General features: G+C 32.9%; 45 protein-coding genes and 1 tRNA gene (1 of these 46 running past the window's edge). 34 read left to right on the top strand and 12 right to left on the bottom strand.

Annotated elements, in window-relative coordinates; translation table 11 throughout:
* The 3 genes in view from G6N05_RS11355 to G6N05_RS11345 are tightly spaced (at most 10 nt apart) and all read left to right on the top strand, a layout consistent with a single transcriptional unit that may run on beyond the window.
* Positions 1 to 2,631, top strand: the 3' portion of a protein-coding gene (locus G6N05_RS11355) for a carboxypeptidase-like regulatory domain-containing protein (RefSeq protein WP_166129062.1). Its footprint begins 153 nt before the window's first position; the window shows 2,631 of its 2,784 coding nt (coding positions 154-2,784); its start codon lies off the left edge, out of view; the stop codon is at positions 2,629 to 2,631.
* A 10-nt stretch (positions 2,632 to 2,641) separates the two neighbouring features.
* Positions 2,642 to 3,286, top strand: a complete 645-nt coding sequence (locus tag G6N05_RS11350; RefSeq protein WP_166129058.1) for a choice-of-anchor J domain-containing protein — start codon at positions 2,642 to 2,644, stop codon at positions 3,284 to 3,286.
* A 9-nt stretch (positions 3,287 to 3,295) separates the two neighbouring features.
* Complete coding sequence (locus G6N05_RS11345) at positions 3,296 to 4,714, top strand: DUF5689 domain-containing protein (RefSeq protein ID WP_166129053.1); 1,419 nt, start codon at positions 3,296 to 3,298, stop codon at positions 4,712 to 4,714.
* 70 nt (positions 4,715 to 4,784) lie between these two features.
* Here the strand turns inward: G6N05_RS11345 and polA are convergent, their stop codons facing one another.
* Positions 4,785 to 7,619 carry a DNA polymerase I gene (gene polA, locus G6N05_RS11340; RefSeq protein ID WP_166129050.1) on the bottom strand — a complete coding sequence of 945 codons (2,835 nt, stop codon included), beginning with the start codon at positions 7,617 to 7,619 and terminating at the stop codon, positions 4,785 to 4,787.
* Positions 7,620 to 7,744: 125 nt separating this feature from the next.
* Between polA and G6N05_RS11335 the strand changes: the two genes are divergently transcribed.
* Positions 7,745 to 8,974 (top strand): metallophosphoesterase, encoded by a 1,230-nt coding sequence (locus G6N05_RS11335; RefSeq protein WP_166129047.1) that lies wholly within the window; start codon positions 7,745 to 7,747, stop codon positions 8,972 to 8,974.
* A gap of 74 nt (positions 8,975 to 9,048) precedes the next feature.
* On the top strand, positions 9,049 to 9,345 hold the full coding sequence (locus tag G6N05_RS11330) for a thioredoxin family protein (protein WP_166129044.1): 297 nt from the start codon (positions 9,049 to 9,051) through the stop codon (positions 9,343 to 9,345).
* Here G6N05_RS11330 and G6N05_RS11325 read toward each other — a convergent pair.
* From G6N05_RS11325 to G6N05_RS11315, 3 genes are all read right to left on the bottom strand, one after another.
* Positions 9,342 to 9,971, bottom strand: coding sequence for a polysaccharide deacetylase family protein (locus tag G6N05_RS11325; RefSeq protein WP_166129039.1), 630 nt, complete (start codon positions 9,969 to 9,971; stop codon positions 9,342 to 9,344). The genes G6N05_RS11330 and G6N05_RS11325 overlap by 4 nt on opposite strands.
* Positions 9,972 to 10,040: 69 nt before the next feature.
* On the bottom strand, positions 10,041 to 10,235 hold the full coding sequence (locus G6N05_RS11320) for a hypothetical protein (RefSeq protein WP_166129036.1): 195 nt from the start codon (positions 10,233 to 10,235) through the stop codon (positions 10,041 to 10,043).
* Positions 10,236 to 10,409: 174 nt separating this feature from the next.
* Complete coding sequence (locus tag G6N05_RS11315) at positions 10,410 to 13,637, bottom strand: DUF2723 domain-containing protein (RefSeq protein WP_166129032.1); 3,228 nt, start codon at positions 13,635 to 13,637, stop codon at positions 10,410 to 10,412.
* A 140-nt stretch (positions 13,638 to 13,777) separates the two neighbouring features.
* On the opposite strand from G6N05_RS11315, the gene G6N05_RS11310 reads away from it, so the two are divergent.
* Positions 13,778 to 13,848, top strand: a tRNA-Gln gene (locus G6N05_RS11310).
* Positions 13,849 to 13,985: 137 nt separating this feature from the next.
* Here the strand turns inward: G6N05_RS11310 and G6N05_RS11305 are convergent.
* A complete protein-coding gene (locus G6N05_RS11305; protein WP_166129028.1) occupies positions 13,986 to 14,810 on the bottom strand; it encodes a universal stress protein in 825 nt (274 codons plus the stop codon).
* Between the two features lie 182 nt (positions 14,811 to 14,992).
* On the opposite strand from G6N05_RS11305, the gene rimP reads away from it, so the two are divergent.
* From rimP to G6N05_RS11215, 18 genes are all read left to right on the top strand, one after another.
* The gene (rimP, locus tag G6N05_RS11300) at positions 14,993 to 15,460 is read left to right on the top strand and encodes a ribosome assembly cofactor RimP (protein WP_166129025.1); all 468 of its coding nucleotides are present in this window, start codon (positions 14,993 to 14,995) and stop codon (positions 15,458 to 15,460) included.
* Between the two features lie 15 nt (positions 15,461 to 15,475).
* Positions 15,476 to 16,717 carry a transcription termination factor NusA gene (gene nusA / locus G6N05_RS11295; protein ID WP_166129021.1) on the top strand — a complete coding sequence of 414 codons (1,242 nt, stop codon included), beginning with the start codon at positions 15,476 to 15,478 and terminating at the stop codon, positions 16,715 to 16,717.
* 55 nt (positions 16,718 to 16,772) lie between these two features.
* On the top strand, positions 16,773 to 19,631 hold the full coding sequence (infB, locus tag G6N05_RS11290) for a translation initiation factor IF-2 (RefSeq protein WP_166129017.1): 2,859 nt from the start codon (positions 16,773 to 16,775) through the stop codon (positions 19,629 to 19,631).
* Positions 19,632 to 19,819: 188 nt separating this feature from the next.
* Complete coding sequence (locus G6N05_RS11285) at positions 19,820 to 20,419, top strand: murein L,D-transpeptidase catalytic domain-containing protein (protein WP_166129014.1); 600 nt, start codon at positions 19,820 to 19,822, stop codon at positions 20,417 to 20,419.
* 105 nt (positions 20,420 to 20,524) lie between these two features.
* Positions 20,525 to 21,130, top strand: a complete 606-nt coding sequence (locus G6N05_RS11280; protein WP_166129010.1) for a flavin reductase family protein — start codon at positions 20,525 to 20,527, stop codon at positions 21,128 to 21,130.
* A 2-nt stretch (positions 21,131 to 21,132) separates the two neighbouring features.
* The gene (locus G6N05_RS11275; RefSeq protein WP_166129007.1) at positions 21,133 to 21,582 is read left to right on the top strand and encodes an SRPBCC domain-containing protein; all 450 of its coding nucleotides are present in this window, start codon (positions 21,133 to 21,135) and stop codon (positions 21,580 to 21,582) included.
* A gap of 133 nt (positions 21,583 to 21,715) precedes the next feature.
* On the top strand, positions 21,716 to 24,052 hold the full coding sequence (locus G6N05_RS11270) for an oxidoreductase (RefSeq protein ID WP_166129004.1): 2,337 nt from the start codon (positions 21,716 to 21,718) through the stop codon (positions 24,050 to 24,052).
* Between the two features lie 23 nt (positions 24,053 to 24,075).
* Entirely contained in the window at positions 24,076 to 24,429 is a 354-nt protein-coding gene (locus tag G6N05_RS11265) for a four helix bundle protein (RefSeq protein WP_166129001.1), read from the top strand.
* Between the two features lie 17 nt (positions 24,430 to 24,446).
* Positions 24,447 to 26,027 carry an AMP-binding protein gene (locus G6N05_RS11260; RefSeq protein WP_166128997.1) on the top strand — a complete coding sequence of 527 codons (1,581 nt, stop codon included), beginning with the start codon at positions 24,447 to 24,449 and terminating at the stop codon, positions 26,025 to 26,027.
* A 73-nt stretch (positions 26,028 to 26,100) separates the two neighbouring features.
* Positions 26,101 to 28,269 carry a S41 family peptidase gene (locus G6N05_RS11255; protein ID WP_166128994.1) on the top strand — a complete coding sequence of 723 codons (2,169 nt, stop codon included), beginning with the start codon at positions 26,101 to 26,103 and terminating at the stop codon, positions 28,267 to 28,269.
* Positions 28,270 to 28,271: 2 nt separating this feature from the next.
* A complete protein-coding gene (locus G6N05_RS11250; protein ID WP_166128991.1) occupies positions 28,272 to 28,694 on the top strand; it encodes an acyl-CoA thioesterase in 423 nt (140 codons plus the stop codon).
* A 294-nt stretch (positions 28,695 to 28,988) separates the two neighbouring features.
* Positions 28,989 to 29,969 (top strand): carbon-nitrogen hydrolase family protein, encoded by a 981-nt coding sequence (locus G6N05_RS11245; RefSeq protein WP_166128987.1) that lies wholly within the window; start codon positions 28,989 to 28,991, stop codon positions 29,967 to 29,969.
* 11 nt (positions 29,970 to 29,980) lie between these two features.
* A complete protein-coding gene (locus G6N05_RS11240) occupies positions 29,981 to 31,171 on the top strand; it encodes a cupin domain-containing protein (RefSeq protein WP_225875170.1) in 1,191 nt (396 codons plus the stop codon).
* Between the two features lie 92 nt (positions 31,172 to 31,263).
* The gene (locus G6N05_RS11235) at positions 31,264 to 32,172 is read left to right on the top strand and encodes a fumarylacetoacetate hydrolase family protein (protein WP_166128983.1); all 909 of its coding nucleotides are present in this window, start codon (positions 31,264 to 31,266) and stop codon (positions 32,170 to 32,172) included.
* 102 nt (positions 32,173 to 32,274) lie between these two features.
* Positions 32,275 to 33,024, top strand: coding sequence for a maleate cis-trans isomerase family protein (locus G6N05_RS11230; RefSeq protein ID WP_317167483.1), 750 nt, complete (start codon positions 32,275 to 32,277; stop codon positions 33,022 to 33,024).
* 97 nt (positions 33,025 to 33,121) lie between these two features.
* Positions 33,122 to 34,015 carry a DnaJ C-terminal domain-containing protein gene (locus G6N05_RS11225; RefSeq protein ID WP_166128980.1) on the top strand — a complete coding sequence of 298 codons (894 nt, stop codon included), beginning with the start codon at positions 33,122 to 33,124 and terminating at the stop codon, positions 34,013 to 34,015.
* A gap of 7 nt (positions 34,016 to 34,022) precedes the next feature.
* Positions 34,023 to 34,313 (top strand): chaperone modulator CbpM, encoded by a 291-nt coding sequence (locus tag G6N05_RS11220; protein ID WP_166128977.1) that lies wholly within the window; start codon positions 34,023 to 34,025, stop codon positions 34,311 to 34,313.
* 259 nt (positions 34,314 to 34,572) lie between these two features.
* On the top strand, positions 34,573 to 34,809 hold the full coding sequence (locus G6N05_RS11215; RefSeq protein WP_166128973.1) for a 4a-hydroxytetrahydrobiopterin dehydratase: 237 nt from the start codon (positions 34,573 to 34,575) through the stop codon (positions 34,807 to 34,809).
* A gap of 183 nt (positions 34,810 to 34,992) precedes the next feature.
* Here G6N05_RS11215 and G6N05_RS11210 read toward each other — a convergent pair whose 3' ends face one another.
* Together G6N05_RS11210 and G6N05_RS11205 are read right to left on the bottom strand one after the other, a co-directional pair.
* The gene (locus G6N05_RS11210; RefSeq protein WP_166128968.1) at positions 34,993 to 37,191 is read right to left on the bottom strand and encodes a TonB-dependent receptor plug domain-containing protein; all 2,199 of its coding nucleotides are present in this window, start codon (positions 37,189 to 37,191) and stop codon (positions 34,993 to 34,995) included.
* A gap of 57 nt (positions 37,192 to 37,248) precedes the next feature.
* Entirely contained in the window at positions 37,249 to 37,641 is a 393-nt protein-coding gene (locus tag G6N05_RS11205) for an SPOR domain-containing protein (protein WP_225875169.1), read from the bottom strand.
* A 207-nt stretch (positions 37,642 to 37,848) separates the two neighbouring features.
* Here G6N05_RS11205 and G6N05_RS11200 point away from each other — a divergent pair, with 207 nt between their 5' ends.
* The 9 genes from G6N05_RS11200 to G6N05_RS11160 all read left to right on the top strand — a co-directional run bounded on the left by G6N05_RS11200 (position 37,849) and on the right by G6N05_RS11160 (position 50,249).
* On the top strand, positions 37,849 to 39,192 hold the full coding sequence (locus tag G6N05_RS11200; protein ID WP_166128965.1) for a cytochrome c3 family protein: 1,344 nt from the start codon (positions 37,849 to 37,851) through the stop codon (positions 39,190 to 39,192).
* Between the two features lie 31 nt (positions 39,193 to 39,223).
* On the top strand, positions 39,224 to 42,289 hold the full coding sequence (locus tag G6N05_RS11195) for a TAT-variant-translocated molybdopterin oxidoreductase (protein ID WP_166128960.1): 3,066 nt from the start codon (positions 39,224 to 39,226) through the stop codon (positions 42,287 to 42,289).
* A gap of 26 nt (positions 42,290 to 42,315) precedes the next feature.
* Positions 42,316 to 43,755: an NrfD/PsrC family molybdoenzyme membrane anchor subunit gene (nrfD, locus tag G6N05_RS11190; protein ID WP_166129675.1), complete on the top strand. Its 1,440-nt coding sequence runs from the start codon at positions 42,316 to 42,318 to the stop codon at positions 43,753 to 43,755.
* Between the two features lie 11 nt (positions 43,756 to 43,766).
* A complete protein-coding gene (locus tag G6N05_RS11185; protein ID WP_166128955.1) occupies positions 43,767 to 44,291 on the top strand; it encodes a DUF3341 domain-containing protein in 525 nt (174 codons plus the stop codon).
* 6 nt (positions 44,292 to 44,297) lie between these two features.
* Entirely contained in the window at positions 44,298 to 44,858 is a 561-nt protein-coding gene (locus G6N05_RS11180) for a c-type cytochrome (RefSeq protein ID WP_166128951.1), read from the top strand.
* A gap of 27 nt (positions 44,859 to 44,885) precedes the next feature.
* A complete protein-coding gene (locus G6N05_RS11175; RefSeq protein ID WP_166128949.1) occupies positions 44,886 to 46,439 on the top strand; it encodes a quinol:cytochrome C oxidoreductase in 1,554 nt (517 codons plus the stop codon).
* Between the two features lie 23 nt (positions 46,440 to 46,462).
* Positions 46,463 to 47,629, top strand: coding sequence for a cytochrome c oxidase subunit II (locus G6N05_RS11170; protein ID WP_166128945.1), 1,167 nt, complete (start codon positions 46,463 to 46,465; stop codon positions 47,627 to 47,629).
* 29 nt (positions 47,630 to 47,658) lie between these two features.
* Complete coding sequence (locus G6N05_RS11165; RefSeq protein ID WP_166128942.1) at positions 47,659 to 49,425, top strand: cytochrome c oxidase subunit I; 1,767 nt, start codon at positions 47,659 to 47,661, stop codon at positions 49,423 to 49,425.
* Positions 49,426 to 49,487: 62 nt separating this feature from the next.
* Positions 49,488 to 50,249, top strand: a complete 762-nt coding sequence (locus tag G6N05_RS11160) for a hypothetical protein (protein WP_166128939.1) — start codon at positions 49,488 to 49,490, stop codon at positions 50,247 to 50,249.
* A gap of 120 nt (positions 50,250 to 50,369) precedes the next feature.
* On the opposite strand, the gene mgtE is transcribed toward G6N05_RS11160, so the two are convergent.
* The 3 genes from mgtE to G6N05_RS11145 form a co-directional block, all read right to left on the bottom strand.
* A complete protein-coding gene (gene mgtE / locus G6N05_RS11155) occupies positions 50,370 to 51,722 on the bottom strand; it encodes a magnesium transporter (RefSeq protein WP_166128935.1) in 1,353 nt (450 codons plus the stop codon).
* Positions 51,712 to 52,488, bottom strand: a complete 777-nt coding sequence (gene rsmA, locus G6N05_RS11150; protein ID WP_166128931.1) for a 16S rRNA (adenine(1518)-N(6)/adenine(1519)-N(6))-dimethyltransferase RsmA — start codon at positions 52,486 to 52,488, stop codon at positions 51,712 to 51,714. Before rsmA ends, mgtE begins: the two co-directional genes overlap by 11 nt.
* Before the next feature lie 70 nt (positions 52,489 to 52,558).
* Positions 52,559 to 52,885 carry a DUF4286 family protein gene (locus G6N05_RS11145; RefSeq protein WP_166128928.1) on the bottom strand — a complete coding sequence of 109 codons (327 nt, stop codon included), beginning with the start codon at positions 52,883 to 52,885 and terminating at the stop codon, positions 52,559 to 52,561.
* Positions 52,886 to 53,479: 594 nt separating this feature from the next.
* Between G6N05_RS11145 and ruvB the strand changes: the two genes are divergently transcribed.
* Positions 53,480 to 54,502, top strand: a complete 1,023-nt coding sequence (gene ruvB / locus G6N05_RS11140; protein ID WP_091312745.1) for a Holliday junction branch migration DNA helicase RuvB — start codon at positions 53,480 to 53,482, stop codon at positions 54,500 to 54,502.
* 99 nt (positions 54,503 to 54,601) lie between these two features.
* Here the strand turns inward: ruvB and G6N05_RS11135 are convergent, their stop codons facing one another.
* Positions 54,602 to 55,486, bottom strand: a complete 885-nt coding sequence (locus G6N05_RS11135) for a PorP/SprF family type IX secretion system membrane protein (RefSeq protein ID WP_166128924.1) — start codon at positions 55,484 to 55,486, stop codon at positions 54,602 to 54,604.
* A 19-nt stretch (positions 55,487 to 55,505) separates the two neighbouring features.
* A partial coding sequence (locus tag G6N05_RS11130) for a gliding motility-associated C-terminal domain-containing protein (RefSeq protein WP_166128920.1) occupies positions 55,506 to 57,671 on the bottom strand: 2,166 nt, incomplete at its 5' end.

The following is a 57,671-nucleotide window of genomic DNA, read 5'->3' as shown; positions in this document are numbered from 1 at the left end:
GTAACTACTAACAATTTAGGAGAATTCCAAATTAAAGGTATTACAGCTGGAAACCAAATTTTGGTTGTTTCTGTAGATGGATATAACACACAAAACTTCGCAATTGAAGTAGTTGATAATCAAACGTTAGATGTTGGAATGATGTTTTTGGAAGAAGACATTACTTCAGAACAACAATTAAGTTTAGTTACTATTACGGAAAACGATTTAGGTGACGATAACAGTGGTTCTGAAAGTACTGCAGGTTTGTTACAATCTTCTAGAGATGCGTACCAACAAGCTGCGGCTTTCAATTGGGGACAAGCTCGTTTTAGAATGAGAGGTTTAGATAATGAGTATGGAGTTACCATGATTAATGGTATTTCTATGAACAAAATCTACGACGGAAGACCACAATGGAGTAACTGGGGTGGTTTAAATGACGCAACTAGAAATCAAGAATTTACTTTAGGTTCTGCGCCATCAGATTATACTTTTGGTGGAATTTTAGGAACTCAAGAAATTAATACTAGAGCTTCTTTGTACAGAAAAGGAACAAGAATTTCTCAATCAGGTACCAACACTAATTATTCTTGGAGATCTATGATTACTCATAACTCTGGTTTAATGGAAAATGGTTGGGCATATAGCGTTTCTGGTTCAAGAAGATGGGCTAAAGAAGGTTATTTTGAAGGTACAGATTATGCTGCAAATTCATTTTTTGCAAGTGTTGAAAAAAGATTCAATAAAAGACATAGTTTAAACTTTACAAGTATTTATGCTCAAAATAGCAGAGGAAAAAATTCTCCAAATACTAATGAAGTAAATGATATTAAAGGGATTAAATACAATTCTTATTGGGGATACCAAAACGGAAAAAAACGTAATTCTAGAGATAAAGATGTAGAAGAGCCTATTTTAATGTTAAGTCACTATTGGAAAATGTCTGAAAAAACGACATTAAATACGAATGTATCTTATCAAACTGGTTCTATTGGAAACAGTAGATTTGATTATCAAGGTGCTAATAATCCTGATCCTACATATTATAAAAACTTACCAAGTTATTTTTATAACGATCCTTCAAACTATTTGGCAGATGGAACAAATCCATTAGCAAATCAAGCAAGAGCAAATTTTATTGCTGATGGGCAAATTGATTGGCCAGCTATTTATACAGCAAATCAAAATAGTTCAAATGGTGGTAAAAGTGTTTATGCTTTATACGAAGACAGAACGGATGATAAACAAATTTCTGCCAATTCAATTTTATTCTCAGACTTATCTGATAACGTAAAATTAAACGCTGGTGCAACTTTCAAAAAATTAAAATCTCATAATTTCCAAAATATGTTGGATTTATTAGGAGGTCAATATTTTTCTGATATAGATCCATTTTATTCTGGAGATCAAACACAGTCAGATTTAAATAATCCAAACAGACAAATTAAAGTTGGAGATACTTACGGATACAACTATAATTTGAATGCAATTGTTATGGATGCGTTTACACAATTTAAATTCTCATACAAAAAAACAGATTTCTATTTAGCACAATCATTCTCTAGAAGTCAATATGAAAGAGAAGGTTTGTACAGAAACGGAATCTATGCTAATAATTCTTTCGGAAAAAGTGGAAAACAAATTTTTGAAAACTTCGGTTTCAAAGGAGGGTTTACATACAAAATCACTGGACAGCATTTATTAGATTTCAATGGAGTGTATATGACAAAAGCTCCAAATATGAGAAATACTTTTGCTAATGCACGTATTAACAATAACATCGTACCAGAATTAGAAAGCGAGCGAGTTACTAGTTTAGATGCTTCTTATGTAGTAAGAACTCCGAAATTTAAAGCACGTTTAACAGGTTTTGCTTCTAAAGTACAAAACGCAACAGAAATTTCATTCTTCTATGCTGAAAATGTAGGTGAAGATGCTGATGGAAATGATGAAGATTCATTTATTTCGGAACTTTTAACAGGAATTGAAAAAAGAAACTTTGGTGCTGAATTAGGTATGGAATACCAAATTACTTCTACAATTAAAGCTACGGTTGCAGCTTCTTATGGTCAGTATTTATACGGTAACAATCCGAATTTAAAAATAAATGATGACGCACAAGCGACATTAACAAATACACAACCAGTAGTTGACTTTGGTAAATCAAATTTAAAAAACTACAGAATAGCAGGTATGCCACAAACGGCTGCTTCATTTGGTTTAGAATATAGAGATCCACATTTCTGGTGGATTGGAGCAAATATTAACTATTTAGCGGATTCTTATGTAGATATTTCTAACATTACTAGAACTGAAAATTTTGCAGTAGATAGTGATGGTTACGGTTATCCAAATGCTACTCCTGAAAATGTTGAAAAATTATTAAAGCAAGAAAAATTTGCTGACTTTAATTTGTTAAACGTAACAGGAGGAAAATCTTGGAGAATTGACAATACTACAATTGGTTTCTTTGCATCTGTAAATAATGTTTTAGATACAACATATAAAACAGGTGGTTTTGAACAATCTAGAAAAGCTACTTTTACAGATCTTCAAACTGACCAAGCAAACAATACTCCTTCTTTTGGTTCAAAATATTTTTACGGATATGGAAGAACTTATTTTGTAAATTTATATGTTAACTTTTAATTAATTGGCTATGAAAAATATATTTTTAAAAATAATATTGGTTGCTTTTACAATTTCATTTGTAGGTTGTGAAGAACCAGAAACAGAGATCCCAGCATTTAAACCTGTTGTGTTTAAGGAAGTTTTTGATTCATTTACAGTTAATGAAGATGAATATTTAAATTTTGGAGATTGGACAAGTTTTGCTGAAACTGGTACTGTTCAATGGACGGAACAAAATGATGATAATAACGGATATATTCAATTCACTACTTTTGGTAGTACAACTGGTGATGCAACAAACATTGCTTGGGCAATATCTCCTGCTATCAATATGGATAATTCTTCAAATGAAGTTTTAACTTTTAAAACTGCTGCAGAATTTATTACTGATGCAAATAACAACTTAGTAGTTCTTATTTCTACTGATTTTGATGGAACGAATGTGTTAACTGCAACTTGGACTCCAATTACTGCTAATATTGCAGGATTAGCAACTAACTTACCAAATGGAAGTGCTGATGGTGTTTTAAATGTGAATTCAGGAAAAATTGATTTATCAACTTACACTGGAAATATTCACATTGCTTTTAAAGCGAAAGGATCTAGTACAAATTCTGCGTTAGATGGATCTTTAAGAGTTGACGAAATTAAAATATTTGATAAAACTTTATAATAAATGACTATGAAAAATATTAAATTAGTTTTAACAACTGCTATTTTCGCAACTTTATTTGGTTGTGTTAATAATGATAATTATGCTGATCCAGATTTATCAGGAGAATGTGGTGATTTAACTGCAACAAAAACAGTACAAAATATTGCAACACTAGCAACTGGAATCGTTAAATCTTATAATAGTACAGTTCCTGCTGGAGTTAGTGCAGACGATATCATTGAGGCTTATGTAACTTCAAGTGATGAAGGTGGTAATTTTTATAAATCTATTTCAATGGTTTCATTGGATGGAACTAAAGGATTTTCTGTTCCTGTAGATGACTATAATTTATATACTAAATTTGAACCAGGAAGAAAAGTATATATTAAAATGAAAGATAGATACTTTTATAATAACCCATTAACAAATGGATTAGAAATTGGTAATTTATTTGATAATGGTGCACCTTTAGCTGATGAAGTTGGAAGATTAGAGATTGTTCAATATCAAGATATAGTTAAAAGAAGTTGTACTAAAGTTGATGAAAACACTTTAGTTAACAATTTGACAATTCCAACTATGTTAAATGATGCGAATTTGAATAAATTGATTGAAATTACTGGAGTTCAATTTTCTGATTCAAATGTTGGAAAAACATATTATAATAGTAACAACCAAATTGGTGGTGCTACAAATAACATCGTTTCTGATGCTTTAGGAAATACATTAATAGTTAGAATTTCTGAGTTTGCAACCTTTGCCGCAAAACCAGTTCCTTCTTTGAATGGAAAAATTAGAGGAGTTTTAACTAAGTATTTAGGTGGTTACCAATTTATGGTTCGCACAGAAAATGATATCATGTTAACGAACCCAAGAATAGATAGTGCTCCTCCAATTGTTGGAAATGCTAATGTTTTTGATGCAACATTAAATGAGCCATTTACTTCATATGCCGTAAATTTATCAAATTTCCCAAAATACATCAATGATGCAGATTTTGGACCAAGATATTGGCAAGTTAAATCGTTTGGTACGCCTGTAAATAAGTATATTGAAATGTCTTCTTTTGCAGGTAACGGAAATCCTGGAGTTCCATGTAAAACATTTTTTATGGTTCCTGTAGATTTTACTGCAGCTAGTACTTTGACTTTTAAAGAAGAAATGAGATTTTTTAGAGGTGAAGTTGCTTTAAAAGTATATTACATTAAAAGTGCTGATTATGTACCTGGAAGTGCAGTTGATAGATCAAAATTAACGAATATTACATCTGGACAAGGTTTAAATATTACTTATCCAGGAATTGGTCTTTCAGAGAATTCATTTAATAGTGCAGGTATTTATAATATTCCAGCAAGTTTAACTGGAAATGGTTATTTTGTTTTCGAATATATCGGAACAGATACACAAACAACTACTGTTCAAATTGATGATATAACTATCGGTTAATCAAAAATAAAACACATAAAAAAAGCCTTCTTAAATTTTAAGAAGGCTTTTTTGTTTTTAAGAATATTGATTAATGTGCTTCCAACCAGTTTTTACCTAAACCAATTTCCACGTCTAACGGAACAATCATTTTAAAAGCATTTTCCATTTCGTGTTTAATCATCGGTTGAATTTTCTCTAATTCGCTATTATGTACATCAAAAACTAGTTCATCATGCACTTGCAATAACATTTTAGATTGCCAGTTTTCCGATTTTAGCTTTTTGTGAATGTTAATCATCGCAATTTTAATAATATCGGCAGCAGAACCTTGAATTGGTGCATTTACGGCATTTCTTTCAGCTCCACCACGAACTATTGCATTCGCAGAGTTAATGTCTTTTAAATAACGTCTTCTACCTGAAATGGTTTCAACGTAACCGTTTTCTCTCGCAAAATCTACTTGATCAGAAATAAACGATTTCAATTTTGGATAGGTTTTGTAATACGCATCAATTAATTCCGCACTTTCTTTACGAGATAAATTCGTTTGATTACTCAATCCAAAAGCAGAAACGCCATAAATAATTCCGAAATTTACCGTTTTAGCATGACTTCTTTGTTCTTTTGTTACTTCTTCTAAAGGCACATTGAACACTTTTGCTGCGGTACTTTTATGAATGTCTTCGTTGTTTCTAAACGCTTCAATCATATTTTCTTCGCCACATAAAGCTGCGATAATACGTAATTCAATTTGAGAATAATCGGCAGAAACTAACGTGTAATTTTCATCTCTGGCAATAAAAGCTTTTCTAATTTGTCTTCCTCTTTCGGTACGAATTGGAATGTTTTGTAAATTCGGATTGTTAGAACTTAAACGACCAGTCGCCGCAACCGTTTGCATATAATCAGTATGAACGCGACCTGTTTTTGGATCTACTTGATTCGGTAATGCATCAATATAAGTACTTTGTAATTTCACCATTTGACGCCATTCTAAAATGTCTTTTACAATCGGATTGTCGTTGGCTAAATAACTTAAGATTTCTTCACCCGTAGCATATTGACCGGTTTTGGTTTTCTTTTGTTTCGCACCACCAATTTTCATTTTGTCAAATAAAACATCTCCCAATTGTTTTGGAGAAGCTAAATTGAAGGTTTCACCAGCGGTTTCATAGATGTTTTGTTCTAAAGCTTTGCTTTCAGCCGTCATTTCAACTGACATTTTCTTTAAGAAATCGACATCTAAATTAATACCTTCTTTTTCCATATCGGCTAAAACCGGAACTAACGGAATCTCAATTTCATCATATAATTTTTTCGTACCTACTTTTTCTAAAATCGGTAAAAAATGATTTTTCAATTGAATCGTCACATCGGCATCTTCTACAGCATATTCTTTGATATCATCCAAAGGAATATCACGCATGTTACCTTGATTTTTTCCTTTTTTACCAATTAATTCGGTAATAGATTTTGGAGAATATTTCAAATAAGTTTCACTCAACACATCCATATTATGACGCATATCTGGATTGATCAAATAATGCGCAATCATCGTATCGAATAAATTTCCTTTGACTTCAATTCCGTAACGAGAAAGAATTTTTAAATCGTATTTAATATTTTGTCCGACTTTTTCAATGGTTTCATTTTCGAAAAACGGTTTGAATTTGTCAATTAAAATTTGTGCTTCTTCCTGATTTTCTGGAAACGGCACATAAAACCCTTTCCCTTTTTGCCAAGAAAACGCCAAACCAACTAATTCCGAATTTAAAGCATCTAAACCAGTTGTTTCTGTATCAAAACAAACCGAAGTTTGATTCAATAAATTTTGAATGAACATTTTTGTAGGCAAATCACCTTGTACGTTTTGGTAAAAATGTTGTGTGTTTTCTAAGTTCGCATAATACGAAGTTTGTGTTTCTGCTATATCTTCCGCATCAGAAAAACCGAATAAATCATATTGTTCATCGTTCGTTTTTTTAACGGGTGCTTTCTTTAAAACAGGAGTGTCTGAAGTTGTTTCTTCAGAAGTTGCTGCTGGATTGTATAATTTATCAAACTGCGCTTTCATTTGACGGAATTCTAATTCCATAAATAACGCATCTGTTTTTTCTACATCTGGTGTAGATAATTCGTAATCATTTTCATCAAAAGTTACTGGGCAATCTAATAGAATTGTGGCTAACTTCTTAGATAAGATTCCTTGTTCTTTATTGGCTTCAATTTTAGTTTTTAAAGCGCCTTTTAGTTTATCGGTATTATCCAAAAGGTTTTCCATCGAACCAAATTCCGCTAGTAATTTCTTAGCAGTTTTCTCTCCAACTCCTGGTAAACCTGGAATGTTATCAACCGCATCACCCATCATTCCTAGATAATCAATCACTTGTAATGGATGTTCCACTTCAAACTTAGCTTGCACTTCTGGAATTCCCCAAATTTCAATATCGTTCCCCATTCGAGCAGGACGATACATAAAAATATTTTCGGAAACTAACTGGGCGAAATCTTTATCAGGAGTCACCATAAAAACTTTGTAGTTTTCTTTTTCGGCTTGTTTGGCAATCGTTCCAATTAAATCATCGGCTTCAAAACCAGCCACTTCCACAATTGGAATATGCATCGCACGTAATAAATCTTGAATATACGGAACGGCAATTTTTATAGCTTCTGGTGTAGCATCACGATTGGCTTTATATTGTTCGAACATTTCCAAACGAAACGTACTTCCGCCTTTATCAAAAGCAACGGCTAAATGATCTGGTTTTTCACGTTTAATGACATCCATTAAGGCATTCATAAATCCCATAATGGCTGATGTATCCATACCTTTTGAGTTGATTCTTGGGTTTTTTATAAAAGCATAATACCCGCGAAAAATAAGTGCGTAAGCGTCTAAAAGAAATAAGCGTTTTTGTGACATAAATGGTTTTTTATTTATTCGTTTGTAAAAATACAATTCTTTAAATAAAATATCTTTGTTAAAATTCAATAAATATTTATGTTAATTGTCAAGTTGTTAGTTAATTTGTGTAAAATTTAAAAAACATGAAGGGTTTAATACCGTTAATTATATTGCTAATTGTTGAATTCTACTCGTTTCAAGCAATTAAAACCATAACCAAAAACAAATGGGTTTTAGGTGTTTATTTAGTTATATCGCTTGTTGCGATGCTTTTTATCGTTTATTCATTTATGAATTTCGAAAGAGGTAAAGGACAAAATAAATCGAGTTTGTTTGTCATCGGCTTAGCCTTATTAATTTATATTCCGAAAATTTTAATCTTTTTGGTGTTATTTATTGAAGATGTTTCCCGTTTTGTAGAAGCTTGTATTATGAGTTTTGTGGATGAAGATAGAGAACAATTTTTCAGTCCGAGAAGAAGATTTGTAAGTCAAATTGCTTTAGGTATTGCTGCTATTCCGTTCGCGTCTTTAGTTTATGGAATGACAATTGGGAAATTTAATTTCAAAGTCATAAAACAACAAATATTTTTTGATGATTTGCCTGAGGAATTTGATGGAACTACGATTACTCAGATTTCAGATATACACAGTGGAAGTTTTGAGAACAATACGGATAAAATTAAATATGCTGTTGATTTAATTAACGAACAAAATTCCGATTTGTTATTATTTACGGGTGATATCGTAAATACACATGCCAAAGAAATGGATCCGTGGATTGACACTTTTAAAGGATTGTATAACCCGAAATTAGGGAAATATTCTATTTTGGGAAATCATGACTATGGAAAATATTTTGAATGGGATTCTGATAAAGAAGAAAATCAAAATTTTGAAGATGTAAAAGCCATTCACCAAAAAATAGATTTCAATTTATTGATGAACGAAAACGTAAGGCTTAAAAAAGGTTCGAGTGAAATTGTTTTGGTTGGTGTAGAAAATTGGGGTGTTCATTTTGGTAAAAAAGGCGATTTGAAAAAAGCTACTGCGAATACAAAACCAGAAGATTTTAAAATAGTAATGAGTCACGACCCAAGTCACTGGGAAAATGAAATCAAAAATCACGACACACATTATCACTTAACGTTGTCTGGACATACGCATGGTTTACAATTTGGAATTGAAATTCCGGGTTGGTTCAAATGGAGTCCAGTACAATATGTATACAAACAATGGGCGGGTTTATATGAAAATGCAGGAAGATATATTTACGTAAATCGTGGTTTTGGCTTTCATGCTTATCCTGGAAGAGTCGGAATTATGCCAGAAATCACCGTAATAGAGTTAAAAAAAACTAAAAAAGACGCGTAATCACTGAAAAAGTCTGCATATTTGTTTGAAATATTAAAAAAATATTTACATTTGTTTAATAAACACTTCGGTCTATGTCGAAATTTGGAGAACTTATAGATGCACAAGTACCCGTATTAATTGATTTTTTTACGGAATGGCACGAGCAATCTATTACTATGAATGAAACAATTCGTCACGTTGCTGCTGCCTTAGGCGATAAAGCAAAAGTGATTAAAATTGATGTAGATAAAAATAAAGAATTAGCAGAAGCACTGCGTATTAAAGGTTTGCCAACTTTTATGATTTATAAAAATGGACAAATGGTTTGGAGACAAAGCGGTGAATTTGATGCGAATACTTTAATTTCTCTTATTCAAGAACAAGCTTAGGCGATTTTTTCAAAATTAAATCCTTTACTTTTTAAGTTTTCGATGGTTTTTTCTAAACTATTGAGAAGGTTTTTTTGTGCTTTAACGCTATCGTGAAAGACAATTATGCTTCCTGAAGTAACATTGTGTATTACATTTTCATAGCAAGTTTCAGGAGAAAGATTCACATCGTAATCCTTACTCAACACTTCCCACATAATTATTTTGTAACCTAATTTTCGTAGTTTATAAGATTGCCATGGTGTAATTTTACCATAAGGCGGACGAAACAACTTTGAATTTCGAATTTTGAAAAGGGAATTCAATTTGATTTCGCAAGCTTCTGTGTTGCTGATGTAAGTTTTTGTTGGTGTTTTCCAACCTTTCAAATGGCTGTAAGTGTGATTGCCCACAGAATGGTGTTTAGAAATGATTTTCTGAACGATTTCTGGATATTTCCTTACATTATCACCAATGCAAAAAAACGTAGCTTTGATTTGATGTTTTTCTAAAATATCTAAAACTTTTTCTGTGATTTCAGGAGTAGGTCCATCGTCAAAAGTTAAATAAACAGAATTATCAGCATTTGGAATGTTCCAAACCTGATTGAAAAATATGCGTTTTATTATTTTAGGAATTTTCGTCATTTTACTGCCCAAAAGTAGTAAAGTTTTAAGTTCCTTTTCGTATTAAGTTATTTTATTTTTAAATGAAACCTAAGATTCGTCTTTCGTTGTTTTTACAAGTCCAATACCTGCAATAAAAAACACGATTCCTAATATTCCATATATGATTAAAGATTTTACATCACGTTCACTACCAGAAGTAGAAGTAAATACAAATGCGGTATAAATCAGACCAGCAAATCCAAGAATTGTTAATAATGCGCCAAAAAGTCGTTTAATGTTCATGATTATAAGTTTTAAATTACTTCCAAAGTTAAGATTTAAGCATTTTGGCCTTGTTATTGAATTTTGGATTTAATTTGTATAATTCCCACTTATAAGAGGAATGCTGTTCGCATAAATTTATTTCGCTATTATGTTTAAAAAAAGCCACTCGAAAGTGGCTTTAGTATTGTTGTTTTATTCTATGTTAATTCCGTAATCACCCATCATTTTGTTGTAATTGTTGAATTTTACAATTTGTTGACGATGGAAGTCTAAATCATTATTTTCTTCTGCAATAAGAAGTAACATGTAATATCTTTTAATTTCATCATTAATTTCTCTTCCATAAAATGCTTTTTGTTTTTCGGATTGCGAATTAAAGAAGGTAATTTTTTCCTGATGTTTTTTCATCAGTTGATTCAAGATTTTTCTTCCTTCTTCTGGTTTGCCAATTTTATAATAACCTTCTGCAAATGGATTGACAGTGGTGTAGTATTCAAAATAGTCAATTGGCATGTTTTTCATCGCAATTTGAATTACTTTTTCCGCTTTATCGAATTTCTTTTCTTCAATTAAAGCTGTCATCAAACGAGAAAGATTATTTCTGTACGATAAAGCATTTTTACGTGTTTCTGGATCATGATAAATTTTATCACTTCCGGCATTGCCCCATGTCCATTTGTTTATAATATTATACATTTTATCTGTATCAATATAGCCCATATCATAAGCGTTTCCTTCTTGAAGTTTAGTCTTAACAGGAACTAATTTGTAAACCATTCCATCTAATTGCAGGTATTCTTTCATCCAAATATAATCATCAGAACCGAAACTTCCTGGAGAAAAGTAAATAGGTCTTTTCCAGTTGTTTTCGTTGAAAATATCTAACATTAATATTCTGTTTTTATATAATGCTCCACCTTTTAATTTCAATTGAATTTCATCAACAATCGAATCATTGTATTTAGGAGAAACCACTTTATTTTTAATAATGTTTTGCTTGTCGATTTTAATTTTCAAATGCTCACTTGGGTAAAAATGAACAAATTGTCCGTTTTTCATTTCTCTTTTCGAACGATCATCTTTTAAGAAATCTAACGTTAATCCTAAATCTAAAGTATCTGTTGTTCTTTCATCAAATAAGCAATAGTTTCTTTTGTCTCCAACGTATTGATCGTGTGTAAATGAAATCGGTAACGCGTCAGATTTGTTTGATTTCACTTTCATTTCGTCAATATACCAATCAGTAGCCAATAAACTCGTGTTTACAATTCTAATATCAGTTCTGTAGCCTTCAATTTCTTGTAAATACCACATTGGGAACGTATCGTTATCACCGATAGTAAATAAAATGGCATTCGGTTCACAAGAATCCAAATAAGCTCTTGCCATTGCAACAGCAGTGTGTTTTCCACTTCTGTCGTGATCATCCCAGTTTTGAGAAGCTAAAACTACTGGTGAAGCCAATAATGTTGTTGCTAAAACTGCTGTTAAAGCTACTTTCGGATTTACATATTTTAAAATGTATTGATAAATAGCATATACTCCAACTCCAATCCACATCGCAAAAATATAGAATGAACCAACTAAAGCATAATCTCTTTCTCTTGGTTCGAAAGGTCTTTCGTTAAGGTAAACTTTTAAGACTAAACCTGTAAATAAAAACAGTAGCAATAAAACATAAAACGATTTCCATTCTTTTTTAGCGTGATATACCATTCCGATAACGGCTAAAATAAATGGTAAAAAGAAATAGGTGTTTCTACCTTTATTGTTTTTCATATCGGTAGTTAATTCATCTTGATTGTCTAAGTGTAAATTGTCAATGAATCCAATTCCACTCAACCAGTTTCCTTCTAAACTTTCGTAATTTCCTTGTTGATCATTTTGTCTTCCGACGAAATTCCACATTAAATAACGGAAATACATATAGCCAAACTGATATTCAAACATAAATTGCATGTTGTCTGAAAACGAAGGTTTTTCAATAGTTAAATAATCACCATATGTTTTTAAGAAATCTTCATATTCGTCTAAACCTAATTTGTTTGAAGCAAATTGACTTCTAAAATCGGAAACAATTTCAGTGAATTGTCCTAACTTATCTTCATTCGTTTCGCCAGTTTCTTCATCGTAAAAAGCATCGTGATTAATACTAAATTCTAATGGTTTAGTAAAAGTCATGTAGTTTTTTGCGTGTTCTTCACTCCAAAGTCTTGGTAAAAACGCATTGTGCTTCGAGTTTGGATTATGATTGGCATCTTTGTAATTATTCGTAATTACATATTTACCAGTTTTTTCGTCTCTTTCGTAGTTTGGTTTATCGTCAGAATACGGGTCATCTTCATCAGATCCAGCATAAGCATTTGAATATTGTGGTCCGTAAAACAATTTTGTTTCACCATATTGCTCTCTGTTATAATACGCTAAAACTTCGGCAGCGTCACTAGGTTTGTTTTCGTTAATGTTAATGTTTGAATTCGCTCTAACTGGTAACATGATCCAGGTTGAGAACCCAATTAATATAAATAACACGCACAATAATAGGGAGTTGTAATCTACTAATCCTTTTTTCTTAGTGTACGATAATCCGAAATAAAATCCAGCAACAATTAATATAAAAGCAATTATAGTTCCTGAATTAAAAGGTAATCCAATTGAATTTACTGCGAAAATTTCTGTTTTTGCGAAGAAGGATAACGTGTATGGAAGTAAGAATTTAAAAATGAACATCAAAATGGCTAGAATTACCACATTGGCAATAATGAAATTTTTAGTAGTAACATTTTTTTGTTTTTTGAAAAAGTATAGCATTCCAATTGAAGGTAATGCTAATAATGCCATAAAGTGTACTCCAAATGAAAGTCCAATTACCAAAGAAATTAAAATTAACCATTTGTTTCCTCTTTCTGTTTCTAGTTCTTCTTCCCATTTCAATCCAAGCCAAAATAGTAAAGCAATAAATAATGAAGCCATTGAATATACTTCAGCTTCTACTGCATTAAACCAAAAACTATCTGTAAAAGTATAAGATAAAACAGCAATTAAAGATGCTCCTAAAGTAAGTTTTGAAGTTTGCTCATTCCATTCAGAAGTTACTTTTACAATTTTTCTAATGATTTTAGAAGTCGACCAATACATAAACAAAATAGTAAATGCACTTGAAAAAACCGACATCATATTAATCATTAAAGCAATTTGAGTGTCATCCGTAGCAAACATCGCGAAAAAGGCACCCATCATTTGGTATAAAGGCGCACCTGGTGGGTGACCAACTTGTAGTTTTGCGGCAGTAGCAATATATTCGCCACAATCCCAAAAACTCATTGTAGGCTCAACTGTTAAAGTATAAGTAACTAATGCGATTATAAAAGCAAACCAACCTAAGTAGGTATTCCATTTGCTGTAATTAAATGAAGTCATATTTATGCTAAATTAATTTAGATTACAAAGAAACTATTTATTGAACAGATAAGCAATTAAATTTTTCTTAAAAATTTTTAAAGAAATGTTTGCAAAGAAAAAAATATGTATTACATTTGCACTCGCAATTACGAAATAATTGGCTCATGGTGTAATGGTAACACTACTGTTTTTGGTGCAGTCATTCAAGGTTCGAGTCCTTGTGAGCCAACAAAAATCCCGCTTTGAAAAAAGTGGGATTTTTTTATTTAATCAAGTGTTGGTTTTTCGAAATAAAATTAAGTTAATTGCATAAAAAATCCCGTTTTGATTAAATCAGAACGGGATTTTTATTTCTATTTGTTGAAATTATATTTTAAAAGCAACAACTGGTCTTTTAGCGTGGTTTACTAAATCTTCAGAAATACTTCCGTTTAAAAAATGAGATAGTCCTTTTCTACCATGTGTACAAACTCCGATAATGTCCGTGTTTGAATCCTTTGCGAAATGTAAAATTCCTTTTTCTACATTAATGTCATTGTAAATATGAGTTGAGTAGTTTGAAAAATGAAATTCTTCAATAAAGTTTTTTACTTTTTCTTCGGCAGCTCTTGTTGTGCTAAAATTATTTGGTGTAATCACATGTAATAAATTGATATGTGAGCCAAAGCTATTAGCGAAATTAACTACTTTTTCAAAAGGTTTTTTAATTTCTTTAGAGAAATCAGATGCAAAAGTAATCGTATCAACTTTAAAATCCTCTTCTTCTTTTTTGATTACTAAAACAGGAATTTCTGAATTTCTTGCTACTTTTTCTGCGTTAGAACCTACAAACATTTCGTGAAAACCACTAGCGCCATGTGACCCCATGACTACTAAATCTACATTATGTTTCTTGGCGTTATCCATAATTCCTTCAAAAGCCTTGTTGAATTGAACTAAACTTGAAACTTTCACATCATCTAAAAAACTAGCATTCTCTAATTCTTCTAATTTTTCTAATGCGCTATTCTTAAAAAACATCAATTCTGGAATATCATGTGCAGTGTGTAGTGCATCATTTCCAGAAGTAGATAATTCTAACATGTGTAGTAATATAATTTCGCCATCATTTTTTTTGGCAATTTGTGCGGCTACTTTAAGAGCATTTTCGGCATGTTTAGAAAAGTCGGTAGGTACTAAAATTGTTTTCATTGTGTTTAAATTTAATTACGGTTTGTTAACAAATATAAAATTACAAAATTATTTTGGAATTGTTCAACTTTTTTTGAAAAATGAAATATTTGTGCATTTCAAAAAAAATGTTGTATATTTGCGCAGTTATTTCGTAATGAACCAAATAATGAGGCACGCATTGCGTGCCTCTTTTTATAAAGATGACATTTAAAGAAAAAGTAAAAGACTTGCTTGGCAAGGCGTTAGAAGAGTACCCGCAATTGTTTTTGATTGATTTAGATTTTTCAGAAACAAACAAGATTTCCGTTGTTTTAGATGGAGATTCAGGTGTGAATTTGCAGGATTGTATCAACGTTAATCGGTTTTTAGACAACGGATTAGAAGGAGAAGAAATAGAATTTTCTATTGAAGTCGCTTCAGCAGGTTTGTCAACTCCGTTAAAATTGGTAAGGCAATATAAAAAAAATATCGGTAGAACGTTAAAAGTGAAAACAATTTCTCAAGGAGATGTTGAAGGAACGTTAACTGAAGCAGATGAGGAAGGTGCAACATTAACTTGGAGCGCAAGAGAGCCTAAAGAAATTGGAAAAGGAAAAGTTACAGTTGAGAAAACTTTAAAGATTTCTTATACAGATATAAAAGAAGCAGTAGTAATAATATCATTTTAAAAAATAAAGCATAACATGGAGAATATTGCATTAATAGATTCATTTTCAGAATTTAAAGACGACAAACTAATCGACAGAGTTACCTTAATGGCAATTTTGGAAGATGTGTTTAGAAATGCGTTAAAAAAGAAATATGGTTCAGATGACAATTTCGATATTATCATTAATCCTGATAAAGGAGACATGGAAATATGGAGAAACCGTGTGGTTGTAGCTGATGAAGATTTAGATTTTGAAAATGAAGAAATCACGTTAACAGAAGCAAGAAAAATCGAGCCAGATTTTGAAATTGGTGAAGAAGTATCTGAAGAAGTTAAATTAATAGATTTAGGAAGAAGAGCAATCTTGGCTTTACGTCAGAACTTAATTTCTAAAATTCATGAACACGATAATACAAATCTTTACAAGCAATTTAAAGATTTAATTGGTGATATTTATACAGCAGAAGTACATCACGTAAGACCTAAAATGGTTGTTTTAATGGATGATGATGGAAATGAAATTATCTTACCAAAAGAAAAACAAATACCAAACGATTTCTTCAAAAAAGGAGAAAACGTAAGAGGAATTATCGAAAGTGTTGAGCTTAAAGGTAATAAACCTCAAATTATTATGTCTAGAACTGCTCCAAGTTTCTTAGAGAAATTATTCGAACAAGAAATTCCAGAAGTTTTTGATGGTTTAATTACAATTAAAAAAGTAGTTCGTATTCCTGGTGAAAAAGCAAAAGTTGCCGTAGATTCTTACGATGACAGAATTGATCCAGTAGGAGCTTGTGTAGGTATGAAAGGTTCACGTATTCACGGAATTGTTCGTGAGTTAGGAAACGAAAATATCGACGTAATTAATTACACACAAAATACACAATTATTTATTACCAGAGCTTTAAGCCCAGCTAAAGTTTCTACAGTAAAAATTGATGAAGAAAATAAAAAAGCAGAAGTTTTCTTAAAAATTGAAGAAGTTTCAAAAGCCATTGGTAGAAACGGACAAAACATTAAATTAGCAAGTCAATTAACTGGATATGAATTAGATGTAATTCGTGAAGGTGTTGTTCAAGAGGAAGATGATGTAGAATTAAGAGAATTTAGCGATGAAATCGAAGAATGGATTATCGAAGAATTTGAAAAAATCGGTTTAGATACAGCAAGAAGTATTGTTGATCAAGATGTAGCTGATTTAGTAAAAAGAACAGATTTAGAAGAAGAAACCATTTTAGATGTAATCAACATTTTAAAAAATGAATTAGATAGCTAATTCAAAATCATATAATAGCAACGCAACAACACAGAAAATTAAGCAAAATACACATATGTCTGAAGAAAGAGTAATACGAATAAGTAAAGTTTTAAAAGAATTCAACATTTCACTAGATAGAGCTGTTGACACCTTAAAAGAAAAGGGTCATAGCATTGAGCACAGTCCCAATGCAAAAGTTTCTCAAGTGGAATTCGACGTCTTGTGCGATATTTTTTCGGCCGATAAGGGAAATAAGGTAGCTTCGAAAGAAGTTGGCGAAGAAAAGAAAAAAGAGAAAGAAGCATTAAAACGTGAAATCGAAAAAGAACTTGAAGTTAAGCGTCTTGCAGAAGAAGAAAGACAAAAACAAGAAGTTATTAAAGCAAGAGCAGTTGTTACCGCTCCTGTTACTTTAGGAAAAATTGATTTGAATCCTAAAAAACAAGAACAACCAAAAGTAGAAAAACCTGTTGTTGCTGAGGAAAAACCTGCTATTGTTCAAGAAAATAATGTTGTTGCAAAAGAAGAAAAACCAGTTGTTGCAGAAAAAACTTCAGACAAACCTGCAGAAACTGTAAAAAAATCTTTTGAAAAACCTAAAGAAGCTCCAGCTAAAGCTGAAGAACCTTCTATTCAACCGCAAGAATTTAATGCTGACGGAACTCCAATTGAAGTAAAGTTAGATACACAATATACTAAGCTTTCAGGAGCAACTTTTACTGGTCAAACGATTGATTTATCTCAATTTAATAAACCTAAGAAAAAGAAAGAAGAGTTTAAAAAACCAGGAACACCTGGAGCTGCAAACAAACCAGGTACGCCAGGAGCTGGCGGAGCAGGAGCTGCAGCCAACAAACGTAAAAGAATTATCAAACCAGGAACTCCAGGTGCTGGAGGAACAGGTGGAAATACTCAAGGCGGTGGTCAAGGTGGTTTCGTGAAAAAACCATACCAAGGCGGACAAGGCGGAGGTGGTTTCAAAAAACCAGGTTTCAACAAAACAACACCAGTTGTGAAAGTGGAGCCAACGGAAGAAGAAGTAAAAAATCAAATTAAAGAAACTTTAGAAAGATTACAAGGAAAAGGTAATAAATCTAAAGCGGCAAAATATAGAAGAGATAAAAGAGATACGCACCGTCAACGTTCAGATGACGATTTAGCACAACAAGATTTAGAAAGCAAAATCCTGAAAGTAACAGAATTCGTTACAGTTGGTGAAATTGCTACAATGATGGATGTGCCAATTACGAAAGTAATCGGAACGTGTATGTCTTTAGGAATCATGGTTACCATGAACCAACGTTTAGATGCAGAAACATTAACAATTGTTGCTGACGAATTTGGTTACGAAATGCAATTTATCACTACAGACATTGAAGAAAATGCCGTAGTTGTTGAAGATACAGAAGAAGAATTAGAATTCAGAGCGCCAATTGTTACAGTAATGGGTCACGTCGATCACGGTAAAACATCTTTACTAGATTATATTCGTAAAGCAAACGTTATTGCTGGAGAATCGGGAGGAATTACACAACATATTGGAGCATACGGAGTAACTTTAGATGGTGGTCAAAAAATCGCTTTCTTAGATACACCAGGTCACGAAGCCTTTACGGCGATGCGTGCTCGTGGTGCTCAAGTTACCGATATTGCTATTATTGTAGTGGCAGCGGATGATGACATCATGCCTCAAACAAAAGAAGCAATCTCTCACGCTCAAGCAGCTGGAGTTCCAATGATCTTCGCTATTAACAAAGTGGATAAACCAAATGCGAATCCAGAAAAAATTAAAGAACAATTAGCAGGTATGAATTTACTTGTTGAAGATTGGGGTGGAAAATACCAATCTCATGATATTTCGGCTAAATTCGGACAAGGAGTTCCAGAATTGTTAGAAAAAGTATTGTTAGAAGCGGAAGTTTTAGAACTTAAAGCTAATCCAAATAAACCAGCACAAGGAACTGTTGTGGAAGCACAATTAGATAAAGGTCGTGGTTATGTATCTACTATTTTAGTACAAGCCGGAACTTTGAAAATTGGTGACTATATGTTAGCGGGTAAAAATCATGGTAAAATTCGTGCCATGTTTGATGAAAGAGGAAACAGTATTAAAGTGGCTGGTCCATCAACACCTGTATCAGTATTAGGTTTAGACGGAGCGCCAACAGCTGGAGATAAATTTAATGTTTACGAAGACGAAAGAGAAGCAAAACAAATTGCAACAAAACGTGCACAATTAGCGCGTGAACAATCGGTTCGTACACAAAAGCATATTACGCTTTCAGAAATTGGTCGTCGTATTGCATTAGGTCAATTTAAAGAATTAAACATTATCCTTAAAGGAGACGTGGATGGTTCGGTTGAAGCTTTATCTGATTCGTTCTCTAAATTATCAACAGAAGAAATTCAAATTAATATCATTCATAAAGGAGTTGGAGCGATTACAGAATCTGACGTATTATTAGCTTCTGCTTCTGATGCGATTATTATCGGATTTAACGTTCGTCCTGCTGGAAATGCGAAAGCCTTAGCTGACAAAGAAGAAATCGATATCCGTAACTATTCTATTATTTACGCGGCAATTGACGACTTAAAAGACGCAATGGAAGGAATGCTTTCTCCAGAATTGAAAGAAGAAATTACAGGTACTGCAGAAATTAGAGAATTATTCAAAGTTTCTAAAGTTGGTACAATTGCTGGATGTATGATTACAGATGGTAAAGTAATCCGTAACAACAGAATCCGATTAATTAGAGAAGGTGTTGTTATCTTCACTGGAGAGTTAGTAGCTTTAAAACGTTTCAAAGACGATGTAAAAGAAGTTTCTAAAGGATACGATTGTGGTATGCAAATTAAAGGATACAACGATATCAAAGAATACGATATCATTGAAAGTTTCCACGAAATTGAAATCAAAAAGAAATTGAAATAATATTTTGATATAACTTAAAAGTCCCAATTAAAATTGGGACTTTTTTTATTCTCCTCTTTTAGATAGCTTGTCCCGTATTTGAACGGGAGGTGTCCAAAGGGTGGGGTGTTTTTTATTGCGAAATTCAGTTTGATTTTTCAAACAAATACTAAAAATCAATTTTCTTCGTTATTTCACAAAAACTAACAATGAATTATATTAAAATATTCCTATTAGCAGTCTTATTTCTTTCTTGCCAAAAGGAAACACCTAAATTAGAAATTAAACCAAAAGACTATACCTCTTATGTCAAAGAAGCAAATGCTTATGTGAAAAAGAATAACCTCAATCAAAACAAATTTATATTGATCGATTTAGATGTACATTCTGGTTTAAAGCGCTTCTTTGTTTACGATTTAAAAAATAAAACCAGAACTAAATCCTATATGGTAAGTCACGGTTGTGGTGATCATATGTGGAGTTGGACCTCAAGCAAAGAAAATGCGCCAATTTCAAATGAACCCGATTCACATTGCTCTTCCATTGGGAAATATGTGATTAGTTCTCGTGGTGTAAGTCAGTGGGGAATTAAAGTCAATTACCTTTTAATCGGAAAAGATAAAACCAACTCCAACGCCGTAAAACGCGCAATTGTATTGCATTCTTGGGAGAAAATCACATCTGAAGAAGTGTATCCAAAAGGCACACCTGAAGGTTGGGGCTGCCCAGCTGTTTCAAATGAAAGTATGAAGGAAATTGATGCGCTTCTGAAAGCCAACAAAAACATGCTGATGTGGATAATTAAATAATTTAAATATCACTCAAATTCTTTACATATTCAGATAATTTTAAACCAAAAAAAATATAATTATTATTATTTTTAACTTATTTTTGAGGATACTAAAAACTCAAAAATGCAATTCGATATTCAAAATACAGAATCTTCGGCTTTATATAAATTATTAACAGGCACGGTCATTCCACGCCCTATCGCTTGGGTTTCAACTGTTGATAGTTTTGGAAATAACAATTTAGCGCCGTTTTCATTTTTTAATGTAGTAAGTGAAGATCCGCCACATGTTATGTTTTCCACTGTTCGAACCGGAAACAAAAACAAAGACACCTTAAATAATATCATCCTAAACAAACAGTTTGTTGTCAATTTGGTAACTGAAGATGTAGTGGAACAAATGAACACTACTTCCCAAAGTGTAGCTTCAGATGTGGATGAATTCGAATTAGCAAACGTAACGCCAATTGATTCAATATATATCAAACCAAAACGTGTCAAAGAAAGTTTAGTACATTTTGAATGCGAAATGGTGCATCATTATTTTATCGAAAACCATCAAAATGGTGGCGCTTGTATTATCATCGGAAAAATAATTACCATGCATATTGACGATTCTATTCTACAAGAAAATCACAGAATCAACTTAGAGACTTACAAACCAGTTGCGCGTTTAGCAGGTTCAAATTATTCCAAACTTGGAGAGATTTTTTCAATCAAAAGAGGATAGTTATGGAAAAGTTAGAAATAAACTGTGCAATGCAAATTCAAAAACCAATTCACGAAGTTTTTGAAGCAATCATCCTTCCTGAAAAAATGTCTAATTATTTCATTTCTCAGAGCACAGGAATTATGGAAGAAGGAAAAAATCTAATTTGGAAGTTTCCTGAATTCGATATTGAATGTCCCATTAAAGTTCAGAAAATCGAAAAAGATAAATACATTTCTTTTTATTGGGAAAACTCAGGCGTCGATTTACTAGTAGAAATCACCCTTTCGGAAAAAGAAAACAATTCTACTTTAGTTTCAATTTCAGAAAAAAGCATGGAGAATAATGAAGCCGGATTAAAATGGCTATCCGGAAATTCATTCGGTTGGTCTAATTTTTTAGCATGCCTAAAAGCCTATTTAGAATATAACATCAATTTACGTAAAGGCGCATTTGATTTTATGAAAAAGTAAAAATAAGAAACATTGATTTTAAGAATTAATATGATTTCTCGAATCTATGTTCCAAAATATATAAACAATATAAAATTGCGGTCACCAACGTTTATACTTTAGTAAATCTGTTTTATCCGCGTACCAAAAAAATATGAAAATAGCAGTAATTGGTGGTGGTCCTGGCGGACTATATTTTTCGATATTAACCAAAAAAGCAATGCCACATTGCCAAATCGATGTGTACGAACGCAACAAGCCAGACGATAGTTTTGGATTTGGTGTGGTTTTCTCAGATGAAACTTTGGGTGAATTCTTAAAACGCGACATGCAATCCTATGAATTAATTCGAAGCAAGTTTGCTTATTGGGACGATATTATTATTGCTCGTGATGGGGAAGAGGTTAGTATTGCAGGAAATGGATTTTGCGGTTGTTCCAGAAAAACACTTTTGCAATTGTTACAACAACGCTGTAAAGAAGAAGGCGTGAATTTGCATTTCGAACAAAACGTAGATGATATTTCTCTCTTCGAAAACGCTGATATCGTTATCGCTTCAGACGGAATTGGAAGTAGTATTCGTACCAAATATGAAAAGGAGTTCGGGACAAAAATCGTAATGAAAAAAAACCGTTTCGTTTGGTTAGGTTCTACAAAACCTTTAGACGCTTTTACGTATTTTTTCAGAAATACCGAACATGGTTTAATCGTAGCCCATTCGTACCAATACCAAGAAGGAATGAGTACCTGGATTTTTGAATGTTCTGATGAAACTTGGCGAAAACATGGTTTCGAAGTCACCAACGAAGCAGATACTATTGCCAAAATTTCAGAAATATTTGCAGCTGAATTAGACGGTCATCCACTAATTTCAAATAAATCACATTGGCGCCAATTTCCGCACGTAACCAACGAAAATTGGTATCATAAAAATATCGTTTTATTAGGCGATGCCAAAGCGACAGCGCATTATTCTATCGGTTCTGGAACGAAATTAGCGATGGATTCAGCTATCGGATTATCTGATGCTGTAATCGCAAATCCAAAAGATGTGCAAGCTGCTTTCCAACAATATGATAAAACGCGTAGAAATACAGTTGAAATGATTCAATATGCGGCTTTAGTCTCGTTAGATTGGTTCGAAAACATGAACCGTCATAACCAACATCCATTTTATCAATTCGCATTCGGATGCATGACGCGTGCTAAAAAAGTAACTTTCGAAAACTTACGCTTGCGCGATAAATCTTTCACAGATAAAGTTTTAAATGAATTTAACCAACAATTGTTGGCTTCGAGTGCCTCAGCCAACAATTTAAAGCAAAACACGTTGCTTGAGGCTCTCGAAGGCAAAAGTGCTGCTTTCACGCCTTTCCAACTTCGAAACTTACAATTGCAAAACCGAATTGTAATGGCGCCAATGGGACAATATGCCGCAGTAAACGGATTGGTAAACGATTGGCATTTTCAACATTATACGTCAAGAGCAGTTGGAGGTTTAAGTTTGATTTTAACAGAAATGACCGCCATTTCAGAAACAGGAAGAATTACAGAAGGCTGTGCCGGAATTTATAACGAAAATCAAATTAAAGAATGGAAACGAATTAACGATTTCATTCATCAACATACACAAACAAAAATCGGAATGCAATTAGGGCATTCTGGAAGAAAAGGCGCGACAAAAAAACCATGGGAAGAAAGTTTTACTGGTACAAGTTGGGATTTACTTTCTGCTTCTGCGATTCCTTTTAATGAGAATTCAAATACGCCAAAAGCAATGACTTTAGCGGACATGGATTTGATTACTTCACAATTCGTTCAAGCTACAAAAAATGCCAATGATGCCAATTTTGATATGATCGAATTGCAAGCACATCACGGATTTTTATTAGCGTCTTTCCTATCTCCATTAACGAATGCCAGAACAGATGAATTCGGAGGAAGCATCGAAAACAGATTAAAGTTTCCATTACAAGTTTTCACCGAAATGCGAAACGCGTTTCCAAAAGAAAAACCCATGTCGGTTCGAATTTCAGCAACAGATTGGACAGATAACGGAATTTCAGAAGATGATGTTATCATAATTGCCACTGCTTTCAAAAATGCTGGAGCTGATATAATAAACGTTTCGACCGGAAATACAGTTGCCAATCAAAAACCACAAACAGGAAGAATGTGGCAAACGCCTTTTTCTGATACAGTAAGAAATACCATTCATATCCCAACGATAACTGCTGGATACATTCAAGATATAGATCAAATTAATACGATTATTTTAAACGGTCGTGCCGATTTAGTAGCGTTAGGAAGACCTTTATTATTAGATGCGAATTTTGTGAGAAATGCGCAAGCCTACGAACAATTTCAAGCTACTGATATTCCAAATTCATACAAAATGGGAATTTCGCATTTGTATCCATTCAAAGCTTCAGAAAGAAAACAAACGGAAGGAATGAAAAAAGCATTAAAACCGAAAAGTAATAAAAAATAATTACGAATTGAAAATTACGAATTATGAAAAATGACAATGTCGTTCAAATAAAAAGTTATGCTTTTGCAGTTCGAATTATTAAAGTTTTTAAATATTTATCGGAACAGAAAAAGGAGTTTGTTTTGAGTAAACAACTTTTGAGATGTGGCACTTCAATTGGAGCTAATATAGAAGAGGCAATTGGAGGGCAGTCTAGTAAAGATTTTTTTGCAAAATTGACTATCTCTTATAAGGAAGCTCGTGAAACTCATTATTGGATTAGATTATTAAAAGATACAAATTATTTGTCGGTTGAAGAAGCTGATAGTTTGTTAAAAGATGTTGATGAATTATTGAGAATAATTGGTTCTATCCAAAAAACAATTCGTAATTCATAATTTAAAATTCGTAATTAATGTTAGACAATTTTGCACATATAAGCTTACCTAATCTGGATGTACAACCAGAATATAAATTCTTGGATTTGCCACAATTCAACCGACCAGAAATGTTCAATTGTGTGGAAAAATTACTCGATAATCATATTGCTGAAGGTCGAGGAAATAGTATTTGTATTCGTACTTTTGAGGAAACTTGGACGTATCAAGATTTGTATGAAAAAGCCAATCAAATTGCACATGTTTTGGTGGACGATTTAGGTATGCAATCTGGAAATCGTGTTTTATTTCGTTCTGCAAATAACCCAATGATGGTTGCATGTTGGTTCGCTGTGTTAAAAGCGGGCGGAATTGTAGTCGCAACTATGCCTTTATTACGTTCGAAAGAATTAACAACCGTAATAGATTGCGCCGAAATTTCTCACGCCTTTTGCGATAGCGATTTAGCCGAAGAAATGAATTTGGCCAAATCCGATTTTCTAAAAAAAGTAAGTTTCTACAGAAATTCAGATTTAGAAAAGTTGATGGAATCAAAACCAAAAACCTTTCATAATTACCATGCAAAATCTGATTCGGTAGCTTTAATTGGTTTCACTTCTGGAACAACAGGTTTACCAAAAATGACGGCGCATTACCACAAAGATATTTTAAATATTTGCGAAGCTTTTCCTCAATATGCTTTACAACCGACACAAAATGATGTTTTCACTGGAAGTCCGCCACTTGGATTTACATTCGGATTAGGCGGATTAGTTTTGTTTCCCATGTATTTCGGCGCTTCCACTTTCTTAATCGAAAAACCAAGTCCTGATTTGCTTTTGAAAGCGATTCAAGATTATAAAATCACTATTTGTTTTACAGCTCCTACGGCTTGGCGAATTATCACTACAAAAGTCAACGATTTTGATGTTTCAAGTCTTCGAAAATGTGTTTCTGCTGGTGAAACCTTACCCTTAAAAGTTTGGCAAGATTGGTACGAAGCCACTGGATTAAAAATTATTGATGGAATTGGAGCTACAGAAATGCTACATATTTTCATTTCTTCCAATGAAGAAAATAGGAAACCTGGCGCAACGGGATTAGCCGTAACTGGATATGAAGCTAAAATTATTGATGCAAAAGGGAACGAATTACCCAGAAATGAAGCTGGAAGATTAGCAGTTCGCGGCATCACAGGTTGTAAATATTTAAACCGAGAAGACAAACAAAGAGAATATGTAGAAAACGGCTGGAACATCACTGGCGATATTTTCCGTCAAGACGAAGAAGGGTATTTCTATTTTGTAGCACGTGGCGATGACATGATTATTTCTTCTGGTTATAATATTGCGGCAATTGAAGTAGAATCCGTACTTTTAACTCATGAAGCTATTTTAGAATGTGCCGTTGTCGGTTTGCCCGATGAGGAACGCGGCATGTTAGTTTGCGCTCATATCGTTTTAAAAGAACAACATAATAAAGGTGACGAATTGAAAACGGAGATTCAAAACTGGTTTAAAAATAATGCGGCACCATACAAATATCCGAGAATGATAAATTTTGTGGAAGCTTTACCTAAAACAGAAACAGGAAAAATTCAACGATTTAAATTGAAATAAATACGATGTTAGTCTGAGCTTGTCGAAGACTCAATAATAAAAGAAACATGAACTATTTTATAAAACAGTTAAAATGAAAATTATATTCAGCATAAATTTATTTTTTATAGCAATATTTGCTTTTGGACAAACAACTTTTCAATCACAAAAAGTAGAAGATTTTGCAAAATTATATGGAGTGGTTCGGTATTTTCACCCAAGTGACGAATCTGCAAAAATAGATTGGAAAGCTTTTGCGGTCTATGGCGTAAAAGAAATTAACAAGGCAAAGAATCAAGAAGAATTCGAACAAAAGTTAAAAGATTTATTTTTACCAATAGCTCCCTCAATTTCATTCCATGGTGATTACTACAAATGGGATAAAAACTTAAAGTATCCTGTGTATTGGGAGCATAGAGGATTGGGTGTTGACAGTCAAAAAAAAAATTACAAAAGTGAACGTTTTAATAAGAGTTCATCTGAAAAAAGCTTTAAGGCAGTAGCAATTAATATAAATGAAAATTCTTTAAAAGGAAAGAAAATCAAACTAGTTTATGAATCACAAACAAAGGAAGGAAAAGCATATTGCTATCTAAAATTGTTAGATAGTAATAAAAAATCTTTAAAATTTGCCACTCATCAAAATAGTCCCGTAGTTTCTGACACATGGGAACTAAGAGAATTATTTATAGATGGGTTAAATGATTTTTACAAATTGAGTGTTGGTTTAGTTGCAGACGAAGGTAATTGCAGTTTTAGAAATCTTAAACTCTATTTTGAAAACTCAAAAAATAACTGGGAAGAAATAAAACTACCTGCTTTCGATAATAAGGAATGGTATTCAATTAAAAAAGCTCAGTTTAATGTGGTTAAAAGTGAAATTACTATATTAAATCAAACTGACCAAATTAATCAATTGAAGAATACAGATATTACAATCAATTGGGATAAATATTATACTGTCAAGTTATCTAATGATGTTAATGTTGTTGTGCCTATTGTTGTATATGCAAATGAAACTAATACCCTACCTATAAGTAATATAGTTGATTTTAAAAAATTAAAACAATCAATTGAAACTACAAATACAACAGAATTTAATCAAGAAATTTCAGTTGCAAATATTATTATAATTTGGAATATTTTTAAGCATTTTTATCCATATCAAAATGAAGTTGTTCTTGACTGGAACAAAGTTTTACAAAACGGAACTAAAGATGCTTATGATGATAAAGATGGAGCACAACACAAACTTACTCTTGAGAAGTTTACGGAGAACTTTAAAGATGCACATATAAATATTTTTAGTAAATCCGAATTGTTAGTAAATAATTCCTATTCCTCTCCAATAAGTTTCAGATGGGTTGGTGAGAAATTAGTAGTTAAAGATGTAATGAAAGATTATGATGGCAAATTAAAGAAAGGAGATGTCATCAATGAAATTAACAATAAACCAACAGCCTTTGTTTTAGACAGTGTTTCACAATATATTTCAGGTTCTAAGCAATGGAAAAAATGGGTTGCAATTAGAAGAATTAATCGAGGAGCAGAAAATACATCATTGCTTTTAAAGAATGAAAACAATCTTCTTTTTGATTTGAAGCGAAATATTAAATTCAAAGACAATAAAGACTTTTTTGAAAGAGAGGGAAAAAAAGGATTTGAGGAAATAAATAAAGATATCTATTATATTAATCATGAAAAATTGAATGCTGGTATTGTCGATTCTTTAATACCAATAATTAATAAGCATAAAGGTTTAATAATTGATTTAAGAGGTTATGCTTTTAATGATCAGGAGCATAGTATATTAAGTTATACTTCCATCGTTGATACAACAAAATGGTTGTGTCCTGCAAAAATTTATACTCCGGATTACTCTAATATTGAAGAAGATTGTTCAGGTCATAAATTAAATACGTATAAAGCAAATACGTTTCTAAAAACTAAAAATGTGTTACTTGTAGACGAAAGAAGTATTAGTAATACTGAAATGTTAGCACAAGTAGTCAAACATTATAAAATAGCAACTATCTTAGGTCGTCCAACAGCAGGGGCAAATGGAAACATTAATGAAATAAATTTACTTAACGGATTTAAAGTGATATTTACAGGCATGAAGGTTAAAAACCCTGATGGTAGTCAATTTCATTCGATCGGAGTTATACCAGATGTTTTAGTAAAAGAAACTGTTGAAGATATTAAACAAGGAAGAGATTCTTTTATGGAGAAAGCAATAGAAGTATTAAATAAAGAAATTTAGTAATGAAAAACTATTTCACAAAACAAGAAAAAATACGTTTCAAACACATCGATTACGCCGGAATTGTTTTCTATCCACGTTTTCTAGAAATGCTAAATGATTTAGTAGAAGATTGGTTTGAAGAAGCTTTAGACAGACCGTTTTCAAAAATGCACGAAACTAACGGTATTCCAACCGTAGATTTAAAAGTGCAGTTCAAAAACGCCGCTAGAATTGGTGAAACATTATCCAAAAAATTGTGGGTTGCGGAATTAAAATCGTCATCAATCGTATGCGGATTTCAATTCACCAATCAAGAAGATAAAACCGTTTTAGAAGGTGAAGTCACTTTAGTGAACGTAAAAATTCAGGAAGACAGACAAAGTATTAAAGCAGAACCTTTTAATGAGGAAATGAAAGAAAAAATTTCAAAATATATAGTATAACAACACAGATTAAAGAAATCTGAGAAATCCACACAGATTAATTTTTAAAATTTCTTAAATTTCTCCAATCAGTGTTTCAAAATAAAATCAGCAATTATCCGCGTTTGCAAAGTAATCCGTTTCATCCGCGTACCAAAAAAATCGAATTATAAAAGAATTAAAATAATACTTAATTAAGGAATCTAAAAAATTATAATAATTTCTCAAATTTCTTAAATCTGTGTTCCAAAAAAATCAGCAATTATCAGCGTTTGCAATGCAATCCGTTTCATCCGCGTACCAAAATAATAAAATATGGACTTTAAAAAATTCAAAGCAGCCACCGTTCAAACATCTCCTGTTTTTCTAAACGTAGAAAAAACAGTTGAAAAAGCGATTACATTTATCAAAGAAGCGAGTCAAAATGGCGCGCAATTGATTGCTTTTCCTGAAGTATTTGTAGCGGGTTATCCGTATTGGAATTGGATCATGACGCCTGTTCAAGGAAGTAAATGGTATGAAAAACTATACAAATGTTCGGTGAAAACTGATGATGAAGCGATGCAACCTTTGTTTCAAGCGGCAAAAGAACATAACATTCATATCGTTATCGGAATTAACGAACGTGGAGATTCTTACGGTGAAATTTACAACACCAATTTAATCATCGATAACAATGGAATCTTAATTGGAAAACACAGAAAGTTAGTGCCAACTTGGGCAGAAAAACTTACGTGGACTTCAGGAGATGGTTCTTCATTAAAAGTATATAATACAGAAATCGGTCCAATTGGAACGTTAGCTTGTGGAGAAAACACAAATACTTTAGCACGATTCACATTACTTTCTCAAGGGGAATTAATTCACATTGCGAATTATATATCCTTACCAGTTGCACCACCAGATTATAATATGGCGGAAGCAATAAAAATTCGTGCCGCAGCACATTCTTTTGAAGGGAAATTGTTTACGATTGTTTCGTGTTCAACCGTTTCTAAAGAAATTATGGATGCCTTAAAAGAAGATGTTCCAAATGTGGAAGAATTACTTACTCGTAAAAATTCTGCTTTTTCTGGATTTATTGGTCCAAATGGCGCTGTAATCGGAGAGCCATTAATTGACGACGAAGGAATGGTTTACGCGGATATCGATTTAGAAAAATGCATCCAACCAAAACAAATGCACGATATTCTCGGACATTATAACAGATTTGATATTTTTGATTTGAGAGTCAACATCGCACCAACTCGAAAAATTACGTTTATCGACAATCACGAGGAATTTAATAAAAAATAGTCAAAAGTTGAATGTCAAAAGAGAAAAGTCACATTCACTCTTTAGACTTTAAGACTTTAGACTTTAAGACTTTAGACTTTAAGACAAAAAATATGGAAGATAAATTTTCAGATGACCAAATTGGTCGCGCCAGAGTACAAGATTCGCCAGAATTAGTTGCGTATTATAAAGAATTAGAAACACTTGGCGCTGGTGCATTATGGACAGTTGCCAACGACATTGAGCCTTGGGAACCCAGAAGTTCATCGGTTCCAATGCTTTGGAAATATGACGATTTACGCGAATTAGTGCTTAAATCATCTGAACTAGTTACACCAGAGCAAGCCGGAAGACGTGTCGTCTATTTAGTAAACGACAAACGTAAAGATGTTTCGGCAGCTGTAGGTTGGTTGTATACTGGAATTCAAGTCACTCGTCCTGGAGAAAGTACTTCGGCGCATCGTCATCGTGCTTCTGCTTTGCGTTTCATTATGGAAGGTGACAAAGGTTATACCGTTGTCGATGGAAATAAAATTATGTTGGAAGTCAACGATTTTGTGATTACTCCCAATTCAACTTGGCACGAACATGGTGTGGAAGAAAGTGGAAAAACCTGTATTTGGCAAGATGGTTTAGATATTCCTTTAGTGAATGCTTTAGAAGCAAATGATTATGCAGTTTATGATGGCAAACAACCTTTAGTTAATCCATTGAATTATTCTCCAATCGTTTATGGTTGTGCCGGATTAATTCCAGCGGATAAAACTTGGGACAAACCCTATTCGCCATTATTCAAATATTCTTGGAAAAATGTTTATCCATCACTTTTAGAAACACAAAAAGTAACGGAAGTCAATCCATTTGATGGTATTTTTATGCAATATTCGAATCCATTAACTGGCGGTCACGTCATGCAAACGATGGGAGCAGCCATGCAATTATTACCAGCTGGTTTTAAAGGTAAAGCGCATAAACACACAGGTTCAGTCGTATATCAATGTGCGAAAGGAAAAGGTTTTTCAATTATTAACGGAAAACGTTTCGATTGGAAAGAAAGAGATATTTTCTGCGTACCTTCTTGGGCTTGGCATGAACATCACAATTTATCGGAAACGGAAGATGCTTGCTTATTTCAATTCAACGATTTACCAGTAATTGAAAGTTTAGGTTTATTCCAATCCAGAGAATTAGAAGAAAATAACGGACATCAACAATTGCAATAACAATATCAACTTCAAAAAAATCAATAATTAATATAAAAAACATTGCGAACTTTGCGTAAATCCTTGCGCTCTTTGCGGTTAAATACATTAACATGAAACTACTTACTTACAAAACACAAGACACCGAACCAAGATTAGGTTTTTTACATAACAATCAAGTTGTGGATATGGAAGATTTTGGAGAAATTTCTAACTTCCCATTACCAAATGATATGTTGGATTTAATTGATATGGGATTTGAAATTATTGCTGAAATCACAGAATTAATTTCGGAAACAGAAGCTAGTTTCTTTGAAGAAATCTCTTATGAATTAGACCAAGTAACTTTCTTAGCACCAATCGAAAAACCAAGAAAAAACATCATCGGAATTGGTTTAAATTACACCGAACACGTAGCAGAAAGTGCTCGTGGCTTAGATACAACAGGGAAATTACCTGAAAAACCAATTATTTTCTCGAAACCACCAACAACAGTTACAGGAACGAATACGGAGATTATTAAAAACACTAAATTAACTTCTCAATTAGATTGGGAATGTGAATTAGCGGTTGTTATCAGTAAAAAAGGGAAATATGTTGCTAAAGAAGATGCTTTAGATTACGTTTTCGGATACACTGTAATTAATGATATTTCTGCACGTGATTGTCGTAGAGAAGGACAATGGATTGTTTCGAAAGGACAAGATACGTTTGCGCCAATGGGTCCGGTTTTAGTGACTAGAGATGAAATTGAAAATCCACACAACTTAAATTTAACGTTAAAAGTTAATGGTGTAGAGAAACAGAGTTCTAACACTAAATTTATGTTATTCAATATCAATGATTTGATTGAAGATTTAAGTATCGTTTTCACTTTAGAACCAGGAGATATTATCGCAACAGGAACACCAGCAGGAGTAGGAGCTGGAAGAAATCCACAAGAATGGATGTATGATGGCGATGTGGTTGAGGCAACTGTAGAAGGAATTGGTACGATTGTAAATACGATTAAAGAAATATAAATTATTACACAGAGCTTCACAGAGTAGGACACAAAGTAGCACAAAATTTTTTGTGAATCTCTGAGTAAACTTTGTGAATCTCTGCGGAACAAAACATAAACAATGAAAAAATACAGAATAGGACAAATAGTTCCATCATCAAACGTAACGATGGAAACCGAAATACCAGCCATTTTTCGTTCACGCGAAACCATTTTGCCAGAGCGTTTTACGTTTCATAGTAGTAGAATGCGTATGAAAAAAGTGACCAAAGAAGAATTGGAAGCTATGGACGCGATGAGTTTAAAATGTGCCCAAGAATTGTCAGATGCGCACGTAGATGTGATGGGTTATGCCTGTTTAGTTGCGATTATGAGTATGGGTCGTGGATATCATTGTGTTTCGGAAGTGAATTTACACCAAGAAACTGTGGCTAACGATTTTCCAACGCCAATTGTAACTTCAGCTGGTGCTTTAATTAATGGTTTAAAGGTTTTAGGTGCGAAACAAATTTCAATCATCACACCTTATATGCGACCTTTAACAGATATGGTTGTGGATTATATCGAAAATCAAGGGATAAAAGTGAAACAAAGTATTGCTTTAGAAATTCCTGATAATTTAGAGGTTGCGGCTCAAAATCCTTTGAATTTATTGGAAATTTATAAACAATTAGATTTAACTGATGTGGATGTTTTGGTGGCTTCGGCTTGTGTACAAATGCCATCTTTAGAAGCTATTGATTTAATTCAAGCGGAATGTGGAATTCCCGTAACTTCTGCAGCCGTTTGTACCACTTATGAAATGATGAAAAAACTTGGTATCGAACCAAAATCTGCTATTGGTGGTGAATTGTTAAACGGAAAATATTAGCACATAATCTTGTAATATTTTTTTAAAGAAAGGTCACTTGTTTTTCGTAAATTTACTATAACCTATTAATTGTTAATTTGTTTAATTCACTGCTGTTATGGAATTTATTGATTATTATAAAGTACTAGGTGTGTCTAAAGATGCAACAAGTGATGAAATAAAAAAAGCATATAGAAAATTAGCTAGAAAATTGCATCCCGACATTAATCCAAGCGATAAAGAAGCACATGCAAAGTTTCAACAACTTAATGAAGCTAATGAAGTTTTAAGTCATCCCGAAAAAAGAAAGAAATACGACAAATACGGTAAAGATTGGGAAAATGGCGAAGAGTATGAAAAATACCAACAACAGCAAAGATCCAATTCCGGTAGACAACAACAAGCTAATGCTGATTTTGGCGGAGAAGATTTTTCTGATTTTTTCTCATCTATGTTCGGAAATCAAGAGCGTGGTGGAAGAACTCAAACTAAATTTAGAGGTCAAGATATTCAAGCCAAGCTTCAGATAGATAGTAAAGAAGCATATACCACTCATAAAAAGGAATTTACGGTTAACGGGAAAAGCATACGAATAACTATTCCGGCTGGAATTGAAGATCAGCAAACCATAAAAATTAGTGGTTATGGTAGCCCGGGAATAAATAATGGTCCAAATGGTGATTTGTATATTACTTTTTCCGTTTCAAATACGAGTTTGTTTAAACGAGTTGGAAACGACTTGTTTTTAACGCATAATTTAGATTTATATACAGCTGTTCTAGGTGGAGATGTTACCATTTCAGATTTTAATCAAGCTAAATTGAAATTAAAAGTTGCACCTGGAACTCAAAACGGCACAAAAGTTAGATTAAAAGGAAAAGGCTTCCCTGTTTATAAAAAAGAAGATCAATTTGGAGATTTGTACATCACCTATAATGTTCTGATACCAACAAATCTTTCAGAGAAAGAAATAGAATTGTTCCATGAATTAGCGAATTCAGTAAATAAATAAAACAACTATGGAAACTCAAGAATTAATCATAGTCGACGTTTTTTGTCAGGAATATCAAATCGAAATAAATCTAATTAATGATTTAGAATCCTTTGGTTTGATTGAAACTATTGTGCATAACGAAAATAAATATCTGGATAAAAACCAGTTAGTTTATGTGGAGAAAATAATTCGTTTACACAATGATTTAAACATTAATAAAGAAGGTATAGAAATTATTTTAGATCTTCTCGAAAAGGAAAAACAATTGCTTTTAGAAATCAAATATTTGAAGAATCGTTTGGGTTTATATGAATAATCTTTTTACATAGTTGTTGTTTTCAGTTTTGAAACTGTGTTTGACTCCAATATAATTGTCTCTTCAGGTTGCTTTTATGATAGTTTTAGAAACTCTAGATGCTTTAGAAATTGTGGTTCAAAGTACAATGAATTCATTGGGAATTTACAAAAAATTAATTTGACTACAGTTTTTAAAATCTTTGAATTGATTAAGAAACTTGGCATCGAAACCAAATCGGGAATAGGTGGATAACACTAAACGATAAATACTAAATATTATGGAATGGATTGTAATTGAAGGAAAACTAGTAAATAATTTTAAGTTTACATCTCAAACAGAATTGGCGCAATTTCTAGTAAAAGTTGCCAATTATGCGGATGAAATTAACCATCATCCCGATTGCAAAATCCATAAAGCTTTTCAGCTTGAAATCACTTTGTATAGTCACGACAAGAATAAAATAACCGATTTAGATTACCAATTAGCAGAAAAGATTGATAGTTTGTTTCATTAAAAGTAAATCTATGAAAAATATAATTGCCTTTTTTGCGGCTTTTTTTGCCGCTAAGAAAACAAAGTTTGGATGTTTTGGAACAATAATAGTGTTTATTGTTGTTTATTATTTGGTAAAGAAAATTTTATAAAAAAAAAAGGAGTTCAATTTTGAACTCCTTTTTTGATAATGTATTTGTGGACATTAAAAACTATACTTTGCTCCACCATAAATGTTTCTTCCACCAGCATTAATTCCTGATGCAAAATTTCTATATTGAGTGTCCAAGATGTTTTCCATACCTGCAAATAATGTAAAACCATACATTGCTTTTGTTGCAGCTTTAAAGTTATAAGTTTCCCAAGCTGGCATTCCAGTTTTAGGTGCATAAACTAAATTATCTTCTCCACTTGTAGAATAATCTTTTAAGTGTTTTTTACCATTGAATAACATATACGCTTCAAAAGTAGCCCATTTTGGTGAATAATTAAATCCTAATTTTCCAAAATAAGGAGGAATATGATCTAAAGGTCTTTTGTTTCCTTCTGTTGTAACTCTACCTAAAGTAATATTGTAAGAACCATTAAATTGTAAGTTTTTGACAATTGTAGTTTTGATGTTTCCGTTAACTCCAGTTACAAATGCTTTACCTAAATTCTGATTTGCCACTACATTTCTTACATCACCACCTCCAAAATCATACGTGCTTGATCCATTAAATGTAAAAGCATCTGTTACGATTGCATCGTATAATTGCGTGTAAAAATAAGTAGCATCAAATTGATGTTTGTTCGATTTAGATTTAATTACAAAACCTAAATCTCCAGTAATAGTTTGCTCTGGTTTTAAATCTTTGTTAGGTACAATTAAAGTTCCTGAACCTGATTCAAAAATTTTAGCTAAATCGTCAATGTTCGGTACTCTATAACCAGAACTTAAATTTGTTTTAACAATAAAATTTTCAGAAGTATTATGCACTAAACCAATGTTTCCGCTATAAGTGAAGTTTTGTTGTTTTATTTCTGTAAAAGGTAAAGCTACAATACTATTATCAGCAATAGAACTGTTTAAAGCAGCATAACCCGCTCTCGCGCCCATAGAAAAATTTGTCGCTTCGTTTCTTTTTGATGAATATGACACATAAACATCATTACGCATCATGTTGTTTTTTCCATTTGGATATCTTGTGTCTAAAGGAACTACAACTCCGGTTTTGATATTAATTTTATCAGCTGTAGATATTAAATCATCATAATAATTTTCAATACCGTAGTAAAAATTACCTTTTTTTAATTTGGTTTCGAAATTTGCAGTTAAAGAATATACCGCAACTTTTTCTGTTCTGTTTTGTAAATTATAATTCCCGAAGTTTCTGTTATGACGGCTTTCTTCTACGTTTTGGTAACCAGCGTCAAGTTTGAAATCGGTATTTGTAAATACATTTTCTTTTTCTAAACTATATACACCTAATAATCTTTTTTGTGGGCCATAATACCATTCTGCGCTTTTTAAACCTGAGCCAGTTTGGTCTGTTAATCTGTCATAGCGGTTTATATTTGAAGATGTTGAGTATTGAAAATTAGCGCTATGTGTAAAACCACTTTGTGTTTTGTATGCTAATTTTTGCATGAAATTGTATTGTTTGTATCCGCTAGTTTTTTGATTGTATTTGTTGTCATTTTGAAGTAAAACATCTACACCATTAATAGTTTCAACATATTGTGGTCTTTCTCCGAAAAATTCCCCATTATGATTTTTTGTTCTTCCCATTTTTAAATCTCCAAAATCATTGTATGAAAATGCAGTTAAAGAGGCGAAATTTGTTGTACCATAATTGATGTCAAAATAGCCAGATTTTTCTTCATTTACCGAAGAATATCTTGAGTTTACATTTCCTGTAAATCCATTTTCAAATTTTGCTCTTTTTGTAATCATATTAACCGAACCTCCAAGTGCGTCACTACCATATAATGATGAGGTTGGGCCAAATTGTATTAAAGCTGTTTCTAAGAAGTTTTCGTCAACAGTAATCACGTTTTGTAAGTGTCCAGATCTAAAGATTAAGTTGTTCATTCGAACGCCATCTACTAATAGTAATACTCTACTTGCTTCAAACCCTCTGATTACTGGGCTTCCAGCGCCTTGTTGTGATTTTTGAACAAATAATGAGCCAGAATTTGCCAGCATATCGCCAGTATTCTGAAAATTTTGAAATTCTATTTTTTCTTTTGAAATAATTTCAAGTTGAGAAGGAGTTTGGTTTTTATCAATTGTAATTTTTTTAGAATTGATTTTAATCTCTTCGATGTTTTGTGCTTTAATCGTGTCTGTAACTTCTTGACTAAAAGATAATTGAGTGGTTAGTGCCAGTAACCCAAGCAGGCATAAATAGTTCTTCTTCATATTAGTTAAATTCGAGGAATATACTGTAGCAAAAATTACGCCAAAAAAATGTTAAAATTATTTTTTATTAGGTTCGATAATAACTGAAGTTGGATATTTCTTTTTTATTAAAATTATTGCTTTTTCTGCTTCAATTTTACTTTTAAAACTACCCACCCAAACTTTATAAGATGGATTGCTAAAGATTATTGTTCCGTCTGTTTGTGAAAAGTCTTTTTTAAACGAAATAAGTATCTTTTTTGATTCTTCAATATTTCCAAAGAAAATTTGAATTTTAAATTTGTCGTTTATGGTGATTGCAGAATTGTTTTTTCGCTTTTCAAGTAGTAATTTCTCTATTTTTTCGTCTTGTTCGATGTTACTTTTCTTAGTTTGTGAAAAAATATTCTGAGTTGACAATAGTGCAACTAAAGAAAATGATAATAATGTAATATTTTTTAATGTCTTCATAATGAATGGTATTTCTTGCAAATTTATTATTTTAGAATTATATTATTAGTCTTAATCTTATTTAGAATTAAAATAAATTACATTTTAAGATAAATTTAAGGTTTTGATAATTATTCTAATGTTGTATTTTTGTCCAAGTTTTTAAAAAGTATGACTAAGCATTAGCTAAAACCATACCAAAAATAAGTTTGATAATTAATTTTTAATATGAAAAAGTTGGGTAACCCTAAATCGTTTTCAAAAACTATCTTTTCTTTAGCGTTTTCTGCGATATTTGCAGTAGGCGTTTCTGCGCAAGAACCTGTAGCAACTGCTGCACCTGCTGAGGCAGCTGCTGCGCCAGCCGCTGGTTCGGGTGATCCAGTAAAAGGAAAAGAATTGTTTAACACTAATTGTGCAGCTTGTCACAAATTAGATGCAAAAATGACTGGTCCTGCATTGAGAGGTGTTGGCGATAAGTATGACAAAGAATGGTTGTACAAATGGATCAAAAATAGTTCAGACCTTATTAAGTCTGGTGATGCTAAAGCAGTAAAAGTGTACGAAGAATTTGCGAAAGCAAATATGACTGCTTTTCCTCAATTATCAAATGGAGACATTGATAATATTGTTGCTTATGCAATGGAGCCTGCTCCAGAACCTGAGACTCCAAAAGCTGGGGTTGCTGAAGGTTCAGAAAAAACTGGAAGTGGAATTTCAAACAACTTAATATTAGGTGTTTTAGCTTTTATATTAGGTGCTTTGATTTTTGTGCTTTTCTCTGTGAACAAATTAATGCGAAATCTTGCTAAAAAAGAAGGTGTTGATGTTTCAGAAGGTAAAAGTCCTGCTAATGCGGTTGTTTCTTTTGCAAAAGCTTATGTGAAAAACCAATTTATAATGGTGGTTACGGCAATATTGTTTTTGTTAACTTCTGCGTACTTTATGTATGGATATTTCATGCAAATAGGTGTTGATAAAGGATATGAGCCAATTCAACCAATTCATTATTCGCATAAAATTCACGCTGGTGAAAACGGTATTGATTGTAAATACTGTCACTCGTCTGCAAGAGTTTCAAAAAACGCTGGTATTCCATCGTTAAATGTGTGTATGAACTGTCACAAAAACATTTCTGAATTCCAAGGTTCTAAAGATTCTACTTATGTGGAATACACAAAAGAATTCTATACTGCGGAAATTCAAAAATTATATGATGCTGTTGGTTGGGATAAAGCGACTCAAAAATATACAGGAAAAACTAAGCCAGTTAAATGGGTTAGAATTCATAATTTACCAGATTTCGTATACTTCAATCACTCTCAGCACGTAACTGTTGGTGGTATCGAATGTCAGAAATGTCACGGTAAAGTAGAGTCATTTGAAGTTATGAAACAAGACCAACCATTAACTATGGGATGGTGTATTAACTGTCACAGAGAAACTAATGTGAAAGTTGAAGATAATGGTTATTACACAAAAATCCACGACCAATTAGCTAAGAAATTGGGTGTTACTAAGTTGACAGCTGCTCAAATGGGTGGTTTAGAGTGTGGTAAATGTCACTATTAATAATAATATAAGAAGTTAATATCTATATACAATGGCATCAAACAAAAAATACTGGAAAAGTGTTGAAGAACTAAATGAAAATAGTTCTATTGTTGAGGCGTTACAAAGCAACGAATTTGTAGAGCAAATTCCTGTTGATGAGTTTTTAGGTGATAAAGAAAATCTTTCTAATTCATCTACTTCGCGTCGTGACTTTTTAAAGTACGTTGGTTTCAGTACGGCTGCAGCATCATTAGCAGCTTGTGAAGGGCCGGTAATTAAGTCAATTCCTTATGTGGTTCAACCAGAAGAAATTATCCCAGGTGTAGCAGACTATTACGCTACTACAATTGCGGATGGTTATGATTTCGCTAATATTTTAATTAAAACTCGCGAGGGTCGTCCAATTAAAGTTGAAAATAATTCTACTGAAGGTTCTGTAACGGGAGCAAATGCAAGAGTACATGCTTCAGTTTTATCTTTATATGACAATTTAAGATTAAAAAATCCTAAAATTGATAAAAAAGAGGCTTCTTGGAATGAAGTAAACGCAAAAGTTAAAGCTAGTTTAGTAGAAGCTAAGACTAAAGGTGGTCAAGTTGTTGTTTTAACAAACACTACAGCAAGTCCTTCTACTGATAAATTAATTTCAGATTTAGCAACAAAATATACAAACGTTAAACACGTAGTATATGATGCAATTTCTGATTCTAATGCTTTAGATGCTTTTCAAGCAGTTTACGGTTTTAGAGCTTTATCAAATTATAACTTCGAAAATGCAGATACTATTGTTTCTGTTGGTGCTGATATCTTAGGAGATTGGCAAGGAGGAGGTTATGATGCTGGATATGCTAAAGGACGTGTTCCGAAAAACGGAAAAATGTCTAAACATATTCAAATCGAAGCAAATATGTCATTAGCTGGTGCTAATGCAGACAAAAGAATTCCTTTAACTGTTGCTAATCAAAAATTAGCTTTAGTAAAATTATATAATGCCGTTACTGGTTCTGGAGTTTCAGTTGCAAGTGTAGGTGCTTTAGATAAAGAAGTTGAAAAAGCAGCTCAACAATTAAAAGCAGCTGGTTCAAAAGGAGTAGTGGTTACAGGTTTAGATGATTTTGATGCACAATATTTAGTATTAGGTATCAATTTAGCTTTAAAATCTGAAGCATTCAATCCTTCTGATGCTAAATTAACTAGAAAAGGTGATGCGAAAGCTGTTGCTCAATTAGTAACAGATATGAATGCTGGAAAAGTTCACACATTAATTATGAGTGGCGTGAATCCAGTTTATACTTTGGCAAACTCTGCTGCATTTGTTACAGGTTTAGGAAAAGTAAAATTATCAGTATCATTCTCTACTAAAGAAGATGAAACTGCTGTTAAAACTACTATTGCTGCTGCTGCAAGTCATTATTTAGAGTCTTGGAATGATGTTTCAATTACACGTTCTAACTATAGTATTGCTCAGCCAACAATCAGACCATTATTCAATACAAAACAATTTCAAGAAGCTTTATTATCTTGGAATGATAATGCAACTCCATATTATGATTTCTTAAAAGGGTTTTCTGCTACAAATTTAGGTGGTAAAACTTGGAATCAAGTTGTTCATGATGGTTTTGTTGTTACTGCTATTGGAGGTTTAGTTGCTCAAGGTGGTAACTTTGGAACTTCTGCTTCAAAATTAGCTGCTGCTAAATCTAATGGATTAGATTTAGTTTTATATAGCAAAGTTGGAATGGGAGATGGACAACAAGCGAATAACCCTTGGTTACAAGAGTTTCCAGATCCAATTACAAGAGTATCTTGGGATAACTATGTAACTGTTTCTAAAGCTGATGCTGAAAAGTTAAGTTTAGAAAACTTTAATGTAGCTAACGGAGGTTTAAACGGAAGTTATGTTTTAATTAAAGTTGGAAATGCTACTTTAGAAAATGTACCTGTAATTATTCAACCGGGTCAAGCTGTTGGAACAATTGGTTTAGCTTTTGGTTACGGTAGAAAAGAAGCATTAAAAGAAGAAATGCAAACTGGTGTTAACGCATATACTTTATACGCTAACGGAAATGCAAATCAAAGCGCTACAGTTACTTTAGCTGATGGTGAACATGAATTTGCTTGTGTGCAATTACAAAGAACATTAATGGGTAGAGGTGATATCGTAAAAGATACTACATTATCTATTTTCAATAAAGCAAATGAAGCTGGTAATAAAGAAATTTATAATCCAACTCCAGTTGTTTCATTAGATCACAAAGAAGTTGCCGCTACATCTGTAGATTTATGGACTTCTTTTGATAGAACTACAGGTCACCATTTTAACTTATCTATTGATTTAAATTCTTGTACAGGTTGTGGAGCATGTGTTATTGCATGTCACGCAGAAAACAATGTACCAGTAGTTGGTAAAGCTGAAGTTAGAAGAAGCCGTGATATGCACTGGTTAAGAATCGACAGATATTATTCATCTGAAGATACTTTCTCTGGAGATATCGAAAAGAAAGAAGGTTCAACTGGTTTATCTGGAACTATATCTACATTACAAGAAATGGAAGATCCTTCGGTTAACCCGCAAGTTGTTTTCCAACCTGTAATGTGTCAGCACTGTAACCACGCTCCATGTGAAACTGTTTGTCCAGTTGCTGCTACATCTCACTCTCGTCAAGGTCAAAACCATATGGCATACAACAGATGTGTTGGTACTCGTTACTGTGCTAACAACTGTCCGTATAAAGTACGTCGTTTCAACTGGTTCTTGTACAACAAGAATGATGAGTTTGATTACCACATGAATGATGATTTAGGCCGTATGGTATTAAATCCAGACGTAAACGTACGTTCTCGTGGGGTTATGGAAAAATGTTCTATGTGTATCCAAATGACTCAAGCTACAATCTTAAAAGCGAAAAAAGAAGGAAAAGAAGTTGGTAAAGATGACTTCCAAACTGCTTGTTCTGCTGCTTGTACTTCAGGGTCAATGAAATTTGGAGATGTAAATAATACAGAATCTGATGTTGCTCAATTATTGGAAGACGACAGAATGTACCATTTATTAGAAAGCATTGGAACAAAACCTAACGTGATGTATCATGTTAAAGTTAGAAACGATAAATAATTATTAATAAGAAACACATATAAAGGATTATGTCTCATTACGAAGCACCCATTAGAAAACCTTTGGTTATTGGTGATAAATCTTATCACGATATAACTGTTGATGTGGCTCGCCCTGTTGAAGGAAGAGCAAACAAACTATGGTGGACAGTATTTTCAATAGCATTAGCCGCATTCCTTTGGGGATTAGGCTGTATGGTATATACAATCACAACAGGTATTGGTACTTGGGGATTAAATAAAACAATTGGATGGGCTTGGGATATTACCAACTTCGTTTGGTGGGTAGGTATTGGTCACGCTGGTACACTTATCTCAGCTGTATTATTATTGTTCCGTCAAAAATGGAGAATGGCGATTAACCGTTCTGCAGAAGCGATGACAATTTTTTCTGTAGTTCAAGCAGGTTTATTCCCAATTATTCACATGGGTCGTCCATGGTTAGCATACTGGGTATTGCCAATTCCAAATCAATTTGGATCATTATGGGTAAACTTTAACTCTCCATTATTATGGGACGTTTTCGCTATCTCTACCTATTTATCTGTATCATTAGTATTCTGGTGGACAGGTTTATTGCCAGATTTCGCAATGCTTAGAGATAGAGCTGTTACTCCATTTACAAAAAGAGTTTATTCAATCCTTTCTTTCGGATGGAGTGGTAGAGCAAAAGACTGGCAACGTTTTGAAGAAGTTTCTTTAGTATTAGCTGGTTTAGCAACTCCTTTAGTACTTTCTGTACACACAATTGTATCTTTTGACTTCGCAACTTCTGTAATTCCTGGTTGGCATACAACTATCTTACCTCCATATTTCGTGGCTGGTGCGGTATTCTCAGGATTCGCCATGGTAAACACGTTATTAATTGTAATGCGTAAAGTATCTAGTTTAGAAGATTATATTACGGTACAACACATTGAATTAATGAACATCATTATTATGATTACAGGTTCGATTGTAGGTTGTGCATATATCACGGAATTATTCGTGGCTTGGTATTCTGGTGTAGAATACGAACAGTATGCTTTCTTAAACAGAGCAACTGGACCTTACTGGTGGTCATACTGGTTAATGATGACTTGTAACGTTTTCTCTCCACAGTTCATGTGGTTCAAAAAATTAAGAACAAGTATTGCATTCTCTTTCATTATTTCTATTGTAGTAAACATTGGAATGTGGTTTGAACGTTTCGTAATTATCGTAACTTCATTACATAGAGATTATTTGCCATCATCTTGGACAATGTTCCAACCAACTTTTGTTGACGCAGGTATTTTTATTGGAACTATCGGATTCTTCTTCGTATTATTCTTATTATATTCTAGAAGTTTTCCAGTTATTGCTCAGGCAGAAGTAAAAACAATCTTAAAATCATCTGGAGATAACTTCAAAAGAGAAAGAGGAGATAGTAAACCACATCATGACAATCACGGACATGATGGACATGAAGGACACGATCATCATTAATATAAAGAATTATGAGTAATAAAGTAGTACACGCTATATATAACGACGATGATGTTTTGTTAGCTGCAGTTCACAAAACTAAAGCCGCACATTATCACATTGAAGAGATTTATACTCCATTTCCAGTTCACGGACTAGATAAAGCTATGGGGTTAGCAGGAACAAGACTTGCAATTTGTGCCTTCTTATTTGGAATCACAGGACTTACTATCTATAGTTTCATGTTAAAATTTATCATGATTAGTGATTGGCCTCAAGATATTGGTGGAAAACCAAGTATGGCATTTTATCAAAATATGCCAGCTTTTGTTCCAGTTATGTTTGAAGGAACCGTATTTTTTGCTGCTCACTTAATGGTTATCACTTTTTATATGAGAAGTAGATTATGGCCATTTAAAGAAGCGGAAAATCCAGATGTAAGAACAACAGATGACCATTTTTTAATGGAAGTTGGAGTTAACGGTAACGAAGAAGAATTAGTTTCTTTCTTTAAAAACACTGGAGCAGTAGAAGTTAAAGTAATTGATAAGCATTAAGAGAATATGAAAAGTGTTTTAAATATATTGACATTAGTAGGAGCATCTTTGCTAATGACATCTTGTTTTGATAAATCTGCGCCTAATTATCAGTTTTTTCCAAACATGTACGAACCAGTTTCATATGAAACTTATGGAGAATCTAACGTTTTCAATTCTCCAACTGGAGAAAAAGGAAAAGTAAGCCAAATTCCACCTGCTGGAACAATTAAGCAAGGTTTTGTACCTTACGAAATTCCAAATACACCAGAAGGTTATGCAGCATCTAAAGCTAATGTTTCTCCTTTAACTGCAGATCAAATTGATGCAGAAAGAGGTAAAGAGTTGTTTACTATTTACTGTGCAATTTGCCACGGTGAAGGTGGTGATGGAAAAGGAAATTTGGTAAAAAGAGAAAAATTTCTAGGTGTACCTAGTTATAAAGATAGAGTGGTTACTACAGGTAGTGTATTTCACGTTGTTACTTACGGTTTAAACTCAATGGGTTCACATGCAAATCAGTTGTCAAAAGAAGAAAGATGGCAAGTTGCTGATTATGTTATGAAACTTAAATCAGAATTAAAATAGTATTACTTTTTTGAAAAAAATATAAATATGTACCAGTTTTCTAGTAGATTAAAAAGCTTTTCATTCGCCTTAATGGTATTAGGTATTTTAGGAATCGGTTACGGTTTCTGGACTGCACCTAAAACTAATGAAGATGTTGAAAAAATTTTAAAAGAGCAAGAAGCTCATCATGGTGGAGCACACCACGATACTCATGCAGCAGCATCACATTCTGAAGCTACTCATGATGAACATGCAAAAGTTGAAGAGCATGCTTCTCACGAAGCTACTACTCATGAAGCAGAAGTAGTTGATACTTTAAAGCATGAAGTAGCTCACGTAGCAGTTGATACTGCTTCACATGCAGAAGTAGATTCTACTGCAGTAGTAATTGCTCCAGTTGTTGCAAATCACAAAAGTGATATTTACGTAAGTAAATTTCATAAAGAACACGTTGATCACGCTGCGGAACACAAAGAGCACGTTGAGCATGTGAAACACCAATTACAAAACAAGCCTTGGTCTGCTTTGTATGTTGCTTGTATCTTCTTTATGTTAATTGCTGTTGGTGCTTTAGCTTTTTATGCTATTCAATGGGTAGCGCAAGCAGGTTGGTCTCCAATGTTGTTTAGAGTTATGGAAGGTGTTTCTAGCTACTTATTACCTGGGTCTATTATTTTTATTGTTATCTTATTACTTACATGTTTCCGCGTTGGTGACAATCATATGTTTGTTTGGATGGCTGATGGTGTTGCAACTAAAGGGCATGAAAATTATGACCACATTATTGCTGGTAAAACTGGATTTTTAAATATTCCTTTTTTCTTAATAAGAGCGGTTATTTTCTTGTTTGGTTGGAATTTATATAGATATGTATCTAGAAAAAATTCAATAAAATTAGATCAAACTAGAGATATGTCTTTCTTTAGAAAGAATTACAACGCAGCTGCATTATTCTTAGTATTCTTTATTGTTTCTGAATCAATGATGTCTTGGGATTGGATTATGTCTGTTGACCCACACTGGTACAGTACATTATTCGGATGGTATGTATTTGCAAGTTTCTTTGTAAGTGGAATTACAGTTATTACTATGACTACGATTTACTTAAAAAATAAAGGATTATTACCAGAGGTGAATAAATCTCACTTACATGATTTAGCTAAATTTATGTTTGGTATCAGTGTATTCTGGACATACTTATGGTTCTCTCAGTTCATGTTAATGTGGTATTCTAATATTCCTGAAGAAGTTACTTATTTTGTAACTCGTATTGAAAACTATAATTTACCTTTCTTTGGAATGGTTGTTATGAATTTTGTATTCCCAATTTTAATATTAATCAATGCTGACTTCAAACGCCTTAGTTGGGTAGTTGTAATGGCTGGTATCGTAATATTAGCAGGTCACTATGTTGATTTCTTCAACATGATTATGCCTGCAACAGTTGGTGATCAATGGTTTATTGGTGTGTCTGAAATTAGTTCAGTACTTTTCTTCGCTGGATTGTTTATTTTTGTTGTGTTTACAGCATTAACAAAAGCTCCTTTAGCGTCTGACGGGAATCCATATATAGAAGAAAGCAAGCATTTTCATTATTAATAATTAATTAACGAAATAAACAAATGAACGGTTTATTGATACTTTTAATCATAGTTTTATTAGGTGTTGCAGCATGGCAATTATCTAAGATATTTAGTCTAACACAATTAGGAACAAAAAGAGATGACTCTGGTGTTGCTAATGATAGAGACAACAATATAAATGGATATTTAATGTTTGCGTTTGTAGCATTTATATACATAGTTACAATTCTTTCTTTTGTAAAGTGTGGAAGTTTCGTGTTAGATACACCAGCTTCTGAACACGGAAAAGAAGTTGATAATTTAATGAACATTTCGATGGTTATTATCTTTATTGTACAAACATTTACTCAATTCTTATTACACTATTTTGCTTTTAAATATAGAGGTAAAGAAGGTCAGAAAGCTTTATACTTTGCAGATAACAACAAATTAGAAGCAATCTGGACGATTATTCCAGTTATTGTTTTGGCTGTATTAATTCTTTACGGATTATACACTTGGAATCAAATTATGTATGTTGATGAAGATGAAGAAGTAATCAATGTTGAATTATATGCAAAACAATTCGCTTGGGAAGCTCGTTATTCTGGTGAAGACAATACTTTAGGTAAAGCCAATGTGCGTTACATTAAAGATGTTAATACTGTTGGTGTTGACATGTCAGATCCTGCGTCGCAAGATGATAAAGTTGTAGCTGAAATCCACTTACCTGTTGGTAAGAAAATACATTTCAGAATGCGTTCTCAAGATGTTCTTCACTCTGCTTATATGCCTCACTTTAGAGCACAAATGAACTGTGTTCCTGGTATGGTAACGGAATTTGCTTTCATTCCTACGCTTACGACAGCTGAAATGCGTGGTACTGCAATGATGATGAAAAAAGTGGATGGAATCAATAAAATTAGAGCTAAAAAATCTCAAGCATTAGTTGCTGAAGGAAAACCAGCTTTAGAACCATATACATTTGATTATTTATTATTATGTAATAAAATTTGTGGAGCTTCTCACTATAACATGCAATTGAAAATTATTGTAGAGTCTGAAGCAGATTACAAAAAATGGTTAGCATCACAAAAAACGATTGCAGCTACAATTAAAGAAGCAAATGCTCCTAAAGTTGATCCAGCAGCAGTAACTCCAGATGCGGCAGCAACAGTTGTAGTAGATTCTACTAAAACAATTGCAGAAGCAGTAGCAAAAAAATAAATTAAGATTCAAAAAATAATATAATTATTATGTCACACGATCACGGTCATCATAAAGACACTTTCATTACTAAATATATTTTTAGTATTGACCATAAAATGATTGCTAAGCAGTACCTAATTTCAGGTTTATTAATGGGGATTATAGGGGTAGTTTTATCTTTATTTTTCAGAATGCAAATTGCTTGGCCTGAAGAATCTTTTGAAGTTTTTAAAATTTTCTTAGGAGAAAAAATGGCTCCAGGTGGAGTTATGAGAAATGATATTTACCTAGCTTTAGTAACTATTCACGGTACTATCATGGTATTCTTCGTATTAACTGCGGGACTATCGGGTACTTTTAGTAACTTACTTATTCCACTGCAAATTGGAGCAAGAGATATGGCATCTGGTTTCATGAACATGTTATCTTTCTGGATGTTTTTTATCTCATGTGTTATCATGATTAGTTCTTTATTTGTTGAATCGGGTCCTGCATCTGCGGGTTGGACAATTTATCCACCACTTTCAGCTATTGAAGAAGCGATACCAGGTTCAGGAATGGGTATGACTTTATGGTTAGTATCTATGGCTATTTTCATCGCATCTTCATTAATGGGATCTTTAAATTATATCGTAACTGTTATCAATTTAAGAACAAAAGGGATGACAATGACAAGATTGCCACTTACAGTTTGGGCTTTCTTTGTAACTGCAATTATTGGAGTTATTTCATTCCCAGTATTGTTTTCTGCAGCATTATTATTAATCTTCGATAGAAGTTTCGGAACTTCTTTCTACTTATCAGATATTTTCATTAAAGGTGAAGTTTTACATTACCAAGGTGGTTCTCCAGTATTATTCGAGCACTTATTCTGGTTCTTAGGTCACCCTGAAGTTTATATCGTATTATTACCAGCTTTAGGAATTACGTCTGAAGTAATTGCAACAAACTCTAGAAAACCAATTTTCGGTTACAGAGCCATGATTGCTTCTATTATCGCAATTGCATTCTTATCTACAATCGTTTGGGGTCACCACATGTTTATTTCAGGTATGAATCCATTCTTAGGATCGGTATTTACATTTACAACATTATTAATTGCAATTCCATCTGCTGTAAAAGCGTTTAACTACATTACTACACTTTGGAAAGGTAACTTACAATTAAACCCTGGAATGTTATTCTCAATTGGTTTAGTTTCTACTTTCATCACTGGAGGTTTAACAGGAATCATTTTAGGAGACAGTACGTTAGATATTAACGTTCACGATACATATTTCGTAGTAGCGCATTTCCACTTAGTAATGGGTATTTCAGCATTATACGGATTCTTCGCTGGGGTGTACCACTGGTTCCCAAGAATGTTCGGAAGAATGATGAACAAAACACAGGGTTATATTCACTTCTGGGTAACTGCAGTTTGTGCTTACGGAGTTTTCTTTCCAATGCACTTCATTGGAATGGCAGGTTTACCAAGAAGATATTATACCAACTCTAACTTCCCATTATTTGACGAGTTAGCAGATACAAACGTATTAATTACTATGTTCGCTATTGTTGGAGCAGCGTTCCAATTAGTTTTCTTCTGGAACTTCTTCTACAGTATTTTCAAAGGTAAAAAAGCACCAATGAACCCATGGCGTTCAACTACATTAGAATGGACGGCACCTGTAGAGCACATTCACGGAAACTGGCCAGGAGAAATCCCAGCTGTACACCGTTGGCCATATGACTACAGTAAGCCAGGTCATGATGAAGATTTCGTACCGCAAACGACACCAATGAAAGAAGGTGAAGTTGAGTTACATCACTAAAATATTTAAAAAAGTCCCAATGCAAATTGGGACTTTTTTATTAATTCAAAATTGATAATGAAATGAATTTTAAAATATTATTACTGTTAATTGTAACGTCTTCAAATAGCCAAAATTTTTCTCTAGATAAATTGTTAAAAAAAAAATTACTAACTAAAAAAGAAATTTCATTCAATTTAAAATTGGAAATAGAGCAATTGAAACCATCAGATATTTCCGAGTATTCTAATATGGAGAAGAATTTTTATATACCTATTAAGAATGATACTTTATGTTTTATATATGTTTCAAGCTATAAAAAATTCAGATTGTATTTAAAAATATCAAAAGAAAGAATTCTGGATAGATTTAATGATGATAAAAATAAGGATAACTTTTTTATGACAAATATTTCTGATGAATATTTATTGATAGATTGTAAAAAGAAATATATGTTTAATTTGAAAACTTATGAATCAACAGCTTATTTAGATAAGCAAGATAATACAGTTAGAATTAATTTGCCTTCAAAATTTCAAAGTTATATTTCTCTTTTAAATGAAAATTTATTTCCAATAAAACATCTTTCGAATTGGATTCATGATGATTGTGAATTTTTAACTATGATGGATTTTTCTTATAGTGTAAATATGACTATTCGAAGTTATTGTTTCGATGAAAAGGATAAAAACAATTTTTTTAAAATGAATTATAATTCGTTCTTAAAATTAATGTTTAAATCATATTTGTATCATAAAGAGGAAGTTTTTAATAAATATGATTTGTTTAATTCTTTATGTTTTGATACTTATTATAATAATGGCTATTTAGTAAAAGTTAATTAATTCCAAATAATACCGCTCCCGCGCGATTCCTTTCGCGTGATTCTTGATAAATAAGTAAACCATAACAAAAAACCCAGCAAGCGCCGGGTTTTCTTATATTATATATTCTGAAAAGTAAATTTATATTCCTAAAACTATTCTTGCAATTGAGAAGTAAATGATAATTCCCAAAATATCATTACTGGTAGTAATAAATGGGCCTGTAGCTAATGCAGGATCAATACCGTATTTGTCTAAAACTATCGGAATAAATGTTCCAATTAATGAAGCCACTACAATTACACTTAATAAAGCGATAGAAACAGTGATTCCAATAATGAATTCGTATCCAAGTAGGAAATGTGTGCCAAGTATTAAAATAACAGCTAAAATGCTTCCGTTTAATAAGCTTAACGATAATTCTTTCAATAATCGATTCCATAAACTACCTGTAATCGAATTGTTAGCCAAACCTTGAACCACAATCGCACTCGATTGTACACCAACATTTCCAGCCATAGCCGCAATTAGAGGTGTAAAAAACAATAACATTCTGTGGCTGTTCATCATCGGTTCAAAAATCCCTAAGACTTTTACAGAAATAAATCCACCAAATAAGGCTAAAACCAACCATGGCAAACGCGCTTTGGTTAATTCTAGAATACTATCATCCGCCTCAACGTCTTGCGAAATTCCGGCCGCTAATTGGTAATCTTTATCGGCTTCTTCTTTTATAATATCAATAATGTCATCAATCGTAACACGACCAACTAATCTGTCCAATTCATCAATAACTGGAATCGCTTCCAAGTCATACTTTTGCATGATTCTTGCTACTTCTACATCTTTAGTTTCTACGCGAACGTAGTCTACTTTTTTAATGTAAATATCACTAATTTGGGTTTTGGTAGATGTCGTTAATAAATCTTTCAACGACAAACGTCCTTTCAAACGGTCTTCATCATCAACAACATAAATCGAATGTACTCTGGTCACATTTTCAGCTTGCAAACGCATTTCTTTTACGCAAGTTAACACGTTCCAGTTTTCGTTCACTTTTACTAACTCTTTCGCCATAATACCACCAGCGGTATTTTCGTCATAACGTAAAAGGTCAACAATATCTTTGGCGTGCTCAACATCTTCAAGCTCAGAAATTACCTGCGCTTTTTTCGATTGTGGTAATTCGGCAATAATATCCGCCGCGTCATCCGTATCTAACTCGTCAAGCTCTTCTGCAATTTCTTTGGCTGATAAACTTCGTAAAATGTTTTCACGAACTTCATCATCTAATTCTAATAATATTTCTGCTGTAATTTCAGAATCTAATAAGTTGAAAAGATAAATGGCTTCGGAAGTATCCAAATCATTCATAATTTCCGCTATATCAGCAAAGTGAATTTCATGCAAAATGTTCTCTAATTCAACAATATTATTTTGTTGAACCAAAGTTTCAATTTGCGTAATAAGTTCTTTACTGATTTTAAATTCCATCGGCAGCTATTTTTTGAGTCAAAGCAATGAATTCTTCAACTGACAATTGTTCTGGTCTTTGTGCAAATATAATATCTTCTTGTAATTTATCTGATAAATTTAAAGTTTTTAAACTATTGCGTAAGGTTTTTCTTCTCTGCTGAAAAGCAGTTTTCACCACTTTAAATAAAAGTTTTTCATCACAAGGCAATTCGTAATTCTCTTTTCGAGTCATTCGCATCACACCAGAATCGACTTTTGGTGGCGGATTAAACACGGTTGGAGGAACTGTAAATAAGTATTCTACATCATAAAAAGCTTGCGCTAATACAGATAAAATCCCATAGACTTTACTTCCTTTTTTACTGCAAATTCGCTCCGCAACTTCTTTCTGAAACATACCAGAAAATTCTGGAATTTGATCTCTCAACTCCAAAGTTTTAAACACAATTTGTGTCGAAATATTGTATGGGAAATTCCCAATAATCGCAAATTGTTCGTTTTTGAAAGCCGTTTGCCAATCGTGACGTAAAAAATCTAAAGAAAAAATATTATTATTTAATTTTAAATAATGTGCTTGTAAATAATCAACAGATTCTTTGTCAATTTCAACAACAAAAGTTTCATATGGTTTCTCCAATAAGTATTTGGTTAAAACACCCATTCCCGGACCAATTTCTAAAACTTTACTATAGTTAGAGCCAATTAAAGAATCGGCAATTTGTTGCGCAATGCTTTCATCCGTAAGGAAATGCTGACCTAAATGTTTTTTGGCTTTAACTGACATATATTTTTATTTTTTTCTTAAACTTCGTAATTCCCAAATCGTAAATCGTAAATCCTAAATCGTAAATTCTCTAGTTTTCGTTGCTAAAAAACTCATTAATAACTTCCAATTCGGTTCTAAAAGCTAACATTTTATCACCAAACAAACGCATACCTTCTTCTCTCAATTTAGGTGCATAGGTTTTGTAATATTCCTGAAGTTTTTCATTGCTTTCCGCAGAATATTGAATAGAATAGGTTGTTCCACCCATTTCTTCTTCCACTAAAACTCTAGAAAGTTTCGCTTTGTAAAAACAACCTGTAGCTAAAACTTCTCCAATATGCTTGGTTTTCAACCAATTTAACCATTGGTCATGCGCGCTTTCGTCAATGTTTATGGTAACATTATAAATAATCATGTGCTCAATTTTTTACAAAGATACTTTTTTAATATCAATGAAAATAGCAATGCTAAAATTCAATTATTTTTAATTTGGGCGTGCCCCTTCGGGTCGGGCTTTCCGTTCCCGCTTTTTTTGTCCCGAGAAAAACGGAACAAAAAAGAGCTCCACTACAATCCCTCACGCAAGAAACCGTCTTTCAATTACAAAATTCTCAACTCAATATTAATAACACAGATTGGAGAAATTATTAAAATTTTAGAAATTTCTTTAATCTGTGTTTAAAAAACTTATATGACTTATATGGTTAAAAATCCGCACATATCCCTAACCGCAATGCAACAATAAAAACAATCTGTTAAATCTGCGTACCAAACTTAAATGCGCTATGATGAGCGAAGCGTCTAAACCGCAAACCAAAATGTGTGTCAATGTGTTTAAAAAACTTACATGACTTAAATGTTTAAAAATCCGCGCAAATCCCTAACCGCAATACAACAAAAAAAACAATCCGCTAAATCTGCGTACCAAACTTATTTGACTTATATGTTAAAACAAAAAAAACTCCCAACTCCCAACTCCCAACTCCCAACTTAATATTATATTTGTAACATGAATGAAAATTTAGATCCCAACAAAGAGCGTTTTACACCGCAAGAAATAGATATTGAAAAAGCATTGCGTCCGTTAAGTTTTGACGATTTCGCAGGGCAAGACCACGTGCTTGAAAATTTAAAAATATTTGTTGCCGCTGCCAATCAGCGAGGCGAAGCGTTGGATCACGCCCTTTTTCACGGTCCTCCCGGATTAGGAAAAACAACTTTAGCTAGTATTTTGGCGAACGAGTTGGGCGTGGGAATCAAAATTACATCCGGTCCAGTTTTAGATAAACCCGGAGATTTAGCAGGTTTGTTAACTAATCTTGATGAACGTGACGTTTTGTTTATTGACGAAATCCACCGTTTGTCACCCATCGTGGAAGAATACTTGTATTCCGCCATGGAAGATTATAAAATCGACATCATGATTGAATCAGGACCGAATGCGCGTTCTGTACAAATCAACTTAAATCCGTTTACTTTAGTTGGCGCGACAACGCGTTCTGGATTGTTAACCGCTCCAATGCGTGCACGTTTCGGAATTCAAAGTCGTTTACATTATTACAATACCGAATTATTAGCCACAATTGTGGAAAGAAGTTCTGGAATTTTAAATGTACCAATCGATTTAGAAGCAGCCATTGAAATTGCAGGTAGAAGTAGAGGAACACCTCGTATCGCGAATGCATTATTACGAAGAGTTCGAGATTTCGCTCAAATAAAAGGAAACGGAAAAATTGATATTGAAATTGCTCGTTATGCCTTAAAAGCATTAAATGTTGATGCGAATGGCTTGGATGAAATGGATAATAAAATTTTATCAACCTTAATTGATAAATTCAAAGGTGGTCCAGTCGGACTAACCACTTTAGCAACAGCTGTTTCAGAAAACGGAGAAACTATTGAAGAAGTATATGAGCCTTTTTTAATCCAAGAAGGCTTTTTAATGCGAACACCTCGCGGCCGTGAAGCTACCGAAAAAGCCTACAAACATTTAGGACGAATTAAAGGTTTGAATCAAGGAGAGCTTTTTTAATACTTTTCGCTAAAAATATAATATTCAATAATTAGATTTTATAAAAAAAAATCCCCAAAAAGCAACTGCCTTTTGGGGATTTATTATTTATTTTTAAGTTTAAAACTCAAAGCTTAACAAAAACTCACTAGTGTTTTTAGCTCTAGCAATTTGATTTTTTGAGTTGGCTTCGTAAGCATAACCTAAGGTTAGTTTTTTGCTAATTTTAATGTTGAATAAACCTGCAAATGTTTTGTCGGTTCTGTAAGTTCCTCCAAGTTCTAAAACATCATTAAAATTAAACATGGTGTTAAAATCCATTGATATTGGTGCGTCATTTACATATCTAAGAAAGAATGAAGGCTTTAGTGTGTATCGATTCGTGTCATCAAAATGAATGTCATAACCAGAACTCAAATAAAAGTGTGGTCTGTCAGTAGCTGACGTTGCAAAACCATCTTCATTTCTAACTCTTTCAGTATTCAGCATTCTAGGAACTGATAACGATACAAAAAGATCTTTGTATTTAACTAAACCACCAACACCAACATTAGGATTGAATGAGCTAATTGAATTTAATGAAGGATCACTCGTAATATTATAAGTTTGAAGTCCTGCCGTATTTACATTGTAAAAATTTCCACCACCTTTAATTCCTAAATATACGTTAGTGCTTTCAGAAACTTTTAATTTATATGAAAAATCAATTCCTAAAAAGGTTTGTTTTTCAATAAACGTTTTGTCGCTCACCATAGAAATACCAAGTCCAGTATTTTTTCCTAATGAAGTTCCAAATGCTAAAGTTTGAGTTTCAGGAGCGTTTTCAATACCAGTCCATTGTTCTCTAACTCCACTAGATATGATGGTTTTACCATCAACACCAACATAAGCTGGATTCACAATGTTCATTTGGTATCTATAAAAAGCAAGCATGCTTTCTTGTTGGGCAAATGCACTACTACTAGTTAGTAGTAGTGCTATAAATATTTTTTTTAACAATTTCATTTTAGTTTTTTTTTAAAGATTACTGACGAGTGATGTAAATCCAACCATCTTTTTCAATGCTTCCATTTCCATCTAAATCTAATTGATAATAATATGATCCAGAATCTGGTAATGGTTGACTGTTGTTTTTATAGGCACCATTCCAATCGTTTTGATAACCTTTTGCAAAAAACACTTCAGAACCCCATCTGTTAAATACTCTAATAGAATTATTTGGGTAATTTTCGATGTTGTAAATCATCCAAGTATCATTAATTCCATCACCATTAGGAGTAATTGCTTCTGAAACGTTAACTTCAATTAAATCACATAGATCTCCAATTCCATCATTGTCTCTATCTTGTTGGTCAGGATTATAAGTAAATTGGCAATTATCTGATATGTCTAAAATACCATCATTATCATCGTCATCATCACAAAGATCTCCAAGTCCATCTGAATCATTATCTGCTTGATCACTGTTTCCTATCAATTCACAATTGTCTGATGTGTCTAAAACACCATCATTATCATCATCATCATCACAGTTATCTTGAATTCCATCAGAATCATTGTCACCGAAACTATTCGCTACAGTTACTGTTGCAGTTGCTGTGTTTATATTTCCATTCACATCTGTTACCGTTAAAGTAACCGTGTTTGGTCCAGCATTAGCACAAGTAAACGAAGTTGGAGAAACAGTAATTGTAGTAATACCACAATTATCAGTTGAACCATTGTCAATTTGAGCAGCAGTAATTGTTGCATTTCCATTCACGTCTAATTGAACTGTTATGTTCTGAGTAATTATAGTTGGAAGAACAGTATCTTGAATCGTTACTATAGCTGTTCCAGTACTTATGTTTCCATTCACATCAGTTACTGTTAAAGTCACTGTGTTTGAACCAACATTAGCACAAGTAAATGTGTTTGGTAAAACCGTCATCGTAGTAATACTACAATTATCAGTTGAACCATTATCAACTTGAGCAGCCGTAATTGATGCATTACCTGTTGCGTCTAATTGAACCGTAATGTTTTGAGTAATTACAGTTGGAAGAACAGTATCTTGAATCGTTACTGTAGCCGTTCCAGTACTTATATTTCCATTCACATCTGTTACCGTTAAAGTCACAGTATTTGGACCAACATTAGCACAAGTAAATGTATTTGGTAAAACCGTCATCGTAGCAATACTACAATTATCAGTTGAACCATTATCAACTTGAGCAGCCGTAATTGATGCATTACCTGTTGCGTCTAATTGAACTGTTATGTTTTGAGTAATTACAGTTGGAAGAACAGTATCTTGAATCGTTACTGTAGCCGTTCCAGTACTTATGTTTCCATTGACATCAGTTACTGTTAAGGTCACTGTGTTTGGACCAACATTAGCACAAGTAAATGTGTTTGGTAAAACCGTCATCGTAGTAATGCTACAATTATCAGTTGAGCCATTATCAATTTGAGCAGCAGTAATTGTTGCGTTTCCAGTTGCGTCTAATTGAACTGTTATGTTTTGAGTAATCACAGTTGGAAGAACAGTATCTTGAATCGTTACCGTAGCTGTTCCATTACTTATGTTTCCATTCGCATCCGTTACTGTTAAAGTCACTGTGTTTGGACCAACATTAGCACAAGTAAATGTGTTTGGTAAAACCGTCATCGTAGCAATACTACAATTATCAGTTGAACCATTGTTAACTTGAGCAGCAGTAATTGTTGCGTTTCCAGTTGCGTCTAATTGAACCGTAATGTTTTGAGTAATTACAGTTGGAAGAACAGTATCTTGAATCGTTACTGTAGCCGTTCCAGTACTTATGTTTCCATTGACATCAGTTACTGTTAAAGTCACTGTGTTTGGACCAACATTAGCACAAGTAAATGTGTTTGGTAAAACCGTCATCGTAGCAATACTACAATTATCAGTTGAACCATTATCAACTTGAGCAGCCGTAATTGTTGCATTTCCATTCACGTCTAATTGAACTGTTATGTTTTGAGTAATTACAGTTGGAAGAACAGTATCTTGAATCGTTACCGTAGCCGTTCCAGTACTTATGTTTCCATTCGCATCAGTTACCGTTAAAGTCACTGTATTTGGACCAACATTAGCACAAGTAAATGTATTTGGTAAAACCGTCATCGTAGCAATACTACAATTATCAGTTGAACCATTATCAACTTGAGCAGCCGTAATTGTTGC

Source organism: Flavobacterium bernardetii (assembly GCF_011305415.1).
Classification (GTDB): Bacteria; Bacteroidota; Bacteroidia; order Flavobacteriales; family Flavobacteriaceae; genus Flavobacterium; species Flavobacterium bernardetii.
This window is presented reverse-complemented; position numbering and strand designations above follow the sequence as displayed.

Coding starts and splice junctions, on each gene's coding strand:
- G6N05_RS11350 (WP_166129058.1), top strand. CDS start 2,642: ATGAAAAATATATTTTTAAAAATAATATTGGTTGCTTTTACAATTTCA.
- G6N05_RS11345 (WP_166129053.1), top strand. CDS start 3,296: ATGAAAAATATTAAATTAGTTTTAACAACTGCTATTTTCGCAACTTTA.
- polA (WP_166129050.1), bottom strand. CDS start 7,619: ATGTCACAAAAACGCTTATTTCTTTTAGACGCTTACGCACTTATTTTT.
- G6N05_RS11335 (WP_166129047.1), top strand. CDS start 7,745: ATGAAGGGTTTAATACCGTTAATTATATTGCTAATTGTTGAATTCTAC.
- G6N05_RS11330 (WP_166129044.1), top strand. CDS start 9,049: ATGTCGAAATTTGGAGAACTTATAGATGCACAAGTACCCGTATTAATT.
- G6N05_RS11325 (WP_166129039.1), bottom strand. CDS start 9,971: ATGACGAAAATTCCTAAAATAATAAAACGCATATTTTTCAATCAGGTT.
- G6N05_RS11320 (WP_166129036.1), bottom strand. CDS start 10,235: ATGAACATTAAACGACTTTTTGGCGCATTATTAACAATTCTTGGATTT.
- G6N05_RS11315 (WP_166129032.1), bottom strand. CDS start 13,637: ATGACTTCATTTAATTACAGCAAATGGAATACCTACTTAGGTTGGTTT.
- G6N05_RS11305 (WP_166129028.1), bottom strand. CDS start 14,810: ATGAAAACAATTTTAGTACCTACCGACTTTTCTAAACATGCCGAAAAT.
- rimP (WP_166129025.1), top strand. CDS start 14,993: ATGACATTTAAAGAAAAAGTAAAAGACTTGCTTGGCAAGGCGTTAGAA.
- nusA (WP_166129021.1), top strand. CDS start 15,476: ATGGAGAATATTGCATTAATAGATTCATTTTCAGAATTTAAAGACGAC.
- infB (WP_166129017.1), top strand. CDS start 16,773: ATGTCTGAAGAAAGAGTAATACGAATAAGTAAAGTTTTAAAAGAATTC.
- G6N05_RS11285 (WP_166129014.1), top strand. CDS start 19,820: ATGAATTATATTAAAATATTCCTATTAGCAGTCTTATTTCTTTCTTGC.
- G6N05_RS11280 (WP_166129010.1), top strand. CDS start 20,525: ATGCAATTCGATATTCAAAATACAGAATCTTCGGCTTTATATAAATTA.
- G6N05_RS11275 (WP_166129007.1), top strand. CDS start 21,133: ATGGAAAAGTTAGAAATAAACTGTGCAATGCAAATTCAAAAACCAATT.
- G6N05_RS11270 (WP_166129004.1), top strand. CDS start 21,716: ATGAAAATAGCAGTAATTGGTGGTGGTCCTGGCGGACTATATTTTTCG.
- G6N05_RS11265 (WP_166129001.1), top strand. CDS start 24,076: ATGAAAAATGACAATGTCGTTCAAATAAAAAGTTATGCTTTTGCAGTT.
- G6N05_RS11260 (WP_166128997.1), top strand. CDS start 24,447: ATGTTAGACAATTTTGCACATATAAGCTTACCTAATCTGGATGTACAA.
- G6N05_RS11255 (WP_166128994.1), top strand. CDS start 26,101: ATGAAAATTATATTCAGCATAAATTTATTTTTTATAGCAATATTTGCT.
- G6N05_RS11250 (WP_166128991.1), top strand. CDS start 28,272: ATGAAAAACTATTTCACAAAACAAGAAAAAATACGTTTCAAACACATC.
- G6N05_RS11245 (WP_166128987.1), top strand. CDS start 28,989: ATGGACTTTAAAAAATTCAAAGCAGCCACCGTTCAAACATCTCCTGTT.
- G6N05_RS11240 (WP_225875170.1), top strand. CDS start 29,981: ATGTCAAAAGAGAAAAGTCACATTCACTCTTTAGACTTTAAGACTTTA.
- G6N05_RS11235 (WP_166128983.1), top strand. CDS start 31,264: ATGAAACTACTTACTTACAAAACACAAGACACCGAACCAAGATTAGGT.
- G6N05_RS11230 (WP_317167483.1), top strand. CDS start 32,275: ATGAAAAAATACAGAATAGGACAAATAGTTCCATCATCAAACGTAACG.
- G6N05_RS11225 (WP_166128980.1), top strand. CDS start 33,122: ATGGAATTTATTGATTATTATAAAGTACTAGGTGTGTCTAAAGATGCA.
- G6N05_RS11220 (WP_166128977.1), top strand. CDS start 34,023: ATGGAAACTCAAGAATTAATCATAGTCGACGTTTTTTGTCAGGAATAT.
- G6N05_RS11215 (WP_166128973.1), top strand. CDS start 34,573: ATGGAATGGATTGTAATTGAAGGAAAACTAGTAAATAATTTTAAGTTT.
- G6N05_RS11210 (WP_166128968.1), bottom strand. CDS start 37,191: ATGAAGAAGAACTATTTATGCCTGCTTGGGTTACTGGCACTAACCACT.
- G6N05_RS11205 (WP_225875169.1), bottom strand. CDS start 37,641: ATGAAGACATTAAAAAATATTACATTATTATCATTTTCTTTAGTTGCA.
- G6N05_RS11200 (WP_166128965.1), top strand. CDS start 37,849: ATGAAAAAGTTGGGTAACCCTAAATCGTTTTCAAAAACTATCTTTTCT.
- G6N05_RS11195 (WP_166128960.1), top strand. CDS start 39,224: ATGGCATCAAACAAAAAATACTGGAAAAGTGTTGAAGAACTAAATGAA.
- G6N05_RS11185 (WP_166128955.1), top strand. CDS start 43,767: ATGAGTAATAAAGTAGTACACGCTATATATAACGACGATGATGTTTTG.
- G6N05_RS11180 (WP_166128951.1), top strand. CDS start 44,298: ATGAAAAGTGTTTTAAATATATTGACATTAGTAGGAGCATCTTTGCTA.
- G6N05_RS11175 (WP_166128949.1), top strand. CDS start 44,886: ATGTACCAGTTTTCTAGTAGATTAAAAAGCTTTTCATTCGCCTTAATG.
- G6N05_RS11170 (WP_166128945.1), top strand. CDS start 46,463: ATGAACGGTTTATTGATACTTTTAATCATAGTTTTATTAGGTGTTGCA.
- G6N05_RS11165 (WP_166128942.1), top strand. CDS start 47,659: ATGTCACACGATCACGGTCATCATAAAGACACTTTCATTACTAAATAT.
- G6N05_RS11160 (WP_166128939.1), top strand. CDS start 49,488: ATGAATTTTAAAATATTATTACTGTTAATTGTAACGTCTTCAAATAGC.
- mgtE (WP_166128935.1), bottom strand. CDS start 51,722: ATGGAATTTAAAATCAGTAAAGAACTTATTACGCAAATTGAAACTTTG.
- rsmA (WP_166128931.1), bottom strand. CDS start 52,488: ATGTCAGTTAAAGCCAAAAAACATTTAGGTCAGCATTTCCTTACGGAT.
- G6N05_RS11145 (WP_166128928.1), bottom strand. CDS start 52,885: ATGATTATTTATAATGTTACCATAAACATTGACGAAAGCGCGCATGAC.
- ruvB (WP_091312745.1), top strand. CDS start 53,480: ATGAATGAAAATTTAGATCCCAACAAAGAGCGTTTTACACCGCAAGAA.
- G6N05_RS11135 (WP_166128924.1), bottom strand. CDS start 55,486: ATGAAATTGTTAAAAAAAATATTTATAGCACTACTACTAACTAGTAGT.